This is a genomic window from Streptomyces sp. NPDC091287 (assembly GCF_044768525.1).
In the GTDB taxonomy this organism is placed as follows: domain Bacteria; phylum Actinomycetota; class Actinomycetes; order Streptomycetales; family Streptomycetaceae; genus Streptomyces.
Genome location: NZ_JBIVUV010000035.1, coordinates 1 through 47,130, shown reverse-complemented (window position 1 = coordinate 47,130; position 47,130 = coordinate 1). Strand labels below are relative to the sequence as shown.

Annotated in this window: 42 protein-coding genes and 1 riboswitch; of the genes, 11 read left to right on the top strand and 31 right to left on the bottom strand. The window is 71.2% G+C overall.

What is annotated here, in order from left to right:
- Positions 1-179: 179 nt before the first annotated feature.
- From ACIQRW_RS37400 to ACIQRW_RS37335, 14 genes are all read right to left on the bottom strand, one after another.
- Complete coding sequence (locus tag ACIQRW_RS37400) at positions 180-869, bottom strand: hypothetical protein (protein WP_403769599.1); 690 nt, start codon at positions 867-869, stop codon at positions 180-182.
- A 115-nt stretch (positions 870-984) separates the two neighbouring features.
- The gene (locus ACIQRW_RS37395; RefSeq protein WP_403769596.1) at positions 985-1,542 is read right to left on the bottom strand and encodes a GNAT family N-acetyltransferase; all 558 of its coding nucleotides are present in this window, start codon (positions 1,540-1,542) and stop codon (positions 985-987) included.
- A complete protein-coding gene (locus tag ACIQRW_RS37390; protein WP_403769593.1) occupies positions 1,520-3,781 on the bottom strand; it encodes an MMPL family transporter in 2,262 nt (753 codons plus the stop codon). Before ACIQRW_RS37390 ends, ACIQRW_RS37395 begins: the two co-directional genes overlap by 23 nt.
- Before the next feature lie 190 nt (positions 3,782-3,971).
- Positions 3,972-6,080, bottom strand: a complete 2,109-nt coding sequence (locus tag ACIQRW_RS37385; protein WP_403769590.1) for a phosphocholine-specific phospholipase C — start codon at positions 6,078-6,080, stop codon at positions 3,972-3,974.
- A 122-nt stretch (positions 6,081-6,202) separates the two neighbouring features.
- A complete protein-coding gene (locus tag ACIQRW_RS37380; protein WP_403769602.1) occupies positions 6,203-7,462 on the bottom strand; it encodes an SLC13 family permease in 1,260 nt (419 codons plus the stop codon).
- Between the two features lie 93 nt (positions 7,463-7,555).
- Positions 7,556-9,064, bottom strand: a complete 1,509-nt coding sequence (gatB, locus tag ACIQRW_RS37375) for an Asp-tRNA(Asn)/Glu-tRNA(Gln) amidotransferase subunit GatB (protein ID WP_403769587.1) — start codon at positions 9,062-9,064, stop codon at positions 7,556-7,558.
- A 17-nt stretch (positions 9,065-9,081) separates the two neighbouring features.
- A complete protein-coding gene (locus tag ACIQRW_RS37370) occupies positions 9,082-9,315 on the bottom strand; it encodes a hypothetical protein (protein ID WP_030589646.1) in 234 nt (77 codons plus the stop codon).
- Positions 9,316-9,320: 5 nt separating this feature from the next.
- The gene (gatA, locus tag ACIQRW_RS37365) at positions 9,321-10,823 is read right to left on the bottom strand and encodes an Asp-tRNA(Asn)/Glu-tRNA(Gln) amidotransferase subunit GatA (RefSeq protein WP_403769585.1); all 1,503 of its coding nucleotides are present in this window, start codon (positions 10,821-10,823) and stop codon (positions 9,321-9,323) included.
- 5 nt (positions 10,824-10,828) lie between these two features.
- Positions 10,829-11,125: an Asp-tRNA(Asn)/Glu-tRNA(Gln) amidotransferase subunit GatC gene (gene gatC / locus ACIQRW_RS37360; RefSeq protein WP_003966094.1), complete on the bottom strand. Its 297-nt coding sequence runs from the start codon at positions 11,123-11,125 to the stop codon at positions 10,829-10,831.
- Positions 11,126-11,296: 171 nt separating this feature from the next.
- On the bottom strand, positions 11,297-13,516 hold the full coding sequence (locus ACIQRW_RS37355; RefSeq protein ID WP_403769582.1) for a putative bifunctional diguanylate cyclase/phosphodiesterase: 2,220 nt from the start codon (positions 13,514-13,516) through the stop codon (positions 11,297-11,299).
- Between the two features lie 349 nt (positions 13,517-13,865).
- Positions 13,866-16,097 (bottom strand): NAD-dependent DNA ligase LigA, encoded by a 2,232-nt coding sequence (ligA, locus tag ACIQRW_RS37350; protein ID WP_403769579.1) that lies wholly within the window; start codon positions 16,095-16,097, stop codon positions 13,866-13,868.
- Positions 16,098-16,128: 31 nt separating this feature from the next.
- Positions 16,129-17,157, bottom strand: a complete 1,029-nt coding sequence (locus tag ACIQRW_RS37345; protein ID WP_403769576.1) for a methionine synthase — start codon at positions 17,155-17,157, stop codon at positions 16,129-16,131.
- Between the two features lie 75 nt (positions 17,158-17,232).
- Positions 17,233-17,922 (bottom strand): SDR family oxidoreductase, encoded by a 690-nt coding sequence (locus ACIQRW_RS37340; RefSeq protein WP_403769573.1) that lies wholly within the window; start codon positions 17,920-17,922, stop codon positions 17,233-17,235.
- Positions 17,923-17,982: 60 nt separating this feature from the next.
- Positions 17,983-18,522 (bottom strand): TIGR00730 family Rossman fold protein, encoded by a 540-nt coding sequence (locus tag ACIQRW_RS37335; protein ID WP_403769570.1) that lies wholly within the window; start codon positions 18,520-18,522, stop codon positions 17,983-17,985.
- A 140-nt stretch (positions 18,523-18,662) separates the two neighbouring features.
- Between ACIQRW_RS37335 and ACIQRW_RS37330 the strand changes: the two genes are divergently transcribed.
- Together ACIQRW_RS37330 and ACIQRW_RS37325 are read left to right on the top strand one after the other, a co-directional pair.
- Complete coding sequence (locus ACIQRW_RS37330; protein WP_403769567.1) at positions 18,663-18,998, top strand: DUF427 domain-containing protein; 336 nt, start codon at positions 18,663-18,665, stop codon at positions 18,996-18,998.
- A gap of 74 nt (positions 18,999-19,072) precedes the next feature.
- A complete protein-coding gene (locus ACIQRW_RS37325; protein ID WP_403769564.1) occupies positions 19,073-19,876 on the top strand; it encodes an alpha/beta fold hydrolase in 804 nt (267 codons plus the stop codon).
- 65 nt (positions 19,877-19,941) lie between these two features.
- Here the strand turns inward: ACIQRW_RS37325 and mnmA are convergent, their stop codons facing one another.
- Entirely contained in the window at positions 19,942-21,078 is a 1,137-nt protein-coding gene (gene mnmA, locus ACIQRW_RS37320) for a tRNA 2-thiouridine(34) synthase MnmA (RefSeq protein ID WP_403769561.1), read from the bottom strand.
- Positions 21,079-21,139: 61 nt separating this feature from the next.
- Between mnmA and ACIQRW_RS37315 the strand changes: the two genes are divergently transcribed.
- Positions 21,140-21,889, top strand: a complete 750-nt coding sequence (locus ACIQRW_RS37315; protein ID WP_403769559.1) for an N-acetylmuramoyl-L-alanine amidase — start codon at positions 21,140-21,142, stop codon at positions 21,887-21,889.
- A 10-nt stretch (positions 21,890-21,899) separates the two neighbouring features.
- Here the strand turns inward: ACIQRW_RS37315 and ACIQRW_RS37310 are convergent, their stop codons facing one another.
- From ACIQRW_RS37310 to ACIQRW_RS37300, 3 genes are all read right to left on the bottom strand, one after another.
- Positions 21,900-23,069 (bottom strand): cysteine desulfurase family protein, encoded by a 1,170-nt coding sequence (locus ACIQRW_RS37310; protein WP_403769556.1) that lies wholly within the window; start codon positions 23,067-23,069, stop codon positions 21,900-21,902.
- 177 nt (positions 23,070-23,246) lie between these two features.
- On the bottom strand, positions 23,247-23,654 hold the full coding sequence (locus ACIQRW_RS37305; RefSeq protein WP_403769553.1) for a hypothetical protein: 408 nt from the start codon (positions 23,652-23,654) through the stop codon (positions 23,247-23,249).
- Positions 23,655-23,739: 85 nt separating this feature from the next.
- Positions 23,740-23,940, bottom strand: coding sequence for a hypothetical protein (locus ACIQRW_RS37300; protein WP_403769606.1), 201 nt, complete (start codon positions 23,938-23,940; stop codon positions 23,740-23,742).
- 95 nt (positions 23,941-24,035) lie between these two features.
- Here ACIQRW_RS37300 and ACIQRW_RS37295 point away from each other — a divergent pair, with 95 nt between their 5' ends.
- The 3 genes from ACIQRW_RS37295 (at position 24,036) to ACIQRW_RS37285 (ending at position 26,498) form a co-directional block, all read left to right on the top strand.
- Positions 24,036-24,662, top strand: a complete 627-nt coding sequence (locus ACIQRW_RS37295; RefSeq protein ID WP_403769550.1) for a TetR family transcriptional regulator — start codon at positions 24,036-24,038, stop codon at positions 24,660-24,662.
- A 91-nt stretch (positions 24,663-24,753) separates the two neighbouring features.
- Positions 24,754-25,638 (top strand): DUF2268 domain-containing protein, encoded by an 885-nt coding sequence (locus tag ACIQRW_RS37290; protein ID WP_403769547.1) that lies wholly within the window; start codon positions 24,754-24,756, stop codon positions 25,636-25,638.
- Between the two features lie 38 nt (positions 25,639-25,676).
- Positions 25,677-26,498: a MerR family transcriptional regulator gene (locus ACIQRW_RS37285; protein ID WP_403769544.1), complete on the top strand. Its 822-nt coding sequence runs from the start codon at positions 25,677-25,679 to the stop codon at positions 26,496-26,498.
- 9 nt (positions 26,499-26,507) lie between these two features.
- On the opposite strand, the gene ACIQRW_RS37280 is transcribed toward ACIQRW_RS37285, so the two are convergent.
- The 10 genes from ACIQRW_RS37280 to ACIQRW_RS37235 form a co-directional block, all read right to left on the bottom strand.
- A complete protein-coding gene (locus ACIQRW_RS37280) occupies positions 26,508-27,377 on the bottom strand; it encodes a thioesterase family protein (protein WP_403769541.1) in 870 nt (289 codons plus the stop codon).
- Positions 27,378-27,448: 71 nt separating this feature from the next.
- A complete protein-coding gene (locus ACIQRW_RS37275) occupies positions 27,449-28,120 on the bottom strand; it encodes a trimeric intracellular cation channel family protein (RefSeq protein ID WP_403769538.1) in 672 nt (223 codons plus the stop codon).
- 18 nt (positions 28,121-28,138) lie between these two features.
- Entirely contained in the window at positions 28,139-29,362 is a 1,224-nt protein-coding gene (locus tag ACIQRW_RS37270; protein ID WP_403769535.1) for an ABC transporter ATP-binding protein, read from the bottom strand.
- On the bottom strand, positions 29,359-30,351 hold the full coding sequence (locus ACIQRW_RS37265; protein WP_050362362.1) for an ABC transporter ATP-binding protein: 993 nt from the start codon (positions 30,349-30,351) through the stop codon (positions 29,359-29,361). Before ACIQRW_RS37265 ends, ACIQRW_RS37270 begins: the two co-directional genes overlap by 4 nt.
- Before the next feature lie 6 nt (positions 30,352-30,357).
- On the bottom strand, positions 30,358-31,320 hold the full coding sequence (locus ACIQRW_RS37260; RefSeq protein ID WP_403769532.1) for an ABC transporter permease: 963 nt from the start codon (positions 31,318-31,320) through the stop codon (positions 30,358-30,360).
- A gap of 1 nt (position 31,321) precedes the next feature.
- Positions 31,322-32,326, bottom strand: coding sequence for an ABC transporter permease (locus ACIQRW_RS37255; protein WP_097868514.1), 1,005 nt, complete (start codon positions 32,324-32,326; stop codon positions 31,322-31,324).
- An 85-nt stretch (positions 32,327-32,411) separates the two neighbouring features.
- Positions 32,412-34,082, bottom strand: a complete 1,671-nt coding sequence (locus tag ACIQRW_RS37250) for an ABC transporter substrate-binding protein (protein WP_403769528.1) — start codon at positions 34,080-34,082, stop codon at positions 32,412-32,414.
- A 241-nt stretch (positions 34,083-34,323) separates the two neighbouring features.
- Positions 34,324-35,151, bottom strand: coding sequence for an enhanced serine sensitivity protein SseB C-terminal domain-containing protein (locus ACIQRW_RS37245; RefSeq protein ID WP_403769525.1), 828 nt, complete (start codon positions 35,149-35,151; stop codon positions 34,324-34,326).
- A 167-nt stretch (positions 35,152-35,318) separates the two neighbouring features.
- Positions 35,319-36,089: an enhanced serine sensitivity protein SseB gene (locus tag ACIQRW_RS37240; protein WP_403769523.1), complete on the bottom strand. Its 771-nt coding sequence runs from the start codon at positions 36,087-36,089 to the stop codon at positions 35,319-35,321.
- Between the two features lie 70 nt (positions 36,090-36,159).
- Positions 36,160-36,852 carry an AAA family ATPase gene (locus ACIQRW_RS37235; protein ID WP_403769520.1) on the bottom strand — a complete coding sequence of 231 codons (693 nt, stop codon included), beginning with the start codon at positions 36,850-36,852 and terminating at the stop codon, positions 36,160-36,162.
- Between the two features lie 175 nt (positions 36,853-37,027).
- Positions 37,028-37,125: riboswitch (glycine riboswitch) on the top strand.
- A 174-nt stretch (positions 37,126-37,299) separates the two neighbouring features.
- Between ACIQRW_RS37235 and gcvT the strand changes: the two genes are divergently transcribed.
- The 4 genes from gcvT (at position 37,300) to ACIQRW_RS37215 (ending at position 41,911) form a co-directional block, all read left to right on the top strand.
- Positions 37,300-38,424: a glycine cleavage system aminomethyltransferase GcvT gene (gene gcvT, locus ACIQRW_RS37230; protein WP_403769517.1), complete on the top strand. Its 1,125-nt coding sequence runs from the start codon at positions 37,300-37,302 to the stop codon at positions 38,422-38,424.
- Between the two features lie 143 nt (positions 38,425-38,567).
- A complete protein-coding gene (gene gcvH / locus ACIQRW_RS37225; protein WP_010060008.1) occupies positions 38,568-38,945 on the top strand; it encodes a glycine cleavage system protein GcvH in 378 nt (125 codons plus the stop codon).
- Between the two features lie 19 nt (positions 38,946-38,964).
- Positions 38,965-40,224: a serine hydroxymethyltransferase gene (gene glyA, locus ACIQRW_RS37220; RefSeq protein WP_018959977.1), complete on the top strand. Its 1,260-nt coding sequence runs from the start codon at positions 38,965-38,967 to the stop codon at positions 40,222-40,224.
- 301 nt (positions 40,225-40,525) lie between these two features.
- The gene (locus tag ACIQRW_RS37215; RefSeq protein WP_403769514.1) at positions 40,526-41,911 is read left to right on the top strand and encodes an L-serine ammonia-lyase; all 1,386 of its coding nucleotides are present in this window, start codon (positions 40,526-40,528) and stop codon (positions 41,909-41,911) included.
- Positions 41,912-42,534: 623 nt separating this feature from the next.
- Here the strand turns inward: ACIQRW_RS37215 and ACIQRW_RS37210 are convergent.
- The 3 genes from ACIQRW_RS37210 to ACIQRW_RS37200 form a co-directional block, all read right to left on the bottom strand.
- Complete coding sequence (locus ACIQRW_RS37210) at positions 42,535-43,149, bottom strand: M23 family metallopeptidase (RefSeq protein ID WP_403769511.1); 615 nt, start codon at positions 43,147-43,149, stop codon at positions 42,535-42,537.
- Between the two features lie 220 nt (positions 43,150-43,369).
- Positions 43,370-44,524 (bottom strand): S1 family peptidase, encoded by a 1,155-nt coding sequence (locus ACIQRW_RS37205; protein ID WP_403769508.1) that lies wholly within the window; start codon positions 44,522-44,524, stop codon positions 43,370-43,372.
- 55 nt (positions 44,525-44,579) lie between these two features.
- Entirely contained in the window at positions 44,580-45,149 is a 570-nt protein-coding gene (locus tag ACIQRW_RS37200; protein WP_403769505.1) for a C40 family peptidase, read from the bottom strand.
- Positions 45,150-45,436: 287 nt separating this feature from the next.
- On the opposite strand from ACIQRW_RS37200, the gene ACIQRW_RS37195 reads away from it, so the two are divergent.
- The coding region (locus tag ACIQRW_RS37195; protein ID WP_403769502.1) for an ATP-binding protein at positions 45,437-47,130 on the top strand (1,694 nt) is incomplete at its 3' end.

Sequence of the window (47,130 nt, the reverse complement as noted above, 5' to 3'; positions counted from 1 at the left end):
TCCACACCTACAACCACCACCGCTGCCACACCGCACTCGGAGGCCAGCCCCCGATCACCCGCGTCAACAACCCTGCGGGTCAATACACCTAGGGCGTGTCCGGCGGATCGTGAGCGGGCCCGCCGGACACGCCCCGGCCGCCGGCTGACCTCTGTGCCGTGGGAGGCCTCGGACCGGGGTCAGCCGGCGGCCGGGGCGCCCGCGGTGGGCAGGGAGACGAAGAGGTCGAAGTACATGCCCGCGGAGATCAGCACGCCGATGGCGCCGAGGGCGACACCGGCCAGGGCGACCGCGCGGATCCAGGTGGGCTGCGGACGCTCGGAGGGGGTGCCGAAGGCGGGGCGGACCAGGACGAAGACGCCGACGAGCAGGGCCAGGACGGCGAAGACGCCGTTGACCAGGGCGGTGGTGTGCCAGGCGTCCCCGTAGATCTCGGAGATCTGCTGGGCCGCGCTGCCGCCGCCGGAGGTCTGGATCTGGCCGATGAGCGTCTCGCGCTCGGCGGCGACCCGGCCGGTCCACGCGCCGGTCAGGGCGACGATGCCGAGGGCGGCGGAGACGACGGCCGCCGCGCCCGCGCCGACGCCGTGCCGGGCCTCGTCGAAGGGGTCGGGCTCCAGGGCGTCGTCATCGTCCTCGTCGTCCGACTGCCCGGCGAGGTCGTCGGGGGCCGTCCCGGAGTCCGCGGTGTCGGACGGCGTGCCGGTGGTGTCCTTCGTGGCGGAGTCCTTCGCGGGGTCCTTCACCAGGGAGTCCTGGGCGGTCGCCTCCTCCGTGACGGCGTCGGCGGTGCCGTCGGCGGGGTCGGTCGTCCCGGCGGGCGGGGTGGTCGTGGACGGGGTCGTCGTCTTGGAGGGGGTGGTGTTCATGCGCCGCACGCTAGGGGGCCCGGATGAGAGCCCGCTTAACGCCGGGGCCCGCGGGGCCCGGGACGGGGCCGCGTCAGGCCCTGGTCGGGGCTCAGCGCCCGGTGCGGGACGGGGCTCAGCGCCCGGTGCGGGCCCGCCATTCCGGGGCGAGGACGGACCAGATCTCGGAGTCGTGGCGTACGCCCCGGTGGACGTAGCTCTGCCGCATCACCCCGTCCCGGGACATACCGAGCCGCTTCGCCACCGCGATCGACCTGGTGTTCGCGGCGGAGGCGACCCACTCCACGCGGTGCATGCCGCGCTCGTGCACCGCCCAGTCGATCAGGCGCTCGGCGGCGCGGGTGATCAGGCCGCGGCCCTGGGCGGCGGGCTCCAGCCACACGCCGATCTCGCAGTTGCCGGACTCCGCGTCGAAGATCCGGAAGAGGACGCCGCCGACGAGGACGCCGTCCAGCCGGATGCCGTACAGCCGCCCGGTGTCCGCCGCCTGCTTCTCCGCGTACCGCTGGAGCAGGGCGCGCGCCGAGTCCAGGTCGGTGACGGACGAGGCGAGCGGGATCCAGGCGTCGACCAGCTCCCGGGCCCGGTCCATGTGGGCGAGGAGCTCCTCGGCCTGCCAGACCTCCAGCGGGCACAGCTGCGCCCCGTCGTCACCCAGGGATACGGCGAACATCGTGCTCCTTCTCGGCGGGCCGGACCATCACCGGCCCGGCACCCTCTTCGGCACCCGTACCGCGTGTCTCCGGGATCTTCGCACGCAGCGGTACGCAGTCGGGCGGCTCGATGCTGATCCTGGGCAGCCGCTTCTCCAGCCAGCCCGGCAGCCACCAGTTCGCCCCGCCGAGCATGTGCATCAGGGCGGGCACCAGCAGGGTGCGCAGGACGAAGGCGTCCAGGGCGACGGCGGTGGCCAGCGCGATGCCGAACATGGCGATGACCCGGTCGCCACTGAGCACGAAGGCGAGGAAGACGGAGATCATGATCACGGCGGCGGAGTTGATGACCCGGCCGGTTTCGGCGAGGCCGACCCGTACGGCCCGCCGGTTGTCGCCGGTCTCCAGCCACTCCTCGTACATCCGGCCCACGAGGAAGACCTGGTAGTCCATGGAGAGGCCGAAGAGGACCGAGACCATGATCACGGGGAGGAAGGGTTCGATGGGCCCGGCGCTGCCGAGGCCGAGCAGTTCGCTCCCCCAGCCCCACTGGAAGACGGCGACGACGACGCCGAAGGAGGAGGCGACGGCGGCCACGTTCATCACGGCGGCCTTGAGCGGGATGCCGATGGAGCGGAACGCCAGGAGGAGGAGCAGACAGCCGAGTCCGATGACGACCCCGACGAAGAGCGGCAGTTTCCCGACGATGATCTCGGCGAAGTCGTCGTAGCTCGCCGTCACCCCTCCGACGTGGGCCTCCAGCGAGGTGTTGTCCTGAACCGGCGGCAGCACGTCGTCCCGGATCCGGTCGACCAGTTCGCTGGTGTCCTGCGACTGGGGGGACGAGTCGGGGACGACGGTGAGGAAGGCGGTGTCGCCGGCGCTGTTGTACGTGACCGGGCCGGCGGACGCGACGCCCTCGGTGGTGCGCAGCTTCTCCGGCAGCGAGTCCAGCGCGAGCCGGTCGTCCGCGCCGTCGAGCTGGGCGGCGATGGTGAGGGGGCCGTTGACGCCGGGCCCGAAGCCGTCGGCGATCAGGTCGTAGGCCTGTCGGGTGGTGGCGGCGGCCGGGTTGTTGCCCTGGTCGGAGGTGCCCAGGTGGAGGCCGAGGGCGGGCAGGGCGAGCACCAGCATGACGACGGCCGCGATGGAGCCGAGGAGCTTGGGGTGCCGCTCCACGAAGGCGGACCAGCGGGCGGCGAAGCCGGTGGGCAGTTCCGGCCGCGGTCCGTGTTCGGCGAGCTGTCGCCTCTCGCGGCGGCTGAGCGCCCGCATCCCGATGAGGGAGAGCAGCGCGGGCAGCAGGGTGACCGAGGCCATCACGGTGAGGACGACGGTGAGCGAGGCGGCGATGGCGACGCCGTTGAGGAAGCCGAGCCGCAGGATCAGCATGCCGAGCAGGGCGATACAGACGGTGGCCCCGGCGAAGACGACGGCACGCCCGGTGGTCGTGACGGCGTTCTGCGCTGCTTCGTCGACCGACATCCCGCGCCGGAGGCCTCTGCGGTGCCGGGTGACGATGAAGAGGGCGTAGTCGATGCCCACGCCGAGCCCGATGAGCATGCCGAGCATCGGGGCGAAGTCCGCCACGGTCATCACATGGCCGAGGAGCACGATGCCCGCGTAGGCGGTGCCCACGGAGACCAGGGCGGTGGCGATGGGCAGCAGGCTGGCGGCGAGCGAGCCGAAAGCGAGGAAGAGCACGACCGCGGCGACGACGACGCCGATGCCCTCGGCGAGGTGGACGGAGGGCGCTTCGGTGAGGGCGACGGCGGTGCCGCCCAGCTCGACCTGGAGCCCGTCGGTCTCGGCTCCCTTCGCGGTGTCGACGAGGGCGCGGGCCTGGGAGGCGGGGATCTCGTCGGCGGGGTGGTCGAAGGTGACCGTGGCGTACGCGGTGTGGCCGTCCTCACTGATCTGACCGGGGCCGGTGCCTCCGTAGGGGCCGGTGACCGCGCCGACGCCCGGCAGCTCCTCGATCGCGTGGAGCGTCCGGGTCATGGTCTGCTCGACGTCGGCGGCCCGGACCGTGGAGCCGGTGGTGTGCCAGACGACGGTGTCGGTGTCGCCGCCGAGGTCGGTGAAGCCGCGGGAGAGCAGTTCGGTGGCCCGGCCGGACTCGGTGCCGGGGACCTCGTAGTCGTTGGAGTAAGCGGAACCCGCGAAGCCCGCCGCGGCGGCGGTCCCGCCGAGGGCGGCGAGCCAGATGAGGACGGCGACGAGACGGTGCCTGATGCACCAGCGAGCGATGGCAGCCAACGGATGAGCTCCCTGTGGGTTTGTGAACATTTACCCACAGATGACGTTATCTGCCCGTAAACATCTCACGACCTTAGGACCGTCACTCTGTCAGCAGAACGTGATCCTTTGTCCGTTTCGTGGCCATGGTCACAGGGCTTGATCCGTTCCCTGCACGGAACGGATCAAGCCCTGTGACCCCCGGGCCGGGTCAGCCGGAGACGCTGGCACGGCCGTTCTCGATGTGGCCCATGAGCCGCCGCCGGAAGCCGTCCTCCCCGTCGACGGTGACGTCGAGGTCGTACCAGCCGTGGGCGTCGGCCGCCGAGTGCACGAGCGCCCGGCTGCGGCCCGGCTTGACCGTGACGCGGCGGGTCCAGTCCCGTACGTCGTCCTCGTCGACGTAGCCGAGCGGCCGCACCACGAAGGTCAGGGTCCGGCGGCCGGTGTTGCGCAGGGTGAGGTGCAGATCGCGGTCGCGGTGGTCGATGCGGGAGGCGACCTCCGCTCCCCCGTCGGCCGGTCCGGCGAACTCGCGCCGGAAGCCGTTCGGCCCGGTGACCGTGAAACGGTACGCCTCCCCGGTCAGCGGGACGGTCCAGTGCGCGGTGTCGGGGACGTCCTTGTGCTGCGGGGCCGGGAACTCACCGGCGTACGGATACAGCGCGAAGTGCGCCGAGGACCGGCCGGTGTTGGCGAGCTCCACGCGCAGGGTGTCGCCCGATCGCCTCGCCCGGGCGTCCGGCTGGTACGGCAGGGGGCGCGCCGGGCGTGCGCCGGGCTCCTGCTCGGGGAGGTGCTGGACGGCGGGCGGCTTCGGCTGCCAGCGCCCGCTGAGCGGCGGGATCGCCCCCGGCTGCTCGACGGCGGGCTGCCGGCGGGCCCGGGTGAAGTCGAAGGCAGAGGTCAGGTCGCCGGTCACGCGCCGCCGCCAGTCGCCGATGTTGGGTTCCTTCACGCCGGTCCAGCGCTCCAGGAAGCGGATGACGGACGTGTGGTCGAAGACCTCGGAGCAGACGTACCCGCCGACGGTCCACGGCGAGACGACCAGCAGCGGCACCCGGATTCCGAGGCCGGTGGGGCGGCCCTCCCACTGTTCGTCGGTGACCTCGGGGGGTGCGACGGGCGGCGGGACGTGATCGAAGAAGCCGTCGTTCTCGTCGTAGTTGATCAGCACGGCGGTGTGCCGCCACACGTCGGGGTGCTTGCCGAGCGCGTCGAGGATCTTGTAGACGACGGTGGCGCTGTGCACCGGCGAGGAGACGCTCGGGTGCTCGGAGTCGATCGCCGAGGGGACCAGGTAGGAGACCGCGGGGAGCGTCCCGGCCGCCACGTCCTTGGCGAACTCGTCCGCCAGCGTCCCGGTCTCCACCCGGCGCAACCCCCGCTCGAACAGGCTGCGCTCACGTCGGTCGAGGGTGGCGACGCCCTCCTCCAGCAGCCCGAGGAGCCGGGTGCGTTCGGTCTCGGACGCGCCCCGGACCTTGGCGTAGAAGGCTTCCATGTAGGTGTGGCCGCCGGTCCTGGCCAGTGCCTTGCGGGCGATCGCCTTGAAGGTGGCGTAGAACTCGATCTGGTTGTCGGTGAAGTTCTCCCACTCGGTGTACGTGCGCCAGCTGCGCCCGGCCTTCTCCAGCCGCTCCGCGTAGGTGGACCAGTCGTAGCCGGGGTGGGTGCCCTCGTTGTACGCGTCGTTGCCGACGGCCCGCTTCCCGTTCGGCTCGAAGCCGGTCTTCCCGCTCCACAGGTGGTTGCGGTTGGGGCTGGTGGAGGTGTGGATCGAGGAGTGGTAGGCGTCGCAGACGGTGAAGGTGTCGGCCAGCTCGTAGTGGAGCGGGATGTCGCGCCGGTCGTAGTACGCCATCGTCGCGGCGGTCTTCGCGCTGATCCAGCCGTTCATCCAGCCGTCGCCCCAGGCCTTCGCGCCGCCGTTCCAGGAGTGGTCGAGGGCGCCGATGTACTGGAGGTCCTTCTTCTGCGCCTCGGCCGCCCCCCGCACCGGGAAGGGCAGTACGGCGGAGCCGGCCGCGGCGGGCTGCTCGAACACCGTTGTGCCGGTGGGCAGTTCGATGGCGTTGCGGTCGCCGAAGCCGCGTACGCCGCGCAGGGTGCCGAAGTAGTGGTCGAAGGAACGGTTCTCCTGCATCAGGATCACCACATGCTTGATGGAGCCGAGGCCTCCCCCGCCGGACCCCGCGTGGGCGGGCTGCGCGGCGATGGCGGCCTGGAGCGACGGCGGCAGGAACGATCCGGCCGCAGCGGCGCCGAGTGCGCCGCCGCCCAGCGCGAAAAGCCGTCGCCGTGACATGTCCGTGGTCAAAAGAGCCTCCTGGTTCCGGTGGTTACAGCCGGGAAGCTAGTCAGCCCAGGTGGCGTCGGGAAGGACTGCGCACGGACCGGTGGTGAACGTCCAAGACGTCAGGCGAGAAGTCCAACCGGCTCTCACACGCCGATGAGGTGCAGCGATGCCCAGAGCGCGAGCGTCGAGGCCAGCAGCGTCGCCGGTACGGTCGCGAGTCCCAGCCGGGTGAAGTGGCCGAGCTCCGGGGCTTCCCCGTGGGCTTGCAGGATGCGCCGCCACAGGAGCGTGGCCAGCGACCCGACGTACGTGAGGTTCGGCCCGAGGTTCACCCCGATCAGGGCGGCGAGCAGCGGTCCCGGCCCGGCCGCCGCGACGATCGGCAGCAGGGCGAGGATCGCGGGCAGGTTGTTGATCAGGTTGGCGAGCAGCGCCGCGACCGCGGCGACGCCGAGCAGCGCGGGAAGGGTGTCGCCGTCGGGCAGCAGGACCGCTGTCCCGTCGCCGAGGCCGTTGTCGACGACGGCCTTGACGACGACGCCGAGCGCGAGGACGAAGAGGCAGAACAGCGGGTTGGCCGAGCGGACGACGGCGAGGGGTGTGGTCTCCCGCTTGGCGAGGGCCCGGGCACCCAGCACGGCGGCGCCCGCCAGCGCCGCCCACAGCGGCTCGGCGCCCGCGAACGAGGTCACGACGAACCCGGCCAGGGTCAGCGCCAGCACGACGAGCGTGAAGACGGGGACGGGCGTGCGCTCCGCGCCGGGATCCGGCGCGTGCGCCCCGGCAGCCAGGTCGGCCCTGAACGCGCGGCGGAACACGGCGTACTCGACGGCGATGGCGGCGAGCCACGGCAGCGCCATCAGCGCGGCGAACCGGGTGAAGGAGAGGCCGCTCGCGGTGAACGCCAGCAGGTTGGTGAGGTTGGAGACGGGGAGCAGGAGGGACGCGGAGTTGGCCAGGTGCGCGCAGGCGTAGACGTACGGGCGCGGCCGCGCTCCGACCCGGGCGGCGGTGGCGAGGACGACGGGGGTGAGCAGGACGACGGTGGCGTCCAGACTGAGGACGGCGGTGATGAGGGAGGCGATGACGAAGACACCGCCGAGGAGGGGCCGGGTCTGCCCCCGGCAGGCGCGTGCCACGAAGTCCCCGGCGGCCCGGAACAGCCCTTCGTCGGCGCAGAGCTGGGCCAGCACCAGGATCGCGGCGAGGAAGCCCACGACCGGCAGCAGCTCGCCTACCTGCTCGCGGGCCTCGGGCCAGGACACCGCCCCGAGGGCCACCACGAGGACGGCGGCGGGCACGGCGACGGTCGCCTCCGGCAGGCCCCGGGGGCGCAGCACGGCGAAGGCGAGGACGCCCAGGAGCAGGGCGAAGGAGACGAGCTCGGCGGTGACGGTGTTCAGGGGGGTCTCTCAGAGCGGGAGGGGTTCACGGGGAAGGGGCGGTGCGCCCGCGTTGTGCGGGTGCACCGCCCCTTCGGGGTGATGACGGGTGGATCAGCCCTCGACGCCGAGCTTCTCCAGGATCAGCTCGCGCACGCGTGCCGCGTCCGCCTGGCCACGGGTGGCCTTCATGACCGCGCCGACGAGCGCGCCCGCCGCCGCGACCTTGCCGCCACGGATCTTGTCCGCGATGGCCGCGTTGCCCGCGATGGCCTCGTCCACGGCCGTGGACAGCGCGCCCTCGTCGGAGACGACCTTCAGGCCGCGCTTCTCGACGACGGTGTCCGGGTCGCCCTCGCCCGCGAGGACGCCCTCGATGACCTGGCGGGCCAGCTTGTCGTTGAGGTCGCCCGCGGCGACGAGCGCGGCCACCCGGGCGACCTGCGCCGGGGTGATCGGCAGCTCGTCCAGACCGCGGCCGGTCTCGTTGGCGTTACGGGCCAGCTCGCCCATCCACCACTTGCGGGCCTGGTCCGAGGGTGCGCCCGCCTCGGTCGTGGCGACGATCAGGTCGACCGCGCCCGCGTTGAGGATGGACTGCATGTCGTGCTCGTTGACGCCCCACTCCTCCTTGAGCCGCGCCCGGCGCAGCCGGGGAAGCTCGGGGAGGCCCTTGCGCAGCTCCTCGACCCAGTCTCGCGTGGGCGCGACGGGCACCAGGTCCGGCTCGGGGAAGTAGCGGTAGTCCTCGGCGTTGTCCTTGATGCGGCCGGCCGTGGTGGAGCCGTCCTCCTCGTGGAAGTGCCGGGTCTCCTGGACGATGGTGCCGCCCGAGGACAGCACGGCGGCGTGCCGCTGGATCTCGAAGCGCGCGGCCCGCTCGACGGAACGCAGCGAGTTCACGTTCTTCGTCTCGGAGCGGGTGCCGAACGCCTCGCGGCCGTGCGGGCGCAGCGACAGGTTGACGTCGCAGCGCATCTGGCCCATCTCCATGCGGGCGTCGGAGACCCCGAGGGCCTTGATCAGCTCGCGGAGCTCGGCGACGTACGCCTTGGCGACCTCGGGGGCGCGGGCGCCGGCTCCCTCGATCGGCCTGGTGACGATCTCGATGAGCGGGATGCCGGCCCGGTTGTAGTCGAGCAGGGAGTGGGACGCGCCGTGGATACGGCCGGTGGCGCCGCCGACGTGCGTCGACTTGCCGGTGTCCTCCTCCATGTGGGCGCGCTCGATCTGCACCCGGAAGATCTCGCCGTCCTCCAGCTGGACGTCCAGATAGCCGTCGAAGGCGATCGGCTCGTCGTACTGCGAGGTCTGGAAGTTCTTCGGCATGTCCGGATAGAAGTAGTTCTTCCGGGCGAAGCGGCACCACTCGGCGATCTCGCAGTTGAGCGCGAGACCGATCTTGATGGCCGACTCCACGCCGATCTCGTTGACGACCGGCAGCGCGCCGGGCAGTCCGAGACAGACCGGGCAGGTCTGGGAGTTGGCGTCCTGCTTCAGCTCCGTGGAGCAGCCGCAGAACATCTTCGTCTTCGTGCCGAGTTCGACATGGACTTCGAGGCCCATGACGGGGTCGTAGGACGCGAGCGCGTCCTCGTACGACACCAGGTCAGTGACAGTCACGGTGAAACTTATCCCTCTCAGCCCAGCAGAACGTCGTCGTCGCCGAGACGCTTCAGTTCGCGATAGAGGATCGCGAGTCCGGTGACGATGGCGGCCGCGGAGACCGCGGCGTCGACGAGTCGCAGCACGTCGTTGTCCTCGCGCGCGAGCCTCGCCTGCTTGGCGACGGTGATCGCGCCGAACGCGGTACTGCCGAGCGAGATGTACAGCCCGGTCTTGGACTTCTTGAAGTTACTGGCCTTCTTTGCCATGGCACTCACAGCGACGGAGCCTCCTCAAGCAGCGGGTGCCCCCACTTTTCCACGAAGGCGGCCTCGACGGCCGCTCCGACCTTGTAGAGCCGGTCGTCCTTCATGGCGGGGGCGATGATCTGCAGTCCGACCGGCAGACCGTCCTCCGGGGCCAGGCCGCAGGGCAGCGACATGGCGGAGTTGCCGGCCAGGTTGGTGGGGATGGTGCACAGGTCCGCGAGGTACATCGCCATCGGGTCGTCGGCGCGCTCGCCGATCGGGAAGGCGGTGGTCGGCGTCGTCGGGGAGACGATCACGTCGACCTGCTCGAAGGCCTTCTCGAAGTCCTGGGTGATGAGGGTGCGGACCTTCTGGGCCGAGCCGTAGTACGCGTCGTAGTAGCCGGAGCTGAGCGCGTAGGTGCCCAGGATGATGCGGCGCTTGACCTCGTCGCCGAAGCCCGCCTCACGGGTGAGCGCGGTGACGTCCTCGGCCGACTTCGTGCCGTCGTCGCCGACCCGCAGGCCGTAGCGCATGGCGTCGAAGCGGGCCAGGTTGGAGGAGCACTCGGACGGCGCGATCAGGTAGTACGCGGAGAGCGCCAGGTCGAAGGACGGGCAGTCCAGCTCGACGATCGTGGCGCCGAGCGACTTCAGCAGCTCGACCGACTCGTCGAAGCGCTGGAGGACACCGGCCTGGTAACCCTCGCCGCGGAACTGCTTGACGACGCCGACGCGCATGCCCTGTACGGAGCCGTTGCGGGCGGCCTCGACGACCGGCGGGACCGGGGCGTCGATGGAGGTCGAGTCCAGCGGGTCGTGCCCGGCGATGGCCTCGTGCAGCAGCGCCGCGTCCAGGACCGTACGGGCGCAGGGCCCGCCCTGGTCCAGGGAGGACGAGAAGGCGACCATGCCGTAGCGCGAGACGCCGCCGTAGGTGGGCTTGACGCCGACCGTGCCGGTGACGGCCGCGGGCTGGCGGATCGAGCCGCCGGTGTCCGTGCCGATGGCGAGCGGGGCCTCGTAGGAGGCGAGGGCGGCGGAGGAGCCGCCGCCGGAGCCGCCGGGGATGCGGGTGAGGTCCCAGGGGTTGCCGGTGGGGCCGTAGGCGCTGTTCTCGGTGGAGGACCCCATGGCGAACTCGTCCATGTTGGTCTTGCCGAGGATGACGACGTCGGCGGCGCGCAGCTTCTGCGTGAGCGTGGCGTCGTACGGCGGGACCCACCCCTCAAGGATCTTGGAACCGACGGTGGTCGGCATGTCCTTGGTGGTGAAGATGTCCTTCAGCGCGAGCGGGACGCCGGCCAGCGGGCCGAGCTTCTCGCCCGCCTCCCGCTTCGCGTCCACGGCACGGGCCTGGGCGAGGGCGCCCTCACGGTCGATGTGCAGGAAGGCGTGGACCTTCTCGTCGACCGCGTCGATCCGGGCCAGGTGGGCCTCGGTGACCTCGACGGCGGTCAGCTCGCCGGAGGCGATCTTCCCGGCGATCTCGGCCGCGGTGAGCTTGATGATGGTGCTGATGTCCGTCATGGCGATTAGTCCTCCCCCAGGATCTGCGGCACCTTGAAACGCTGCTGCTCCTGGGCCGGGGCGCCGGAGAGCGCCTGCGCGGGGGTGAGCGACGGACGGACCTCGTCCGCGCGCATGACGTTGGTCAGCGGCAGCGGGTGGGAGGTCGGCGGTACGTCTTGGTCGGCGACCTCGGAGACGCGGGCGACCGCGCCGATGATGTCGTCGAGCTGACCGGCGAAGTGATCGAGCTCTTCGCCCTTCAGCTCCAGACGCGCCAGCCGGGCGAGGTGGGCGACCTCCTCGCGCGTGATGCCAGGCATGCAGCGATCCTCAGGGGTTGGTGTGTGGTTTTGAGCCCAATCCTATGGGGTCTCTTGGCGACGGGTGCCCCACCCCGATCGGGCTACGCCTTTCCGGCGGTGGGGACCGGAAGGGGTGAGCCCCGGGTCGCGGCCCGGGGCTCGGAGGAGTGCGCTCGAAAGGGGCGGCTCTCAGGTGCTCTCGGTCTCCGCCGTCCCGTTCACCGCGCCCTTCATGGCGCCGTTCACCGCGCCCTGCACCGCGCCGTTCACCGCACCCTGCACCGCGCCGTTCAGCGACGCGTTCATCGAGCCGGTGGCCGACCCGGTAGCGGCGGCGGCCGCCTGGGCCTTCAGCTCGGCGGGCCTGCGCCAGCCGTGCTCGCCGCGCGCCCGCAGCCAGGCCGTCGTCTCCTGCGGCGGCATCGCGGCCGCCACCAGCCAGCCCTGCACCGCGTCGCACCTGAGGTCCCGCAACCGCTCCCACGTCTCGTCGTCCTCGACGCCCTCGGCGACGACGACCAGGCCGAGCGAGTGGGCCAGGTCGATGGTGCAGCGGACGATCTCCGCGTCCTCGTGGTCGACCGCCAGCCGGGCCACGAAGGACCGGTCGATCTTCAGCTCGCTGACCGGCAGTCTGCGCAGGTGGACCAGGGAGGAGTAGCCGGTGCCGAAGTCGTCGAGGGACATCTTCACGCCGTGCGCGGTGAGCCCGGCCAGGGTGTCGGCGGCGCGCTGCGGGTCCTCCAGCAGCACATGCTCGGTGATCTCCAGTTGGAGCGCTCCCGCGGGCACACCGTGACGGGCGAGCCGGGCCGCGACGCCCCCCGCGAAGCCGGGGGTGTGGACGTCGCGCGGGGAGACGTTGACCGCGACGGGCACGAACAGGCCCTGCGCCCGCCAGCGGGCGACCTGGGCGAGCGCCGTCTCCAGGACGTACTCCGTGAGGTGCGGCATCAGACCGGAGGACTCGGCGATCGCGATGAACTCGTCCGGGGGGACCCGACCGCGCTCCGGGTGCACCCACCGCACCAGCGCCTCCAGGCCGGCGACCTGCCCGTCGAAGCGGACCTTGGGTTGGTAGTGCAGCTCGACCTCGCTCGCGTCCAGCGCCCGGCGCAGGTCGCCGAGGAGCCCGAGCCGGTCGGGGGTGTTGCTGTCCCGCTTGGACTCGTAGACCTCCACGCCCGTGCGGTCCCGCTTGGCCTGGTACATCGCGACGTCCGCCCGCCGCAACAGGCCCTCGGCGTCCAGGGCGTGATCGGGGTAGACGGCGACCCCGGCGCTGGCCTCCAGGACGAGGGTCAGTCCGTCGAGGTCCAGCGGGGAGGACAGCTCGGCGACCAGGTGGCGGGCGACCTGCTGGGCGCTGGTGGTCGAGTCGGTGTGCGGCAGCAGCACGGCGAACTCGTCGCCGCCGAGCCGGGCGGCCTCCGCGCCGCGCGGCAGGGCGAGCCGCAGGCGCTCCGCTATCTGCAGCAGGAGCCGGTCGCCTGCCAGGTGGCCCAGGGTGTCGTTGACCGCGCGGAAGCGGTCCAGGTCGATGAGGACCAGGGCGGAGCGGGTGCCGATCGACTCCGCGTCCTCCAGCGCCGACCAGGTCCGCTCCAGCAGCCACTGACGGTTGGGCAGCCCGGTCAGCGGGTCGCGCAGCTGCTCCTCGGCGCGGGCGCGGGCGATCCAGAGCGTGGAGTCGAGGGCGATCAGCGGCACCGCGAAGAGCGGCAGCAGGACGGGCATGGACATCGCGACGGCGCAGATGAGCGGGGCGAGCCCGAGGAGCGCGACGGCGACGAGTCCCTGCCGCAGCATCGCCGTACGGGCGATGGTGGGCAGTCCGCCGTTGTGCGGGGCCTGGGCGTACCACAGCAGGACCCGGGTGACGAGCAGATACGTCGATGCCGTCAGGAGCAGTTCCGGGACGGCCGCGATGCCCCAGTCGAGTGGCTGCCAGGGTTCCTCGACGGTGGGCACCTCACCGAAGGCGGCCAGCACGAGGGCCGCCGCGCCGATGCCCAGCATGTCCACCCCGCCGTGCAGGAGCCCCTGCCACCAGCGGTGTCTGCGGGCGGTCCCGACGAGCACCACGACGGCGAGGCTGACCAGCACGGCCGGGAGCCAGCCGAACAGCAGCAGCACGGCGAGGGTGAGGGCGGCCCCCGAGCCGGTGCCGCCCCACCACCGGTCGCGGCCGAGCGCCACCAGATGGCCGACGATGATCCCGGTGAGCACGGCGAGGGACCAGCCCACCGCACCGTCCGGGAAGAGCGCGTGCCCCTGTTGGACGGTCCGGTAGGACCCGACCGCCAGCAGCACCGCGGCGACCCCCACGACGGCGGCGCCCACGGGGGGCGTGAGGCCGACGAAACCTTGCAGCCGCGACACCGGGGCGGCGCTCTCGGTCGGTTTCATTCCGTCCCTCTCACAGCCGGCGGTGCCGATGTCCCTCGGTGGCGCCCGCTCCCGTGGCGCCACGGCCCCGTCGAGCAGCCGTGCACGGCGGGCGCACCTCTCAACAGTAGGCCGCGAAAGGCTTCCAGGGGCAGCGCTCTACAGCTCTTGCCCGAATGCGAACCGACCACCCGTCACCATCTGCTATTGACCCGAACGGGTGGCGCGGCAGGGCCATTCGGGGAACGGCGGCCCCTTCTTCACCCCTCTGCCCCGTTTCCTTCCCCGTACGAGCCGCGCCACGCCGGGGCAGCGTCTCGAAGGCGTCTCGATCCGGAGAACGATGGGCGAACGCGGGTCCGGCGGGTGGTTACTCCCCGCTGTCCTCCGGGTCGGTCCCGGGCGGGGCTTCCGGGGCGGCCAGGGCCGCCTCCTTCGCACGTTCGGGTCCCTGTTCGAGCAGGATCGCGAATCCGTCCTCGTCCAGCACGGGCACCTTCAGCTGCATCGCCTTGTCGTACTTGGAGCCGGGGTTGTCGCCGACGACCACGAACGCGGTCTTCTTCGACACCGATCCGGCGACCTTCGCGCCCAGCGCCTGGAGCGCCTCCTTCGCACCGTCGCGGGTGTGGCCCGCGAGGGTGCCGGTGACGACGACGGTGAGCCCTTCGAGGGGGCGGGGGCCCTCGTCCGTCTCGGAGCCCTCGTCCGCCATGCGCACTCCGGCCTCGCGCCACTTGCGCACGATCTCGCGGTGCCAGTCCTCGGCGAACCACTGCTTGACCGAGGCCGCGATGGTCGGCCCGACGCCGTCGGCGGCAGCCAGCTCCTCCTCGCTCGCCTCGTCGATCCGGTCGATGGAACGGAACTGACGGGCCAGCTCCTGGGCGGCGACCGGTCCCACGTGCCGGATGGAGAGCCCGGTGAGGACCCGGGCGAGCGGGGCTTCCCTGGCGGCGGCGATGCCCTCCAGCATGGCCAGCGCGTTCTTCTTCGGCTCGCCCTGCTGGTTGGCGAAGACCGTCGCGATCTTCTCCTCGCCGGTCTTCGGGTCGCGCTTGGGCAGCCCGCTGTCCTGGTCCAGGACGTACGCCCGGATCGGCAGCAGTTGGTCGACGGTGAGGGAGAACAGATCGCTCTCGTCGCGCAGGACAGGCTCGGCGGGCTCCAGGGGACGGGTCAGGGCGGCGGCGGCCACATAGCCGAAGTGGTCGATGTCCAGGCTCTTGCGCCCGGCGAGGTAGAAGACGCGTTCGCGCAACTGGGCCGGGCACGTACGGGCGTTGGGGCAGCGGAGGTCGATGTCGGCCTCCTTCATCGGGCGCAGTTCCGTCCCGCACTCGGGGCAGTGGGTCGGCATCTCGAAGGCCTTCTCGGTGCCGTCGCGCAGGTCGACGACGGGGCCGAGGATCTCGGGGATGACCTCGCCCGCCTTGCGGATGACCACGGTGTCGCCGATGAGGACGCCCTTGGCCTTCACCACGTTCTGGTTGTGCAGGGTGGCGAACTCGACCTCGGAACCGGCCACTTCCACCGGTTCGACCTGGGCGTACGGGGTGACGCGGCCGGTGCGTCCGACGCCGACGCGGATGTTGACCAGCTTGGTGTTGACCTCTTCGGGGGCGTACTTCCAGGCGATGGCCCAGCGTGGGGCGCGCGAGGTGGAGCCCAGGCGTCCCTGGAGCGGGATCTCGTCGAGCTTGACGACGACGCCGTCGATCTCGTGCTCCACGGAGTGCCGGTTCTCGCCGTAGTACGCGATGAACTCCCGTACGCCGGCGAGGGAGTCGACGACCTTGTTGTGCTGGGCGGTGGGCAGGCCCCAGGCATGGAGCAGTTCATAGGCCGCGGAGAGGCGGTCGATGCTCAGGCCCTCGTGGGCACCGATGCCGTGCACCACCATGTGCAGCGGGCGGACGGCGGTGACCTTGGGGTCCTTCTGGCGCAGCGATCCGGCCGCCGCGTTGCGCGGGTTGGCGAAGGGCTTGTCGTCGGCGGCGACCAGCCGGGCGTTCAGCTCCTCGAAGTCCTCCATGGGGAAGAAGACCTCGCCGCGGATCTCGACGAGCGCGGGGATGTTCTCGCCCTTGAGGCGGTGCGGGATCTCGGCGATCGTCCGGACGTTGGGGGTGATGTCCTCGCCGGTGCGGCCGTCGCCGCGGGTCGCCGCCCGGGTCAGACGGCCCTGCTCGTAGGTGAGGTTGACGGCGAGGCCGTCGACCTTGAGCTCGCACAGGAAGTGGTGGTCGGGGGTGCCGACGTCCTTGGCGACCCGGTCCGCCCAGGCGGCCAGCTCCTCGTCGTCGAAGGCGTTGTCCAGGGAGAGCATGCGTTCGCGGTGGGCCACGGAGGTGAACTCCGTGCGGTAGGGCCCGGCGACCTTCTGGGTCGGGGAGTCCGGGGTGCGCAGCGACGGGTGCTCCTCCTCCAGTGCCTCCAGGGCGCGCAGCTGCCGGTCGAACTCGCCGTCGCTGACGACCGGCTGGTCCTTCACGTAGTAGCGGAAGCGGTGCTCCTCGATCTGCTCGGCCAGCAGCGCGTGCTTCTCCCGCACGTCCGCCGGAACCGAGCTCTCCTGCTCCACCCGCTGTTCGCCGGCCATCGTCCCGTCCTCCCGTTTCCCGTCGTCCCCGTCACTCAGGGTTGTCCGCGAGCGACCGCGCCGCTCTGGCGCTGTGGGCGAGCGCGGTGCGGGCGTACGCGGGCGACGCACCCGCGAGACCGCACGACGGAGTGATCGCGACGGACTCGGCGAGAGTCCCCGGATTCAGCCCCAGCCTGCTCCACAACGTCCTGACCCCCATGACGCTACCGCCCGGGTCTGACAATCCCTCCGAGGCCGCGTCGGTGGAGGGCACCACGCCGAGGAATAGGTGGGTGCCGCCTTCGACGGCTTCCCCGATCGCCTCCTCCTCACGCTCGGTGAGCAAGGAGAAGTCGAACGAGATCCCGTCGGCCCCGGCCCGGCGCAACAGCGCGAACGGCACCTCGGGGGCGCAGGAGTGGACGAGCGTCGTGCCGTCCTCGCCCGCCGCGGCGAGGACGTCGCGCAGGGTCCCCTCGACGACCTGGCGGTCGACGGCGCGGTAGGTGCGGTAGCCGCTGGCGGAGCGGACCCGGCCCAGCAGGACGGCGGTCAGGGAGGGCTCGTCCAGCTGGAGGACGATCTTCGCCCCGGGCATCCGGCGGCGGACCTCCGCGAGGTGGGCGCGGAGCCCTTCGGCCAGGGATCCGGCCAGGTCGCGGCAGGCGCCGGGGTCGGCCAGCATGGCTTCGCCGCCGCGCAGTTCCAGTGCTCCGGCCAGCGTCCAGGGGCCGACGGCCTGGACCTTGAGCAGGCCCTCGTACCCCTGGGTGAACTCCTCCAGGGCGTCCAGGTCCTCCCCCAGCCAGGAGCGGGCGCGGCGGGTGTCACGGCCGGGCCGGTCGCTGATCCGCCAGCCGCTCGGCTCGACGTGCCCGTACATCTCGACGAGCATGCCGATGGTCCGGCCGATCATGTCGGCGCCCGGCCCGCGCGCGGGCAGTTCCGCCAGATACGGCATGCCCTGACCGTCGGCGAAGGAGCCGGTGACGGTCTTCGCCGCCTCCCTCGCGTCTCCCCCGGGCATCGACCCGACACCGGTCGCCGGACACCCGCTGAACTTGCTCTTCTCGCTCACGCGGGAAGCCTACGGTCCGTGGCGGGAAACCTGCTCCTCGGTAGGTCGGCGGCCGGGGACCTGCTCCCCGGGACGTCAGCGGCCGGGGCGGACGGTGAGGTCGTTGACCTCGGCGTCGCGCGGCAGGTCGATCGCCATGAGGATCGTGGTGGCCACCGACTCGGGGTCGATCCAGCGGGCCGCGTCGTACTCCTTGCCCTCCTGCTGGTGCACCTTGGCCTGCATGGGGCTGGCGGTGCGGCCCGGGTAGACGGTGGTGACGCGCACCCCGTTGCCGTGCTCCTCGTGGCGCAGGGAGTCGGCGAGCGCCTTGAGGCCGTGCTTGCTCGCGGCGTACGCGCTCCATCCGGCGTGGGCGGCGAGCCCCGCCCCGGAGTTCACGAACAGGACCTGGCCCTGGGAGACGCGGAGCTGCGGGAGCAGGAGGCGGGTGATCTCGGCGGGGGCGATCAGGTTGGCGTTGAGCTGGAAGTGCCAGGCCTTGGGGGTGAGCTCGCCGACTTCGCCGAGCTCCACGACGCCCGCGATGTGCAGCAGGGTGTCGATCCGCTCGGGCATGGACTGCTGGCCGAACGCCCAGGACAGCCGGTCGGGGTTGGCGAGGTCGCCGACGAGGGTGCGCGCGCCCGGGTAGCGGTCGGCGAACTCCTTGGCGCGGCCGGCGTCGCGGGCGAGCAGGACGACGTCGTCGCCGCGCTCCTGGAGACGGCGGGCGACAGCGGCCCCGATACCGGAGCCGGCGCCGGTGATGAGGTGGGTAGACATGGGGCGATCCTAGGACCGCTGCTCCTTACCGCTGACCGGTGGACTCCTCGCCGGTGCTCCTCACTGGTGACCGGCGGACTCCTCCAGGTAGGCGAGCGCGCCGACGCCGTCCTTGGCGAAGAAGACCAGGTCGGTCAGGGGGATGGGCAGGAAGCCCTCGTCCTCCATGCTCTGGAACTGCTGGCGCAGGCCGTCGTAGAAGCCCGCCGTGTTCAGCAGGACGACCGGCTTGGTGTGCTTGCCGTGCTTCTTCAGCTCCAGGATCTCGGTGGCCTCGTCGAGCGTCCCGGTCCCGCCGACCATGATCACGACGGCGTCTGCCTTCGCCAGGAGGAGCGCCTTGCGCTCGGCGAGGTCACGGGCGATCACCATCTCGTCGGCGTTCGTGCGGGCCTTCGCGGCGAGGAAGTCGACCGATACGCCCACCAGCCGTCCGCCCGCCGCCTGCACGCCGTCCGCGACGACCTTCATCAGGCCGCTCTCCGATCCACCCCAGACGAGGGTGTGCCCGCCCCTGCCGAGCAGCTCGGCGAACTCCCGGGCGGGCACGGTGTAGCGGTCGTCGAGGTCGGCGGCGGAGAGGAAGACGCAGATGTTCATGGGCCAACCGTACGACCCGCCTCGGACACTCCCCCGCATGCTCCCCGCTCCCTCCCCGTTCGCTCACCCCGTCCGGGGAGAATTCCGGCCACAGCAGCGGGTCGGGGAAGATTACGGGCGCGTACACCGCTGGAACAGGCATGACTGCCACGCGAGGACACCGCATCACCGTCGAGCCGGGCACCGAGCACGTCCGGGTGGTGCACGAGGGACAGGTGCTGGCCGAGAGCCGCCGCCCGCTCGTGCTCCGCGAGACCGGCTGCCCGGTCCGCTACTACCTGCCGCCCGAGGACGTCCGCACCGACCTGCTCTCCCCGTCGGACACCTCCACCCACTGCCCGTTCAAGGGGGACGCCTCCTACTGGTCCCGCCCCGGGGCCGCCGATCTCGTCTGGGCCTACCCGGACCCGAAGCCCGAAGTCGCCGCCGTCAAGGACCACTTCTGCTTCTACGCGGCGGAAACGGTGGCCGACTGACCCTCGCTCCGGGCTCCGTGAAGTTTTCTCCGCCGGAACGATGAGTTTTCCTGACCGCCCCGGTCTGCACTCCCATGGACAGGATTCTCTCCGCCGACGGCACGCCGATCGCCTACCGCCGCCAGGGCGACGGCCCGCCGCTGGTGCTGGTCGGCGGGGCGCTGAGCGCCTCGGCCACCGACGCGCCGCTGGCCGCCCTGCTCGCTCCGCGCTTCACGGTGCTCACCTACGACCGCCGGGGCCGGGGCGCCAGCGGTGACGCCGGGCGCTCCTCCGTGGCGCGGGAGGTCGAGGATCTGGCCGCCGTCGTCGGGGCCGCCGGGGCGGGCGCGTCGGTCTTCGGGATGTCGTCGGGCGGGGCACTGGCCCTGGAGGCGGTCGCCGCCGGGCTGCCGGTGGAGCTGCTCGCCGTGTACGAGCCGCCCTATACGCCGGGCGCGTCGGGGCTGCTGTTCAAGGCCCGCTGCACGGCCCGGCTGCACCGGCTGCTGGCGGCCGGGGACCGGGGCGGGGCGGTGGAGCTGTTCCTGTCGATGACGGGTGTCGCGGAGGAGACGGCCGCCCGGATGCGGCGCACCCCGCTGTGGGCGGAGCTGGAGGCGATGGCGCACACCCTGGCGTACGACGACGCCCTACTGGGCGACGGGGCGGTCCCGGTCGAGAGGTTCGCGGCCGTCGCCACCCGGACGCTGGTGGTCTGCGGCGGCTTCAGCAGCCCCCCTGCGCGCGCGGCGACCCGGACCCTGGCCGAGGCGCTGCCGCGCGGCCGGCACCGCACGCTGACGGGCCAGATGCGCGAGGTGGCGCCCCAGGTGCTCGCGCCGGTGCTGGCGGAGTTCTTCGCGAAGGACGTGTACGCGTACCGGCAGGCGTCGTAGGCCCTCTCGCGCGCCGGTCGCCGTGGGTCTGCCCTCCGCCGGTCCGGCCGGGGAGGGCCCCGGCCTCAGCCGCCCGTCGCCACCCGCTCGCGACGGGATGTCGTGGCGATGGTGGCCGAGCCGACCACGCGCGTGCCGTCGTACAGGACGACCGCCTGGCCGGGGGCCACGCCCCGGACCGGCTCGGTGAAGGTGACGTGCAGCTCCGTGCCGTCCACCAGCTCGGCCGTGACCTCGGTCTCACCGCCGTGGGCGCGGAGCTGGGCGGTGTACGTACCGGGGCCGGACGGGGGCGTTCCGCACCAGCGGGGCTTGATGGCCGTCAGCGAGGTCACGTCGAGGGCCTCGACGGGGCCGACGGTGACGGTGTTGTTCACCGGGGAGATGTCGAGGACGTAGCGCGGCTTGCCGTCGGGGGCCGGGTGGCCGATCTTCAGGCCCTTGCGCTGTCCGATGGTGAAGCCGAAAGCGCCCTCGTGGGTGCCCAGCTTCGTACCGGACTCGTCGAGGATGTCGCCCTCGGCCGGGCCGCCGAGGCGGTTCGCCAGGAAGCCCTGGGTGTCGCCGTCAGCGATGAAGCAGATGTCGTGGCTGTCGGGCTTCTTGGCGACGGCCAGGCCCCGGCGCTCGGCCTCGGCGCGGATCTCGTCCTTGGTGGTGAGGGTGTCGCCGAGCGGGAACATGGCGTGGGCGAGCTGCTTCTCGTCCAGGACGCCGAGCACATAGCTCTGGTCCTTGGCCATGTCGGAGGCGCGGTGCAGCTCGCGGCTGCCGTCCTCGGTGAGCTGAACGGTGGCGTAGTGGCCGGTGCACACGGCGTCGAAGCCGAGGGCGAGGGCCTTGTCGAGCAGCGCGGCGAACTTGATCTTCTCGTTGCAGCGCAGGCAGGGGTTGGGGGTGCGCCCGGCCTCGTACTCCGCGACGAAGTCCTCGACGACGTCCTCGCGGAAGCGTTCGGCCAGGTCCCAGACGTAGAACGGGATACCGATGACGTCGGCCGCGCGGCGGGCGTCCCGGGAGTCCTCGATGGTGCAACACCCGCGCGCCCCGGTCCGGAAGGACTGGGGATTCGCGGACAGGGCGAGGTGGACACCGGTCACGTCGTGGCCCGCCTCGGCGGCACGGGCCGCGGCGACGGCGGAGTCCACGCCGCCCGACATCGCGGCGAGGACACGCAGGGGGCGCTGGGAAGTCTGAGTCATAGCTCCTCCAGGGTACGGGTCGCCGGGAACCGAACGCTCGCGGATATGCGTTGACGATCACATGGGGAACAACGGAAGCACCCGGGGTGCGCGAAAGCCATCGGGAAAGTCTTCGGGCTCGTCTTCGCGGAAGAAGCCGGCGGACGGCGTCAGCCGGCGCGGGCTGCTCATCGGCGGCGGTGCGGTGGCGGCCGCCGGTACGGCCACCGTGCTCGCGCGCGACAAGGTCAAGCGCCTGTGGTGGCAGGTGCCCGGGGTCGAGAAGCCCCGGAAGCCGGGCGAGCTGGACTACGCGGGGGCGACCTGGGTGGCCGCCTCGGAGGCGAACTGGCGGCGGGCGGACCGGCCGGACGACTTCACGATCGACCGCGTGATCATCCATGTCACCCAGGGCAGCTTCGCCAGTGCGGTGAGAGTGTTCCAGGACCCCGCCCACCAGGCCGCGACGCACTACATCGTGGGGCAGGACGGGCGGGTGGTGCAGATGATCCGCGAGCTCGACGTGGCGTACCAGGCGGGCAACCGCGCGTACAACGAGCGCGGCGTCGGCATCGAGCACGAGGGGTTCGTGGACCGGCCGAAGGACCTCACGAAGGCGATGTACGAGTCCTCGGCGCGGCTCACGGCGTCGATCTGCGCGCGGCACGACATACCCGTCGACCGGGAGCACATCATCGGGCATGTGGAGGTGCCGGGCACCGACCACACGGACCCGGGCCCGCACTGGGACTGGGACCGGTACATGGAGCTGGTGCGCCGGGCCGCGACGGCGCCGCCCAGCCCTTCCCCCACGTCGTCGGCGAAGGCGTAGCGGCGCTCCCTCAGCTGAGCCCGGCCGTCCTCGCCCGCTCCACCGCCGGGCCGATCGCCTCGGCCAGCGCCTTCACGTCGTCCTCGGTCGAGGTGTGGCCGAGCGAGAAGCGCAGGGTGCCCCGGGCCAGGTCCGGATCGGTGCCGGTGGCGAGCAGGACGTGGCTGGGCTGGGCGATCCCGGCGGTGCAGGCGGAGCCGGTGGAGCATTCGATGCCCTGGGCGTCCAGCAGCAGGAGGAGGGAGTCGCCCTCGCAGCCCGGGAAGCTGAAGTGGGCGTTGGCCGGGAGGCGTCCGGCCGGATCCGGGTCGCCGCCGAGCACGGCGTCCGGCACGGCCCGGCGCACGGCGGCCACGAGGTCGTCGCGCAGGGAGCCCACGCGCCGGGCGAACTGCTCGCGCCGCTCGGTCGCCAGCCGGCCGGCGACCGCGAAGGAGGCGACGGCGGGCACGTCCAGGGTGCCGGAGCGCACGTGCCGCTCCTGGCCGCCGCCGTGCAGGACGGGTACGGGGGTGTGATCGCGGCCCAGCAGCAGCGCGCCGATGCCGAACGGGCCGCCGATCTTGTGCCCGCTGACCGTCATCGCGGCCAGTCCGGAGCGGGCGAAGTCGACCTCCAGCTGACCGAAGGCCTGGACCGCGTCGGCGTGCATGGGGATGGAGAACTCGGCGGCCACCGCCGCCAGTTCGCGGACCGGCATGATGGTGCCGATCTCGTTGTTGGCCCACATCACGGTGATCATCGCGACGTCGTCGTGGTTGCGGAGGATCGCCTCGCGCAGGTCTTCGGGGTGGACCCGGCCGTGGCGGTCGACCGGGAGGTAGTCGACGGTCGCGCCCTCGTGCTCCGCGAGCCAGTCGACGGCGTCCAGGACCGCGTGGTGTTCGACGGGACCGGCGAGGACCCGGGTGCGGCGGGGGTCGGCGTCGCGCCGGGACCAGTAGAGGCCCTTCACGGCGAGGTTGTCGGCCTCCGTGCCTCCGGAGGTGAGGACCACCTCGCTGGGACGTGCGCCGAGGGCGTCGGCGAGGGCCTCTCTGGACTCCTCGACGGTACGGCGGGCCCGGCGTCCGGCGGCGTGCAGTGAGGACGCGTTGCCGGTGGCGGAGAGCTGGGCGGTCATCGCCTCGATCGCTTCGGGAAGCATCGGGGTGGTCGCGGCGTGGTCGAGGTAAGCCATGGTGGGGCCGATTCTACGAGCCCGGGGTGGGGCGCGTGTCGGGCGCGTCACGGCCCGGCCCCCGCGCACGCCCGCGCGAGGTCCGGCGGACCGGCTCGGAGGCCGGCTGCGAGCCCCCGCCCGGAGCCCGATCCGGTACGGGGAGGGCGGCTCGCGGGGCCGCTCCGGGGCCGTGCGTCAGCCGCCGAGACTCCAGGAGACCGTGCCGTTGGCGGTGACCAGGACGGCGAGCACGGCGAGGTCGGCGATGCCCAGGGCGAGTCCCAGGCGGGCGCGTCCCGGGCGGCGGGTGCGGCGGGCCAGGGCCAGCAGCGCCATCACGATCGCGGTGGGCCCGAGCAGGACGTTGAAGACCAGCAGCCCGACGAGACCGAGGACGAACGAGGCGACGGCCAGGCCGTCCGCCTCCCGGCCCACGGTCCGGGTGGCGACGGCGCCCGTACCCGCGACGGGGTCGGAAGCGCCGCCGGCACCGCCACCGGTAGCGGCCTCCGCACCGGTATCGGTAGCGGCCTCGGCACCGGTATCGGTCGTGGCATCAGCATCGGCATCGGTCACGCGGCGGGCGAAGTCGGTGAGGGGCATGGTGCGAGCTCCTTCGGATCGGTCCGGGACACGGCAGGCTCGGCAGGTGCGGGTGCGGGTTCGGGTTCTGGGTGCGGCGGTCGGGTCAGCGGGGGCGGCGCGACGCGCGCTCGCGTACGGCGAAGATCAGCAGCCAGCAGCCGATCACGGTCGCGGCGGCCAGGGTGAGCGGCAGGGGGATGTGGGCGACCGCCCCGAGGACGATGCCCAGCAGAAGCAGCGCGGCGACGAGGACGAGCACGGCGGAACCTCTCTGTGCGACGACGGAATACCGTTCGGTGGTCATGGGGAAAGCTGTTCGGAGTACGACTGTTCACTGACTTGTGAGTCTAAACCCCGGACCCCTTCCTCGACCCGGAGAACGGTTGTTTACTGAATGGCATGAGTCACACCCCCGCCGGAGTCCGCCAGACCCAGAAGCTCAGGACGCGCCAGTCCCTCCTGGACGCGGCGCTCGTCCTGCTGGAGCACCAGAGCCTGAGCAGCCTGGGACTGCGGGAGGTCACCCGGGCCGCCGGGGTCACCCCGACGGCCTTCTACCGGCACTTCGAGGACACCGCCGCGCTCGGCGTCGCCCTGGTCGAGGAGACCCTGGGCAGCCTGCACGGGCTGATCGGCGCGGTGCTCGCGGAGACGGGCGACAGCGAGGAACGGCTGGACCGCAGCGTGGAGGTGATAGCGCGTCATGTCGGCGCCCAGCCGGCGCACTTCCGGTTCATCGCCCGGGAGCAGCACGGCGGCGTGGGACCGGTGCGCGTGGCCATCGCCGCCCAACTGCTGCGGTTCGCGGAGGAGGTGGCGCTCGCGCTGCGCGAGGAGCCGGGGTCGGCCGGGTGGAGCACGGAGGACCTGCTGATGCTGGGCGGCCTCTACGTGGACCACATGGTGATCACCGCGTCAGCCCTGCTGGAGGCGGGTCCGGCGGGTGAGCGGGAGGTCGTCCGGGTGGCCCGGCGTCGGCTGCGGCTCGTTTCGATCGGCCGCGAGCACTGGCTGGACGAGGGGTGACCGCACCACGCCCCCACCGCCCCTGACCACCCTTGACCGCCCTTGACCGCCCTTGACCCTCCCGTAACAGGAGGCCCTACGGTCCCCGGGTATGAAGATCGTCGTCCATGACACCGCCTCCGCCCACCTCGACCTCCTGCGCCGCCCCGTGGCCCAACGGCCCGACGCCCTGCGCGAGATGCTCGCCCCGTTGCAGGAGGTGATGTCCCGGGTGGGGGTCGGGGACCTCGTCGAGAGGCACCGCGCGGGCAGTGGGTTCCCGCTCGACCGGGACGACCCGCGCCTTCCGGAGGCCCTGGAGCGGATGCGGGAGGCCCGGGTGTGGCAGCGGATCGAGGATTCCCTCGCCGCCGCGCGGGAACGGCTGAGCACGGCGGCGCCCGGTGCGCGGACCGCCGACACCGTGCACGTGGTTCTGGTGCTCGGCGACCCGGACGACCCGATGATGCGCCTGAACCAGGGCTACTTCGGCCTCGGCGGCATCCCGGGCGCGATCCTGCTGATGATGTGGCCCACCGCGACCGGCCTCGCCAAGATCGAGCACGCCGCCGCCCACGAGCTGCACCACAACGTCCGCTACGCCAACGTGGACTGGGACCCCATGGCGGTCACGGTCGGCGAGCAGGTCGTGGCCGAGGGTCTGGCCGAGGCCTTCGTACGGGAGCTGGCGGGCGAGGACGCCATGGGCCCCTGGGCGACCTCACTGTCCGGCGCGGAGCTGGACGACGCCTGCGCGAAGGTGGCGGCCGGGATCGACGTCGCGGGCATGCAGAACCTGTCCCCGTACGTGTTCGGCGACCGCACCGCCCGCCGGCTGGGGCAGGAGCCGGTCGGGCTGCCGGACTTCGCCGGGTACGCGGCCGGGCTGCGCTTCGCCGACGCCCACCTCGCGGCTTCCGGGCTGACCGCCGCCGCGAGCGTCGCCCTGCCCGCGCGTGAGGTTCTCGGACACGCGGGCGTGCCGACCGCCGCGTGACCCGGCCCGGGGGCCTCCGGTTCCGCGAGACTGGACCGATGAGGAGCGAGGACCGGGGCCCCGAGGAACCGCCCGCCGACGGCCTGACCGTCGGCCGGACGGCCGGGCTCGTCGGGGTCAGTGTGAAGACGCTGCACCACTGGGACACGATCGGCCTCGTGCGGCCGGGGGGCCGCACGAGGGCCGGGTACCGGGTGTACGGGGACGACGACGTCGCCCGGCTCCACCGGGTCCTCGTCTACCGGGAGATCGGCATCCCGCTCGCCGCCATCGGGCGGCTCCTGGACGACCCGGAGGTCGACGCGCGCGAGCATCTGCGGCGGCAGCGGGGGCAGCTCGCGGAGCGGATCTCCCGGCTGGAGCGGATGGTCGGCGCGGTGGACCGCATGCTGCTGGAGTCGAAGCCGGGGATCCGGCTGACGCCCGAGGATCAGGTGGAGATCTTCGGGGCCGACTGGGAGCCCGCCCGGACCGAGGAGGCCGAGGAGCGCTGGGGCGGCACGGAGCAGTGGGCGCAGTACGAGGAGCGGGCGGCCCGGATGAGCCGCGAGGACTGGAAGGGCGTGGCGGCGTCCGTCGAGGCCCTGACCGCCGACCTCGCCACCGCGTACCGTACGGGCGTCGCTCCCGGGTCACAGGTCGCGGACGCCCTCGCGGAGCGGCACCGCGCGCAGATCTCGACGTACTTCGACTGCACGTACGCCATGCAGGTCTGCATCGGCCGGACGTATGTCACCGACCCCGGCTACGTCGCGCACTACGACGCGATCGCGCCGGGACTCGGCGGCTGGCTGTACGAGGTGATCGCCGCGAACGCCGGGGCCAACGGCGTCGATCCGGAGTCCGCGGTCTGGGAGTGAAGCGCGCCCTCAGGCCGTGCGCGGGGCCTTGGCCAGCTGGCGGGACTGGGCGACGAGGCGGTCGGCGCTGTCCCAGACCTCCGCGTCCTCCTCCAGGAAGCCGCCCGCGAGGTTGCGGGTGGTGATGGAGACGCGCAGCGGGCCCGGGGCGGGGCGGCAGCGGATGTGGGTGGTCAGCTCGACGGTGGGGGTCCAGCCGGCCAGGCCCAGCTCGAACGAGGTCGGCGGCAGGGCGTCCACGGTGAGCAGCAGCGACAGCGGGTCCGGGTCGCGGCCGTCGGCCAGGCCGAACCAGCCGCGCATCTCGCCCTTGCCGGACGGGGCTCCGACGGCCCAGCCGACGGTCGCCGGGTCGAGCTTGATGTCCAGGCGGTCGGTGATGGCGGAGCTGCCGGGGATCCTGGGCGCGCCGTCGCTCGGGCCGAGGCAGTGGTCCCGGTCGGGCATGGCCGGCGGCAGGGCCGTCGTGCGGACGTCGTCGGGGAGCGCGTCCAGGTCGCCGTAGGTGGCCAGGACCCGGATGCGCTCGATCTCGCTGCCGTCCTCGGCGTACTGGAAGAGGGAGGCCTGGCCGGTGGAGAGGGTGCGGCCGGTGCGGACGACCTGGGTGCGTACGACGGCGGGTCCGGGCGCGGAGGCGGTGAGGTAGTGCGCCGAGACGGAGAACGGGTCGGAGTGCGGCAGTGCCTCGCCCAGGGCCCGGCCGAGCAGGGCCAGCAGATAGCCGCCGTTGACGGCGTGGATGATGGTCCAGCCCGCGGAGAGTTCGGCGTCGTAGACGCCCTCCTCGCGCAGGGTGACCGCGGTGTCCCGGTCGAACTCGCTGTCGCCGATGGTTGCCCGTGCGGTCTGCGCCGCCTCAGTCGCTGCCTGTGCCATGGCATGCACGGTACATCGACCTCACTACTGAGCGGTAGCTTTTTGAGTACCGGATCGCCCCACGAAGAACCCTAGGTTGCCGCCGTGCCCTCCTCGGCGCGGGCGGAGGAGCGGTTGTACGCGCGGGGCGCGCGCCAGTGGAAGCGCAGCGCCAGCAGCCGCAGGACGAACGCGGCGATCACCGCCATCCCGCTGGTCAGGGCGTTGAGGGTGTCGAAGCGGATGCACAGGGCGACCATGGTCGCGCCGACGATCGCGGGCACCGCGTACAGGTCGCGGTCCCAGCGCAGCAGGGAGGGCACCTCGTTGGCCAGCACGTCGCGCAGCACACCGCCGCCGACCGCGGTGGCCAGGCCCAGCGCCGCCGACGCGGTGAGCCCGAGGCCGTACTCGTACGCCTTGACCGTGCCGGTCACGCAGAACAGGCCGAGCCCCGCCGCGTCGAAGACGTTGACGCCGACCTGGATGCGCTCCACGTGCGGGTGGAGGAAGAAGACCAGGACGGCGGCGACCAGCGGGGTGGTGAAGTAGCCGAGGTCGGTGAAGGCGGCGGGCGGGATCGCGCCGATCATCACGTCACGGAACAGCCCTCCGCCCAGCGCTGTCACCTCCGCGAGAACCGCGATGCCGAAGACATCGAAGTTCTTGCGGACGGCGAGCAGGGCGCCCGAGATCGCGAAGACGAAGATCCCGACGAGATCGAGCGCATGCTGGACGGAGGGCGTGAACAGTTCGGTGAGCACCGGGCAATTGTGCCGGTCCTACGCCTTGGGGCTGTCCTCCGTCTGTTCGGTGGCGTCCGCGTCGGCCTGGGCCGGTACGGTCGCGGGCTCCTCGGCGGGGGCCTCGACCTTCGCCGGCTCCTCGGCGGGGGCCTCGGCCTTCGCCGGCTCCTCGGCGGGGGCCTCGGCCTCCGCGGTCTCCACCGCCTCGGCCGCCACCGTTTCCGTGCCGGTGACCGCCTCGATGCCGGTGGCCAGGGTCTGCTTCACCGTTCCGGCCTCGATCTCGGCCGTGAAGTGGCAGGCCACCTTGTGCCCGTCGCCGGTGTCCAGCAGCGGCGGGCGCTCCGTGGCGCACTTGGTCTCCTGCACCCACGGGCAGCGGGTGTGGAACCGGCAGCCGGTCGGCGGGTTCGCCGGGGAGGGCAGGTCGCCGTGGAGGAGGATCCGCTCGCGGCGGTCCTCGACCTCGGGGTCGGGCACCGGGACCGCCGACATCAGCGCCTTGGTGTACGGGTGCCGGGGCCCCGCGTACAGCGCGTCGCTCGGGGCCTCCTCGACGAGCCCGCCGAGGTACATCACCCCGATGACGTCCGAGATGTGCCGGACCACGGCGAGGTCGTGCGCGATGACCAGGTAGGTCAGGCCCAGCGACTCCTGGAGCTCCTCCAGCAGGTTGATCACCTGCGCCTGGACCGAGACGTCCAGCGCGGACACCGGCTCGTCGCAGATGATCACGTCCGGCTCCAGCACCAGCGCGCGGGCGATGCCGATGCGCTGGCGCTGGCCGCCGGAGAACTCGTGCGGGTAGCGGGACATCGCGTTGGACGGCAGGCCGACCTTGGCGAGGATGGACTCGATCTTCTTCCGGCGCTCCGCCGCGTCCTTCCCGATGCCGTGGGCGGCCATGCCCTCGGCGAGGATGGACTCGATGTTCTGCCGGGGGTTGAGGCTGCCCAGCGGGTCCTGGAAGACCATCTGGAGGCGGCGGCGGAAGACCCGCATCTCCTCGGAGGGCAGCTTCGCCAGATCGGTGCCGTCGAAGACGACCCCGCCCTCGGTGATGTCGTTCAGCCGCAGGACCGCGCGGCCGAGCGTCGTCTTGCCGCAGCCCGACTCGCCGACCAGCCCGTACGTCTGACCGGCCTCGACGCTCAGCGAGACGCCGTCGACCGCGTAGACGTGGCCCACCGTACGGTCGAAGAGGAGGCCCTTCTTGACCGGGAAGTGGACTTTGACGCCGTCCAGTTCGAGAAGGCTCATGCCGGGACCTCCGCCTTGGGCAGGACCGGGTTGACGCAGCGCACCTGGTGTCCGGCCGTGCGTGGTTCGGTCAGTTCGGGAGTGCCGGTGAGGCACTCCATCGTGTAGTGGTCGCACCGGGGTGCGAACGCGCAGCCGTCGGCCCAGGCGATCTTGTCGTTGATGGACCCGCGGATCGGGTGCAGCGGCTCACCGCGCGGCGCGTCCAGCCGCGGGATGGAGCCGAGCAGCCCGTGCGCGTACGGGTGGGTGGGGTGGGCGAACAGCTCGCGGCGGCCCGCCGATTCCACCGCCCGTCCCGCGTACAGGACGTTGACCTCGTCGCAGAGGCCGGCGACGACGCCGAGGTCGTGCGTGATCATCAGCAGGGCGGTGCCCTCCTGGTCGACCAGCTCCTTCAGGAGCTCCAGGATCTGGGCCTGGATGGTCACGTCCAGGGCGGTCGTCGGCTCGTCGGCGATCAGCAGCCGGGGGGCGCAGGCGACCGCCATGGCGATCAGCGCCCGCTGGCGCATACCGCCGGAGAGCTGGTGCGGGTACTCCTTGAGCCGCCGGTCCGGGTCGGGGATGCCGACCCGGTCGAGCAGGGACGCGGCTTCCTTGCGGGCCTTCTCGCCCTTCAGCCCGCGGTGGCGCTGGAGGATCTCGGTGACCTGGATCCCGATGGGGACGACCGGGTTCAGCGAGGAGAGCGGGTCCTGGAAGATCATCGCCAGCTGGCTGCCGCGCAGGTCGCGGAGCTTGCGCTCGTTCATGGTCAGCAGGTTCTGGCCGTCGAACTCGGCACGGCCGCCGACACGCACGCCCTTGCGGGGCAGCAGCCCCATCAGGGCGAGCGAGGTGACGGACTTGCCGCAGCCCGACTCGCCGACCAGGCCCACGACCTGGCCCTGGTCGACCTCGAAGGAGACACCGTCCACGGCCGTGGCGTCCTTGCGGCCGCGGGCGGTGAAGGTGACGCTGAGTTCCTCAACGGAGAGCAGTGACATGGGACTTCAGCCTCGCAACTTCGGGTCGAGGGCTTCGCGCATGGCCTCGCCGAGCAGGGTGAAGCCGAGGGCGGTGATGATGATCCCGACGGCCGGATAGGCGGCCATCATCGGCTCGTTGTCGAAGAAGCGCTGCGCCTGGGAGAGCATCACGCCCCACTCGGGAACGGCCGGGTCGGGGTTGCCGAGGCCCAGGTAGGACAGGGCCGCGGCTTCGATGATCGCGGTGGCCAGGCTCAGCGTGGCCTGGACGATCACCGGGCTCAGCGAGTTCGGCAGGATCTGCGTGAGCACGATCCGCTTGCGCCGGATGCCGACCGCCTTCGCGGCGAGCACGTAGTCCGCACCGCCCTGCACCAGCATCGAACCGCGCAGCAGGCGGGCGAAGATGGGGATCTGGACGACACCCACGGCGATCATCACGGTGGTCAGCGACTGGCCGAGGACCGCGGCGATGGAGACCGCGAGCAGCAGCGAGGGCAGCGACAGCATGATGTCGGTGAAGCGCATGATCACGGTGTCGACGCGCTGGCCGACCTTGCCGCCGAGAGTGGCGGCGGCTCCGGAGAGCACACCGACCAGCGCGCCGACGATCAGTCCGATGAGCATGGAGACGACACCGACGAGCAGCGTCTGCCGGGCCCCGACGAGCCAGCGGGAGAACATGTCGCGGCCCAGGTGGTCCAGACCGAACCAGTTCTCGCCGCGCATGCCGACGAACTTGCCCTGGTTGGGGAAGACCTCACTGCGCCAGTTCTGCGCGGTGGCTCCGTGCGGGGCCAGCATCGGTCCGACGATCGCGACGAGGATGAACGCGGCGATGATCGCCGCGCCGATGATCGCCATCTTGCTGGAGCGCATCCGGCGGAAAGCCTCGCGCCACAGGCTGCTGCCGGTGACGGTCTCCGAGCTCTGCGTCAGCTCGGCGAGACGGTCGATCTTGTCTGCTTTGTTGGTCAGGATCGTCACGTCAGTGCACCCGCACTCTCGGGTCGATGATGCTGTACGCGAGGTCGACCAGCAGGTTGATCAGCACGTACACCATCGCGATGAAGAGAATGAACCCGACGAGGACCGGGTAGTCGCGGCCGTCGATCGCGGTACGGATGAAGGAGCCGATGCCGCCGAAGTCGAAGACGGACTCGGTGAGCACCGCACCGGAGAGCAGACTGCCGGTCAGCAGGCCGACCGCGGTGATCACGGGCAGCAGGGCGTTGCGCAGTACGTGGCGCCCGCGCACGGTCCTCTTGTCGAGGCCCTTGGACTCGGCGGTGCGGATGTAGTCCTCGCCGAGGACCTCCAGGACGCTGGCGCGGGTCATCCGGACGATGACGGCGAGCGGGATCGAGGCCAGGGCGACGGCGGGCAGGATCAAATGCATGATCGCGTCCCAGCTGGCGTCGAACTCTCCGGTCAACAAACCGTCCAGGACGGCGAATCCGGTGATGTCGGTGGCGTTGAGTCCGGTGGTGAGCCGGCCCTGGCTCGGGAACCAGCCCAGCTCCACGGAGAAGATCCCGCGCAGCAGCATGGCCAGGAAGAAGACCGGGATGCAGATGCCGAGCAGCGATCCGGAGACGGAGGCGACGTCCAGCCAGCCGCCGCGGTGCTTGGCCGCCAGGTAGCCCATCGGGATGCCCACGACCACGGCGATCAGGATCGCGGCGACGCTGAGCTCCACGGTGGCCGGGAAGCGCAGGGTGAATTCGTCCCACACCGGCTGGCCGGTCTGGGTGGAGGTTCCGAGGTCGAGCTCGAAGATGCGCTTGAGGAACCGCCAGTACTGGACGTGGACCGGCTCGTCGAGCCCGAGTGCCCTGTTGATTCTCGCTACTTCGGCTTCGGTGGCCCGCTCGCCCAGGATCGCTGAGGCGGGTCCGCCGGGCAGTCGGTTCAGCCAGAGGAACAGCAGGACCGACAGGCCGAGCAGGGTGGGAATGAGCTGGAGAAGTCTTCTTACGACGAGTCGCAGCACCCCGCATGCCCCTTTCTCACGTGCGTCGATGCGGGTCCGCCCGGCCACCTGGTTGCTGTGGCCGGGCGGACCCGCTGGTGTGCGATTACTTGAAGGAGACCTCGGCGAAGTTCTCCTGCGTCAGCGGGGAGACCTTCGGCGGGTTGACGTTCTTGGCGAACGCGATGGCCGGCGGCGACGACGAGATCGGCACGCCCGGGACGTACTCCGCGATCGCCTCGTTGGCCTTCTGGTACGCCGCGGTGCGGGCGGCCGGGTCGGTGACCTTGGAAGCGGCGTTCACGGCGTCGAAGACCTTCTGGTCCTTGAAGCCCCACTGCTTGTCCGGCCCGGCGAACCAGGTGCCGATGAAGTTGTAGCCGTCGTTGAAGTCACCGGTCCAGCCGAGCATGTGCAGGGCGCAGGAGCCCGCCTCGGTGGCGTCCAGGTAGTCCGGGGCCCACTTCATGGCCTTCGGCTTGACGGTGATGCCGGCCTTCTCCAGGTCGGCCTTCATCAGCTCGAACATGTCCTGCGGGGCAGGCATGTACGGGCGGGTGACCTCGGTCGGGTAGCAGAAGTCGATGGTGAGCTTCTCCGCACCGGCCTGCTTGAGGAGGTCCTTCGCCTTGGCGGTGTCGAACGGGTACGTCTTCACCTTGTCCGAGTAGCCGGCGACCGTGTCGGGCATGAACTGGGTCGCGACCTTGCCGCCCTCGGGCAGCTGGGTGTTGACGAGGTTCTCGCGGTCGATGGCGTGCGTGATCGCCTGACGGACCTCGGGCTTCTTCAGCGCCGGGTTCGCCGACTGGCTCATGCCGAGGTAGAAGATGTTGAAGACGTCACGGGTCGGGACCTCGTAACCCTCCTTCTCCAGCGTCGTCACATCGGCCGGCGCGACCAGGTCGTAGCCGTCGATGTCACCCGCCTGGAGCGCCTGGCGGCGGGTCTCCTCGGTGGAGATGGTGCGGAAGACCAGGTTCTTCACCTTGGCCTTGTCGCCCCAGTAGCCGTCGAAGCGCGTCAGGGAGACTTCCTTGTTCCCCTTGTTCCACTTCGTGATCTTGTACGGGCCGGTGCCGGCGACCGTGCCTGCCTCCTGGCTGTACTTGGGGTACGTGATCGCGTCGCCCTTGGCGGTCGCGTCCTGCTTCTCGTACTCCTTGATGGCCTTCGGCGAGTGGATCGCCAGCGCCTGGAGGGAGAACCCGCCCGGCAGGTTCGCCGAGGGCTCGTTCACCTCGATGACGGCCGTGTTGTCGTCCTTGGCGGTGCAGGACTTGTAGTTGGGCTTGGGCGCCTCGGCGTCCTCGTTCTTCGCGAACCCGCCCATGATGGTCTGCCAGTAGTAGGAGACCGCGCTGGACTGGTACGTGCCCTTCCAGTTGAACCAGTGGTCGTAGTTCGCACAGACCGCGGCGGCGTTGAGCGCCTCGCCGTCGTGGAACTTCACGCCCTGGCGCAGGTTGAACGTCCAGACCTTGCCGGCCGGGTCGCTCGACCACTTCTCGGCGAGGCCGCCGACGAGCTTGCTACCACCGGGCTCGTGCTCCAGGAGCGCCTCGAAGGCCTGACGGGTGACGCGGAACGTCTCGCCGTCGCTCGCGAGGGCCGGGTCGAGGGAACCGGGGTCACCGGCTCCGGCGAAGACGAAGGTGTCCTTTTCGCCCCCCTTGGAGCCGCCCTCGTCCCGCTCGCTGGAACAGCCCGTGGCGATCAGAGCGACAGCGACCGCTGTCGTGACCGCCCGGACAGCCCGGGACTTGAATATGCGCATGGGTCCACCCCTGGTTCGCCATGTGGTGAGGTTTGATGGCCGCACACTACAGACGGTGCCTGCCGCAAGAGAACAGTCCGGATAGCGGTGAGACCTAGTCGAGACCCGGACAGTTAACAAACCGTCCAGTTCCGGGACATCCTCACGCGGGCGGTTAACAAGCCGGACATGGAGGGGTGTTCGACGGAGGGTGACCGGAGGCGGAGGGCAGCGCCCGACCGCTCCACCCGCTCGGCGCAGTTCAGCGGGGCTGGGGCGGGTAGCCGTATCCGGGGGCGGCGAGAGGCGGCGGGCCGGCGGGGGCGTGCGCCTCGCGGTCGTAGAAGGGGCGGGCGTTCGCGCGCAGCCACATGCCGACCGGGTCGTACTCGTCGGACAGGGCGACGGTGGAGACGGGCAGCCCCTCGGGGACCGCGCCGACCGACTGCCGCATCATCTCCCGCACCGATTCGACGGAGGCGCGGCCGGTGTCGTAGAGGTCGAGGCCGATCGCGAGATACGGGACGCCGACCGCGGGGTGCACCCAGGCGCGGCGCAGCGAGCGGATCGCGGGGGTGCGGTGGGCGTTCTGGGTGAGCAGGGCGTAGAACTGCGGGAGTTCGATGGCGGGGTCGGAGAGCCGGAGCGGTCCGGCGGGCAGCCGGTCCAGGCCGGTGGCGATGCGCCGCAGGTCGAGCCAGGGAATGCCGACGCCGCCGCCGGGGGCGTGCGGATTGAGCCAGATGCCCCAGCGGTCGGGGAACAGGGCGCGGGCGATGTCGCGTCCGGTGACCAGCTCGTGGGCCCGGTTCCAGCCACTGGCGGAGAGCTCCTGGGCGGAGGTGACGCAGGGGGCGTAGCCCAGGCCGTCGATCTCCATGTTCCCGTACTGGGCGTCCGGTGAGCCGGCCGTGCCGTGCCAGAGCAGCATCCAGACCCGGCCCTCGGCTACCGCGGCGAGCAGCGCCTCGTAGGCGTCGTAACGCCCCGGGGTCACCTGGCGCAGCATGTGCTCGACCTTCCCCGAGGCACTCGACTCCGCTCGATCGGGGAAGGCCCCACTGGCCGCCGCGGTGCCTGACGCACTCACCCTGGGTTCCGCCCCTCGTCGATCCGTCGCGTTCGCGCCACCGCTCCCGGGCACACGGGAGCGACCACGCCATCAAACCAGCTTATGCGCCGATTCTGGCACCGACTTGACGCCCTGGTCCGGCGGTGCCCGGTCCCGTCGCCGTCAGTGGTCCTCGCGGCGGTGGATCAGTGGCCCTCGCGCCGGTAGAACGGGCGCACTTTCTCCCGCATCCAGTCGCCGACGAGGTCCTCCGCCACATCCAGCAGGACCAGGTTGACCGGCCAGGGCACCTGGACCCGGCCGAGCGCGCGGCCGATGGCGTCCATGGGCGCGCTCTGTCCCGCGCCGTCCCAGGTGACGAACTCGACGCCGACGAAGAGGACCGGGTCGCCGCCCTCGATGCTGGCCAGCGCCCGGCGTGCGGTGCTCACCACTCCGGTGGCCCCGAACTCCTCGGAGACCGCGGTGAGGAAGTCGACCGGGTCGTGCTGCCAGTCCGGCTCGAACAGCCGGACCCGGCCGCCGGTGGCGGGCCCGTCCAGGGCGGTGCGGCCGGCCCGGCAGAGCTCGGCGACGGCGGGCGGCGGAAGCGGTATGCCGACCGCGCCGCCCGGATTGACGGCGATGCCGACCTGTGGGGGCAGGCCCCGGGCGAAGTCGCGGGCGGGCGCGACGGTGAAGGACATGTGGCTGCCGACGCAGCTGAGGAACTGGGCCTCGGAGCTGAAGACGGGGACGAAGGCCGCGCCGTCGATCTCCATCATCGGCAGGTCGAGGTCCGCGCTGGCGGGGGTGCCGCCGTTCGGCAGCGGCACCCAGACGGAGCTGCGGCCGAGCACCTCGACGAGGCGGCCGCCCGCGTCGGGGACGCCGAGCGAGGCCGTCAGCACCTCTTCGAGCTCGTTGGCGGGCCACCCCTGCTGGGGGTGTGCCGGTGCGGGTGCCGGAATGTCCACTGCCTCTGTGCCCTCTCTCCACCGCCTCGGCCGCGCCCGGCGGCCTCTGCTCCGGCCAGCACCTTAACGGTCAGCGGGCGGTGGAAGCCTCGTCGGCCGTGAAGGAGATCCGGCCGAGCGCTCCCGCGGCCTCGCGGTCCAGCAGCACCGCGGAGGTGCAGCCGGCGGGCAGCAGCCCCTGTTCGGTGTCGCGGAGCAGCCGGGCGACCGCGTGCCGGTGGCGGGCGAAGGCGTAGCCGGAGACGCCGCGCCCACGCTCGCGCTGTCCCTGCCGCGCCACCTCGGGTGTCACGTCGAGCAGGATCAGATGGAGGGTGCGGCCCCGGCTCTCGGCGTGCCGGGCGAGCCAGCGGCGTACCCAGGTCTGGGTGCCGCAGTCGTGCACGACGACGGATTCACCGGAGCGCAGGGCGCTCCAGAGGCCGAGGTAGTGCGCGGCGCGGACCAGGGGGCGGTAGAGGGCGTAGGGCAGTAAACGGGGCAGGGCGGCGGCCCAGCTGTCGCGGGTGTTCTGGGAGTCGATGGCGCGGCCCTGCGCGGCCCGCCGGATGAGGGTCGACTTCCCGCTGCCGGGGAGCCCGGAGACCACGACGACGTCACCGGCGGTGAGGTCGAGGCTGTACGGGCCGCAGGCGGTGCGCCCGCGCAGGTCGCGTACCACCGGAGCGCCTCCCGTCAGCAGCTCCCGCGCGGGAGCGCCGGGCTGTGCGGGCATCGCGCCGTGCGCGACCCCCGCGGTCGGTGCCGACCGCTGCAACGTCATCGCCCATCCCCCTGCCGTCGTGTCCCCCACGCCTGCCCCTGAAGTGTAAAGAAAAGGCAATGAGGCACAACCGTGTCAGGGCCTGTTGTAGCCGTATTCACCTGCGTGGGGACCGGGCCCCCCACTCTCCCCCAATGCATGCGATGATGACCCCGCCAACTGCATACCGGCCGTTCGAATCCGCGCGGGAGAGTTCCGGCCACAGTGTGAGCCGGGCGCCGAAGGAGCAAGATCCTCCCTTGAATCTCTCAGGCCCCGTACCGCGTGGATGAGGCAGATCTGAAAAGCGAGCCGTTCCGCGGCTCCACCCAAGGTGCAAGCCGAGCCCCCTGATCCGGGGCGCCCTCCAGGGGCATACCCCGTCGGGGGCTATCGGCGAACCTCTCAGGTTCCGATGACAGATGGGGAGGATTCGTCCTGACGTCGTCATGCCCTGGAGCCGTATCCATGAGCACTGCCCCCCGTCTTACCGCCCTCGACGCACTGCACCGCTCGCTCGGCGCCACCATGACCGACTTCGCGGGCTGGGACATGCCCCTGCGGTACGCCAGTGAGCGCGACGAGCACAACGCCGTACGCACCCGGGCCGGACTCTTCGACCTGTCGCACATGGGCGAGATCACCGTCACCGGGCCCGGGGCCGCCGCCTTCCTGAGCTACGCGCTGGTGGGCAACATCGCCACCGTCGGCAACGGCCGGGCCCGCTACACGATGATCGTCCAGGAGGACGGCGGGATCGTGGACGACCTGATCGTCTACCGCCTGGGCGAGACCGAGGCCCCCGAATACATGGTCGTCGCCAACGCGGGCAACGCGCAGATCGTCCTGGACGCGCTGACCGCCCGGGTCGGCGGCTTCGACGCCGAGGTGCGCGACGACCGGGACGCGTACGCGCTGCTCGCGGTCCAGGGGCCCGAGTCGCCCGCCATCATGAAGGCCGTCACCGACGCCGACCTGGACGGGCTGAAGTACTACGCGGGCCTGCCGGGCACGGTCGCCGGGGTCCCGGCGCTCATCGCCCGTACCGGCTACACCGGCGAGGACGGCTTCGAGCTGTTCGTGGCGCCCGAGCACGCCGAGCAGCTGTGGCGGGCGCTGACCGAGGCCGGCTCCCCGCACGGCCTGATCCCCTGCGGGCTCTCCTGCCGGGACACGCTGCGCCTGGAGGCGGGCATGCCGCTGTACGGGCACGAGCTGACGACCGCGCTCACCCCGTTCGACGCGGGTCTGGGCCGGGTCGTGAAGTTCGAGAAGGAGGGCGACTTCGTCGGGCGCGAGGCCCTGACCGCCGCCGCCGAGCGCGCCGAGACCGCCCCGCCGCGCAAGCTGGTGGGCCTGATCGCCGAGGGCCGCCGGGTCCCGCGCGCCGGTTTCCCGGTCGTCGCCGACGGCAAGGTGATCGGCGAGGTCACCTCCGGCGCCCCGTCCCCGACGCTGGGCAAGCCGATCGCCATGGCCTACGTGGACGCGGCCTTCGCGGCCCCGGGCACCGAGGGCGTGGGCGTGGACATCCGCGGCACGCACGAGCCGTACGAGGTCGTCGCGCTGCCGTTCTACAAGCGCCAGAAGTGACGTCCCGGGAGAATCCGGGCCTTCTCACCGCGTGCGGGCATCACGCTCACCGCGTGCGGGCGTCACGCGAGTGACGTACCTCCGTCTCACACCGTAAGACCACCGTTCATCAGCACTCCCCCGCGTACAGGAGAATTCAGGTCATGAGCAACCCCCAGCAGCTGCGGTACAGCAAGGAGCACGAGTGGCTGTCGGCCCTCGAGGACGGCGTGGCCACCATCGGCATCACGGAGTACGCGGCCAACGCGCTCGGTGACGTCGTCTACGCCCAGCTTCCGGAGGTCGGCGACACGGTGACCGCGGGCGAGACCTGCGGCGAACTGGAGTCGACCAAGTCCGTCAGCGATCTGTACTCGCCGGTGACCGGTGAGGTGACGGCGGCCAACCAGGACGTCGTGGACGACCCCTCGCTGGTGAACTCCGCTCCCTTCGAGGGCGGCTGGCTGTTCAAGGTGCGCGTCGCGGAGGAGCCGGCCGATCTGCTCTCCGCCGACGAGTACACCGCGTTCTCCGGCAACTGAGACCTTAAGGGACCCCCTGATGTCGCTTCTGAACTCCTCCCTCCACGAGCTGGACCCGGACGTCGCCGCCGCCGTCGACGCCGAGCTCCACCGTCAGCAGTCCACCCTCGAAATGATCGCCTCGGAGAACTTCGCTCCGGTCGCCGTCATGGAGGCACAGGGCTCCGTCCTCACCAACAAGTACGCCGAGGGCTACCCGGGCCGCCGCTACTACGGCGGCTGTGAGCACGTCGACGTCGTCGAGCAGATCGCGATCGACCGGATCAAGGCCCTGTTCGGCGCCGAGGCCGCGAACGTGCAGCCGCACTCCGGCGCCCAGGCGAACGCCGCCGCGATGTTCGCGCTGCTGAAGCCGGGCGACACGATCATGGGCCTGAACCTGGCCCACGGCGGTCACCTGACCCACGGCATGAAGATCAACTTCTCCGGCAAGCTCTACAACGTGGTCCCGTACCACGTCGACGAGAGCGGCATCGTGGACATGGAGGAGGTCGAGCGCCTCGCCAAGGAGTCCCAGCCGAAGCTGATCGTGGCCGGCTGGTCCGCCTACCCGCGCCAGCTGGACTTCGCCGCCTTCCGCCGCATCGCGGACGAGGTCGGCGCGTACCTGATGGTCGACATGGCGCACTTCGCGGGCCTGGTCGCGGCCGGTCTGCACCCCAACCCGGTGCCGCACGCCCATGTCGTCACCACCACCACGCACAAGACCCTCGGCGGTCCGCGCGGCGGCGTGATCCTCTCCACCCAGGAGCTCGCCAAGAAGATCAACTCCGCGGTCTTCCCGGGCCAGCAGGGCGGCCCGTTGGAGCACGTGATCGCGGCCAAGGCGGTCTCGTTCAAGATCGCGGCGGGCGAGGAGTTCAAGGAGCGCCAGCAGCGCACCCTGGACGGCGCGCGGATCCTGGCCGAGCGCCTGGTCCAGCCGGACGTCACCGAGGTGGGCGTATCCGTCCTCTCCGGCGGCACCGACGTGCACCTGGTCCTGGTCGACCTGCGCAACTCGGAGCTGGACGGCCAGCAGGCCGAGGACCGGCTCCACGAGCTGGGCATCACGGTCAACCGGAACGCCATCCCCAACGACCCGCGCCCCCCGATGGTCACCTCGGGCCTGCGGATCGGCACCCCGGCGCTGGCCACCCGCGGCTTCGGCGTCGAGGACTTCACGGAGGTCGCGGAGATCATCGCCGCCGCCCTCAAGCCGTCCTACGACGCGGACGACCTCAAGGCCCGCGTGGTCGCGCTGGCCGAGAAGTTCCCGCTGTACCCCGGCCTCAAGTAACACCTGGCCTGCGGTTCCGCACGTTCGGACGGGGCACCGCGCACACTGAGGAGAGTGAGCGCGGTGCCCCGACCCGTGTCCCCCGCTCCACCGTTTGCCTCGCTTGACCCGCTTGACCCGCTCGACCTGCTTGACCCGCTTGACCTGCTTGACCCGCCTGACCCGCTTGACCCGCCTGACCCGCCTGACCCGCTTGACCTGCTGACCCGCGGGCCCCACCCCGGCCCGTTCCGCACCACCCGGCCCGTTCCCGCACCACCCAGGCAGACAACGGCGTCTTCCAACCCCAAGGAGTACTCCCGTGGCCATCTCGGTCTTCGACCTCTTCTCGGTCGGCATCGGCCCGTCCAGCTCCCACACGGTGGGCCCGATGCGCGCCGCCCGGATGTTCGCGCGCCGCCTCAAGAACGAGGGCCTGCTCGCACACACCGCCTCGATACGGGCCGAGCTGTACGGTTCCCTCGGTGCGACCGGCCACGGGCACGGCACGCCCAAGGCGGTCCTGCTCGGCCTGGAGGGCGAGTCGCCCCAGACCGTGGACGTGGAGTCCGCCGACGGCCGGGTCGAGGAGATCCGCGGCAGCGGCAGGATCAACCTGCTGGGCATGCACGAGATCCCGTTCGACTTCGACGCGGACCTGGTCCTGCACCGCCGCAAGGCACTCCCGTACCACGCCAACGGCATGACGATCCTCGCGTACGACGCCGAGGGCGCCCCGGTCCTGGAGAAGACCTACTACTCGGTCGGCGGCGGCTTCGTCGTCGACGAGGACGCGGTGGCCGGGGAGAACCCGATCGTCCCGGACGACACGGTCCTCAAACACCCCTTCCGCACCGGCGACGAACTGCTGCGGTTCTCCCGGGAGACCGGTCTCTCGATCTCCTCGATGATGCTGGAGAACGAGCTGGCCTGGCGCACGGAGGCGGAGATCCGCTCCGGGCTGCTGGACATCTGGCGCGTCATGCAGGCCTGCGTCTCGCGCGGCATGTCCCGCGAGGGCATCCTCCCCGGCGGCCTCAAGGTCCGCCGCCGCGCCGCGAACTCGGCCCGCCAGCTGCGCGCCGAGGGCGACCCGCAGGCCCACGCCATGGAGTGGATCACTCTGTACGCGATGGCGGTCAACGAGGAGAACGCGGCGGGCGGCCGCGTGGTCACCGCCCCCACCAACGGCGCGGCGGGCATCATCCCCGCCGTCCTGCACTACTACATGAACTTCGCGGCCGGCGGCTGCACCGAGACGGAGAAGGAGGACAGCGTCGTGCGCTTCCTCCTCGCGGCCGGTGCGATCGGCATGCTGTTCAAGGAGAACGCCTCGATCTCCGGCGCCGAGGTCGGCTGCCAGGGCGAGGTCGGCTCCGCCTGCTCGATGGCGGCCGGAGCCCTGGCCGAGGTCCTCGGCGGCTCCCCCGAGCAGGTGGAGAACGCCGCCGAGATCGGCATGGAGCACAACCTGGGCCTGACCTGCGACCCGGTCGGCGGCCTCGTCCAGATCCCCTGCATCGAGCGCAACGGCATGGCGGCGGTGAAGGCGGTCACCGCGGCGCGGATGGCGCTGCGGGGCGACGGCAGCCACAAGGTCTCCCTCGACAAGGTCATCAAGACCATGAAGGAGACCGGGGCCGACATGAGCGTGAAGTACAAGGAGACGGCGCGGGGCGGGCTCGCGGTGAACATCATCGAGTGCTAGGCAGATGGGCCCTGACCAGCGCGTTCGTGTCTTTCAGCGCTGTCAGGGCCTTCCCTGCTTGCACGGCGGAAAGTCCCTGGATCGGCCCTGGGACAGACGCGAAAGTCCCTTCTCCATCGATTTGTGCGACCATCCCCGCCACATTGACGTCCGTGTGGGACGAGACGGCCACGGCGCCTTCGTGGATGAGTACGGCTCCAGCGACAGCCTTGCGAGCAGTGTCCGCTCGCCGCGTTGTCGGGATCACCCCGATACATCCAGTATCGGGGCGACCCTCCGCCTTGCGATCGCACGCACCAGACGCCGCCGGGCCCGCCCTCCGGGCGGACGGCGCTACTTTCGAAACACGCCCTAGGGAGTGTCCGCAAAGTATCGTCGTCCGCCCTCTGGGCGGGGCCCGCGGCGTCTGGTGCGTGCTCTCGCAAGGCGCCGGAGTGTCCTAGTAGCGGAGCTACTCGGGCATTTCGGCAACGCCGCGAGAGTGCGTGCCAGGCGTCGTGGGCCAGACGAGACTTTGCGGACACGACCTAGCCGTTGCCCTGCCCACCCACCACGCCTCCCCGCCGGCCCACGGCTTCGGCTCAGGATCACGGGAGCCGACGGGAGGCCGCTCGGGCGGGAGGTCAGGAAGGCAGGCCCAGCGCGTCCCAGACGACGAAGGGGTTCATGTCCTCGCAGGGGCCGATGGGGGCGGCTCCGTGGTTTCCGCGGGCGGCACGGAAGTGCACGTGGGCGTGGTTCAGCCCGTCTGCCTTGGTGCCCACGGTCGCCCAGCGGGCGCCCTTAGCGAAGGTGGTGCCGATCTTCATCTCGGACCCGTCGCGGAGGTGGCCGAGTGTCAGGCTCATGTTGACGGAGGGGAAGTAGACCTGGATCCAGCGGTGGTAGCCGCCCGCGTCGTAACCGCGCCCCACGACCCGTCCCGCGCCCCATGCGTAGATGCGGTTGCCGGTGGGGGCACCGACGTCGACGCCTTTGTGGCGCTGGTCGCCGTTGCAGCCGAACTTGTAGCCGGAGAAGAACTGGTTGTAGTTCGCGGTGGTCCTGCCGCCCTCCACACCCCACCACGTGCCTGCCGGAAGGCTCGCCTGCGCTTCAACTGACGAGACGGCGGCCGGCGTGGGCGCGGTGGGAGCGGGCGCCGCGGAGGCGCCGATGGCGGTGGTGAGCGACAGTGCGGCGACGGCCGTGGCCGTCACAGCGAGTCGGCTGACGAACGCGCCCATGACAAAACGCATGTGGGTACCCTCCGGTGAATCGAGAGGCGGATGTCGGTGTGCGGTGCTCCATGCGGGTGTGGGAGTTCCGGCGGCCCCGACACGCTGCCGCAGAGGTGCTGAGAGCTCTCTCCCGGAGTTCTTGGTACGTGGCCACCGGGGAGTCCGAACGGGGATGGTGTGGCGGTACGTAAGCGCACGTCCGGTCCGCAGGCCGAGTCACGGAGGGTGCGCGGTGCGCTCAGCCGACGACCAGTCGCAGGTTGTAGGTGTTGAGCACTTCGTTGAGGGGCTGGAAAAGGGCGCCGCAGCCGGATGAGGGGCCGCCCGAGTGGATGCCCTGGGCCTGGCCGCCACTCATGTGGGCGCCGCCCGAGTCGCCGGGGCTGCTGCAGGCGGTGGTGTTCGTGAGGCCCTCGACGACGACTCCGCCGCCGTAGTTGACCGTCCGGTTCTTCGCGATGATTTCCCCGCACCGCCAGCCGGACTTCCAGCCGGAGCGGCATACGGACGCCCCTACGGGCTGGGCTTGGGAGCCGTGCACGATGCGGACGTCGGGCCAGGTGTTGACCCAGGGTTTCAGGGTCCAGTTGCCGCTGGTGACGTCGACCTTGCCGTAGTCTCCGCGGTTGCCGAAGACGCTGCCGCTGGTCTTGCCGAGGAAGGCTCCGTTGTAGCCGTAGACCGTTCCGCCTGGGCGGGTGCAGTGGCCCGCGGTGACGAATTTCTTGCCTCCGTCCGCTCCCCGTGCGCTGAAGCCGACGGAGCAGGCTTTGCCGCCCACCGAGTAGTAGGCGCCGCCGGCGACGTTGTACTCGGGGCGCATGAGGCTGTCCACTTCGGCAACCTGGACAGTTCCGGTCCGCGCTCGTGCTTCGCTGAGGAACCGCCGAACCTCTTCCGTGGAGGTGTGGCCACGCAGTACCTCCACGACGACGCTGTTGCCCACCGTGTGGACGTACCAGCCGGTCACGGCTTGCGGGACGGTCCGTCCGTCGGCCAAGGCGTCAAGGCGGTTCTTGTCGGCGTTCAGATGTGCCAGTGAGTTCCGCACCACGCGTGGTGCGGCACCTGCGGAGGTCACTTCTCCGGCTCTGGTGGCGTCCGTGACGGCCACGACGAGCCGGCCGCTGTCGTTGTCGAACCATGCGCCGGCGTAATCCTTCCCGAGCGCTGCCTTCAGTCCCTGTTCGGTCCGGGCGGCTTCTGCCTCGCGTTCGAGCCGCTCGCCTGCCTGCTGGGGAGTCGTGCGGAGGTCCTTCGCCATGGCGTGCAACATCGGGTCCGTGACGGCCGGACCGCCGGAGTCGGCGGCGCCGGCCGTGCCGGGTATGCCGACGAGCGCTAGGGCGGCGAGTGATCCCGCGAGCAGGCGGGACACGGTGGCTGTGCGCACAGTCGTTCCTCTCTTGTCGGGCGTGTGGTCGAGCCGGGACGCAACAGGCTTGTGGTCAGTAGCCGTTCGGCCCGAGGACGTCGACGAAGAGGGGATCGGGCTGGGTACCGCCGAGGGTGACGCTCTGTGTCACGACCTTGCCGTAGTAGGCGTTGGCGTTGATGGCCTTGCCGTTGCCGATGTAGATGCCCGTGTGGTCGAGGTCGCCGCCGTAGCGGATGCCGTCACGCTTGTTGGTGTCCCAGAAGACCAGATCTCCCGGGCGTGGGGTGGCGACCTTGCGCCCCTGGTTGATCTGCCCCTGCAACCAGTAGTTGAGCTGGAGACCGCGGCCGGTGGCGTTCTTGGTGCCGTGCCAGATGGCGTTGCGGTTGAAGCACTCGCAGTCCATCACCGTCTCGCGGCAGGTCCAGCCGTACTCCAGCTTGTAGGGCACTCCCAGCCGGTTCTTCGCAGCACGGACGACCGCCGACCGCACGGCGGAGAGGGTTGCCACCTCGGTCTCGGACGCGACGGTCCGGCCGCCGCTGTCGGAGACCGTGCTCGCCGCCGCCTGGGGGACGGCGAGCCCGGACAGTGCCAGCAGCGTCACCGCTGCCAGGGACCTGTTTATTCTTCGGGACATGCTTCTCTCCTCTTCCTCGACTGCCGGCAGGCGCGTGGGTGCGTCGACCGGCAGGACCGTAGGCGCCGGGGCGGGACGTCAGAGGCCGTTCGCCGGTCCTTTGACGAGCCGACAGCCGCACGGCTGAGCCGACGCATTCAGTAGGCATGCAAGGAACCGACACCAGGTATAGGCACTTCGACCTACATCGCCCTGCGTCCGCCTCTACCGGCCGTGTTCGATCCTTGGTCACACATGTTTCAACTCAGCTCAGAAGAGCGTCTATTGACAGGATCATGTAGAGCGGCATGCTGGGCGACATGTCGCATGGTCGTGGGCGGTTCGTGGGACGGTCGGCGGAACTTGCCGTGCTGAAGGCACAGTTCGCGGCTGCTGTGGCCGGGCACAGCCGTGTGGTGCTGGTCAGCGGAGACATGGGAGTCGGCAAGTCCCGCTTGGTAGCGGAGTTCCTGGCCAACGGTGTCACCGGAAACCGGGAGGGGGCCGAGCACGGCGACCCTCTTCTCCTCCGCGGGGGATGCATACCGCGCCACGGCGAATTGCTGCCCTACGCACCGCTGTGGGAGGCAGTGGCCAGATACGGGCAGGCCCCCGCAGAGCCGGAAGCCGAGCCGGCTGTGGACGCCCTCGCACGGTATTTGAGGTCCGAAGGCGAGGAACCGGGCTTCCCGCCGGGTGAGGAGAGTGTGCCGCGTGTCGTGTCCACGGCCCAGGCGCTGGGAGACCTCTGCGTGGGCCGTCGTCTGGTTCTCGTTCTGGAGGACCTTCATTGGAGTGACCCCTCCACCCAGGCCCTGCTCACCCATCTCGTACGCACCGGCCGGCCAAGGGGTGCCTTGGTGATCGGCACGTACCGCGACGACGAACCACCGAAGGCACCGTCATCCTGTTCCTGGCCGGCGGAGCTCGAGCTGCTCGGAGCCCACCGGGTGCGTCTGACCGGTCTGGACGCGGACGCTTCCGGAGTTCTGGTTCGCGCCCTGCTCGGTCCGGACACGGCGGACACCCGGGTGGCGTCCGTCGTCGAACGTGCCGGGGGCAACCCACTGGCACTGGAACAGCTCTGTCTGTCGCCTCCGGGCCCACACCTTCCGACGACGACGCTCACGGATATTCTCACCGCCCGGGTCAACGCACTCGACGCACAGGTGCGGGCGGTGGTGAATGCCGTCGCGGTGGCGGGAGGGCAGATGAGTCATGCTCTGCTTTCCCTGGTGACGGGCGTGGAGGAGCGGGCACTGCTGGCGGCGTTGCACCGTGCAGGCCGGCATCACCTCATCCGGCCGCAGCCCGGCAGCGGTGACTACGCATTGCGCCATCCACTGATGGGCGAGGTGCTGTACAGCACGATGCTGGCCGGAGACCGGCAGAGACAGCATCGGGCGCTCGCCACGACGCTCGTCTCGCATCCGCATCTGTCCCCGCAGCACGGCTTCGGACTGTGGGCACAGGCGGCTCATCACTTCGACGCGGCGCAGGAACGCGAATCCGCGCTCGCTGCGCATCTGCGTGCCGGCCTCGCCGCCCACGACGTATCAGCGGTGTCCGAGGCGCGGCATCACTTCGCGCGGGCCGAGACCCTGTGGTCGGACCTGGCAACCGTCGACATGTCCTTGCCGGTGGACCGCGACTCGCTGCGCATGCACTTGGCGGAGGTCTCCTACCTCGACGGTGACGCGACGGCGGCCGTCACCTGGATACGGCGCGTGCTGGACGTCGTCGACGCAGGACGCTCGCCGGTGCGCGCCGCGGTGCTGTACGAGCGGCTCGGCCGGTACCTGTGGGCAGCGGGATGTTCCAGCGACGAGATGCTCGGCGCGTGTCGGGAGGCCGTGCGGCATGCCCCCAGCTGGGCGCCGCGCGAGCGCGCCCAGGCGCTCGCCTCGATGGCGCAGGCCCTCATGCTGGCCACGAGGTTCACTGAGGCCGACGCCTACTGCCGCGACGCCCTGCGCGTCGCGGAGTCCTCCGGGAACCATCG

Excerpts from the sequence above, each read along its gene's own strand:
- ACIQRW_RS37235 (WP_403769520.1), bottom strand. The coding sequence starts at position 36,852 with ATGACGTTGCAGCGGTCGGCACCGACCGCGGGGGTCGCGCACGGCGCG.
- ACIQRW_RS37280 (WP_403769541.1), bottom strand. The coding sequence starts at position 27,377 with ATGGCACAGGCAGCGACTGAGGCGGCGCAGACCGCACGGGCAACCATC.
- ACIQRW_RS37285 (WP_403769544.1), top strand. The coding sequence starts at position 25,677 with ATGAGGAGCGAGGACCGGGGCCCCGAGGAACCGCCCGCCGACGGCCTG.
- ACIQRW_RS37295 (WP_403769550.1), top strand. The coding sequence starts at position 24,036 with ATGAGTCACACCCCCGCCGGAGTCCGCCAGACCCAGAAGCTCAGGACG.
- ACIQRW_RS37370 (WP_030589646.1), bottom strand. The coding sequence starts at position 9,315 with ATGGCAAAGAAGGCCAGTAACTTCAAGAAGTCCAAGACCGGGCTGTAC.
- gcvH (WP_010060008.1), top strand. The coding sequence starts at position 38,568 with ATGAGCAACCCCCAGCAGCTGCGGTACAGCAAGGAGCACGAGTGGCTG.
- ACIQRW_RS37200 (WP_403769505.1), bottom strand. The coding sequence starts at position 45,149 with ATGTCCCGAAGAATAAACAGGTCCCTGGCAGCGGTGACGCTGCTGGCA.
- gatC (WP_003966094.1), bottom strand. The coding sequence starts at position 11,125 with ATGCCTGGCATCACGCGCGAGGAGGTCGCCCACCTCGCCCGGCTGGCG.
- ACIQRW_RS37290 (WP_403769547.1), top strand. The coding sequence starts at position 24,754 with ATGAAGATCGTCGTCCATGACACCGCCTCCGCCCACCTCGACCTCCTG.
- ACIQRW_RS37395 (WP_403769596.1), bottom strand. The coding sequence starts at position 1,542 with ATGTTCGCCGTATCCCTGGGTGACGACGGGGCGCAGCTGTGCCCGCTG.
- ACIQRW_RS37355 (WP_403769582.1), bottom strand. The coding sequence starts at position 13,516 with ATGAAACCGACCGAGAGCGCCGCCCCGGTGTCGCGGCTGCAAGGTTTC.
- ACIQRW_RS37315 (WP_403769559.1), top strand. The coding sequence starts at position 21,140 with ATGGGGAACAACGGAAGCACCCGGGGTGCGCGAAAGCCATCGGGAAAG.
- ACIQRW_RS37265 (WP_050362362.1), bottom strand. The coding sequence starts at position 30,351 with ATGTCACTGCTCTCCGTTGAGGAACTCAGCGTCACCTTCACCGCCCGC.
- mnmA (WP_403769561.1), bottom strand. The coding sequence starts at position 21,078 with ATGACTCAGACTTCCCAGCGCCCCCTGCGTGTCCTCGCCGCGATGTCG.
- ACIQRW_RS37330 (WP_403769567.1), top strand. The coding sequence starts at position 18,663 with ATGACTGCCACGCGAGGACACCGCATCACCGTCGAGCCGGGCACCGAG.
- ligA (WP_403769579.1), bottom strand. The coding sequence starts at position 16,097 with ATGGCCGGCGAACAGCGGGTGGAGCAGGAGAGCTCGGTTCCGGCGGAC.
- ACIQRW_RS37270 (WP_403769535.1), bottom strand. The coding sequence starts at position 29,362 with ATGAGCCTTCTCGAACTGGACGGCGTCAAAGTCCACTTCCCGGTCAAG.
- ACIQRW_RS37310 (WP_403769556.1), bottom strand. The coding sequence starts at position 23,069 with ATGGCTTACCTCGACCACGCCGCGACCACCCCGATGCTTCCCGAAGCG.
- glyA (WP_018959977.1), top strand. The coding sequence starts at position 38,965 with ATGTCGCTTCTGAACTCCTCCCTCCACGAGCTGGACCCGGACGTCGCC.
- ACIQRW_RS37305 (WP_403769553.1), bottom strand. The coding sequence starts at position 23,654 with ATGCCCCTCACCGACTTCGCCCGCCGCGTGACCGATGCCGATGCTGAT.
- ACIQRW_RS37340 (WP_403769573.1), bottom strand. The coding sequence starts at position 17,922 with ATGTCTACCCACCTCATCACCGGCGCCGGCTCCGGTATCGGGGCCGCT.
- ACIQRW_RS37300 (WP_403769606.1), bottom strand. The coding sequence starts at position 23,940 with ATGACCACCGAACGGTATTCCGTCGTCGCACAGAGAGGTTCCGCCGTG.
- ACIQRW_RS37335 (WP_403769570.1), bottom strand. The coding sequence starts at position 18,522 with ATGAACATCTGCGTCTTCCTCTCCGCCGCCGACCTCGACGACCGCTAC.
- ACIQRW_RS37210 (WP_403769511.1), bottom strand. The coding sequence starts at position 43,149 with ATGCGTTTTGTCATGGGCGCGTTCGTCAGCCGACTCGCTGTGACGGCC.
- ACIQRW_RS37325 (WP_403769564.1), top strand. The coding sequence starts at position 19,073 with ATGGACAGGATTCTCTCCGCCGACGGCACGCCGATCGCCTACCGCCGC.
- ACIQRW_RS37250 (WP_403769528.1), bottom strand. The coding sequence starts at position 34,082 with ATGCGCATATTCAAGTCCCGGGCTGTCCGGGCGGTCACGACAGCGGTC.
- gcvT (WP_403769517.1), top strand. The coding sequence starts at position 37,300 with ATGAGCACTGCCCCCCGTCTTACCGCCCTCGACGCACTGCACCGCTCG.
- gatA (WP_403769585.1), bottom strand. The coding sequence starts at position 10,823 with ATGACGGACATCAGCACCATCATCAAGCTCACCGCGGCCGAGATCGCC.
- ACIQRW_RS37400 (WP_403769599.1), bottom strand. The coding sequence starts at position 869 with ATGAACACCACCCCCTCCAAGACGACGACCCCGTCCACGACCACCCCG.